Source organism: Ensifer sp. 38_S197 (genome assembly GCF_056924495.1).
This window is the reverse complement of record NZ_JBXOVZ010000001.1, coordinates 229,748-285,325: the sequence shown is the minus strand read 5'-3', so window position 1 is coordinate 285,325 and position 55,578 is coordinate 229,748. Positions and strand designations below refer to the sequence as shown.

The following is a 55,578-nucleotide window of genomic DNA, read 5'->3' as shown; positions in this document are numbered from 1 at the left end:
GCGTCGTCCGGAAACACATGGGTGCCACTCATATCGAGTAGGTTGAATCTTAACTCATTTCCCGCTTTAGATGAAGCCAATTCTTCTCCGACATCGTTGTTCGACTTCTTGGACGCCTTGTGGGGCCAACACGGAAGGAATCCTGGCGGAGCTACTTTGACCGCTCGCCTGACGAACTATTCGTAACTCACGATTGCCGTGGCACGATGTGGCGGCGGTTGATGGTCGCGGGGCGGCCCTTGATGGACAGGGCTGTATCGCGCTTTTCGCGTTCGGCCACGACCTTGCCCTTCGCGACGACACAAACCCGCTCGGCGCGCAGGCGCACCGCCTCGATGGGGGTGCCCGCATCGAGCACGACGAGGCTTGCGGATTTGCCCACGGCTAGACCGAGATGATCGAGGCCCATGATCTCGGCATTGATCTTGGTGACCATGTCGAAGCAGGTGCGCATGTCTGCGGGCGAGGACATCTGGGCGACGTGCAATCCCATGAAGGCGACGTCGAGCATATCGGCTGTACCGAGGGAATACCAGGGATCGAGCACGCAATCCTGACCCCAGCCGGTGCGGATGCCGGCCTTTAGCATCTCCGGCACTCGCGTGAGGCCACGGCGCTTAGGGTAGGTGTCGTGGCGTCCCTGCAGCATGATGTTTATGAGTGGATTGGGGATCACTGAGATGTCGGCTTCCGCAATCAGCGGCAGCAGCTTCGAGACATAGTAGTTATCCATCGAATGCATCGAGGTAAGGTGCGAGGCAGCCACCCGGCCTTGCAGGCCGAGCCTCTGGGTCTCATAGGCAAGCTGCTCGATATGGCGCGACAACGGGTCGTCGGTCTCGTCACAGTGCAAGTCGACCATCAAGCCGCGCTTGACCGCGATCTCGCAAAGTTCGGTAACGGAACGCGTGCCGTCGGACATGGTCCGCTCGAAATGCGGAATACCACCAACGATATCGACGCCCATGTCGAGGGCGCGGATGGTGTTTTCGCGCGCATTCGGCGAGCGATAGAACCCGTCCTGCGGGAAGGCGACAAGCTGGAGGTCGATGTAGGGCGCGATCTCCTTCTTGACCTCTAGCAGCGCTTCCACCGCAAGAAGGCGGTCGTCGCAGGTATCGACATGCGTGCGGATGGCGAGGAGGCCCATCGAGACCGCCCAGTCGCAATAAGCCAACGCCCGCTCCTTGACGGCTTCGTGGGTCAGGAGCGGCTTGAGTTCGCCCCACAGCGCGATGCCTTCGAGCAGCGTACCCGAGGCATTGATACGTGGCAGGCCGTAGGACAGCGTTGCATCCATATGGAAATGCGGATCGACAAAGGGCTGACTGACGAGGTCGCCCGAGGCATCGACGACACGACCAGCCTGCGCGTCGATGCGTGGCTCGATCGCCGCGATTCTATCGCCCTTGATGCCGATGTCGGCGACGTTTCCATCGGGCAGCGTGCCCCCTTTTATGATCAGGTCGAAGCTCATCTTTCGCCTTTCTGGTACGGGATCATCAAAGCTCTGGGATATGCAGCACGACGTGCGACCAGGATCAGCGCCAGGATCGACAGCGCATAGGGCATCATCAGGAAAACCTGATAGGGCACGATGCCGCCCGATATCTGCTGCAGACGAACCTGATAGGCATCGAAGGCTGCGAAGAGGATGGCGCCGATCAGCGCCTTACCTGGCCGCCAGGAGCCGAAGACGACCAGTGCGATACAAATCCAACCGCGTCCATTGATCATCTGGAAGAAGAACGAGTTGAAAGCCGAGGTGGTGAGAAAGGCGCCGCCGACCGCCATCAGCGCGCTACCAATGACGACGGCGCCCATGCGAATGCCAGTGACCGAAATGCCCTGCGCTTCGACCGCTGACGGATTTTCGCCTGCGGCACGAACGGCGAGACCGATGGGCGTGCGATAGAGGATCCAAGCAACGGCGGCGACCGACATGAATGCGAGATAGGTCAGTGGTGTCTGAGTAAACAGTGCCTCGCCAACGACCGGAATGCTGGACAAGCCCGGGATCGGCAGGGGCTGGAACGGCTCGATTTTGGGCGGCGACGTCACCTCGGGCAGCGCAAGACGATAGATGAAGTAAGTAAGACTCGTGGCAAGCAGCGTAACACCGATGCCGACGACGTGTTGCGACAGGCCGAGTGGTACCGTGAGCGTGGCATGCAGCAGGCCGAACATGGCGCCGAAAAGGGCAGCGACCAGCAAGCCGACCCAAAGATCGCCGCCAGAATATACGGTAAACCAGCCGGCGAAAGCGCCTGCCGTCATGATCCCCTCGATGCCGAGGTTAAGGACGCCGGCGCGCTCGCAGATCAACTCGCCCATGGTCGCGAAGATCAGCGGGGATGCTATGCGGATTGCGGCAACCCAAAAAGAGGCGGTGAAGAGGATTTCGAGCGCGTCCATGTCACCTCCACCTGATCCGGAATCGCGTCAGAAGGATCGCGACAACCATGGTCAGTAGCGAGGTGGCGACCATGACGTCGGCTATGTAACTCGGCACCTTGGCCGCTCGGCTCATGGCATCGGCGCCGACGAAGATGCCGGCGACGAAGATGGCCGAGGCGATGACACCGAGCGGATTCAGCATGGCCAGCATGGCGACGACGATGCCGGTGTAGCCGTAGCCCGGCGACAGGTCGAGCGTCAGGTTGCCCTTGAGCCCAGAGACTTCGGAAAAACCCGCAAGAGCGGCCAATCCCCCCGAAAGCAACGCCGTCTTCATCAGAGTGCGGTCGACCAGAATGCCAACAAAACGAGCGCCCTCGGGATTGAGGCCGACGGCGCGCATCTCGTAGCCGAGAACCGTCTTTTTCATAACGACCCAAATGAGGATGGCCGAAACAAGGGCGATGACGAAGCCATAGTGCAGGCGCTTGCCCTGGATAAGGCGCGGCAGTTGTGCTTCGGCAATGACCTTCTGCGATTGCGGCCAGCCGAGCCCCATCGGATCCTTGAGTATACCTTCGAGTAGCATGGATACGAACAGCAGGACGATGAAGTTGAGCAGCAACGTAGTGACCACCTCGTCGACGCCGAAACGCGTCTTCAGCACGGCTGGGCCGAGCAGAAGCAACGCGCCTGCGGCCATGACGGCGACCATGATTACCGGGATGAGAACGACCGAAGGCAGGGGTAGTGCGCCGGTTCCCAGCGCTACGGTGACGACGCCACCGATGTAGAGTTGGGCTTCTGCGCCGATGTTCCAGAGCTTTGCCCGAAAGGCGACGGCGATCGCCAAACCCGTGAAGATGAGTGGCGTCGCCCGGGTCAAGGTCTCCAAGAAGGCGAACTGTGAGCCGGCCGCCCCCTTCGCCACAAGATAGAAGACGGACAGTGGGGAAGCGCCGGCGGCGAGAACCAGTATCGACGTCAGCACCAGCGTGGTGCCTATGGCCGCCAGCGGAAACAGCAAGGTGATCGCCAAGGACGGCGCGGGTTTCGGTTCAAGCCGCATGATCACCGCGCTCCCCGCTGTGGCCTGCCATCAGTTCCCCCAGTTCCCGAATGCTGCGTTCGCCCCTTGCAGAGGGCGTGGAAAGGCGCCCCTTGAACATAACGAAGATGCGGTCGGACAATGCCAGGACTTCCTCGAGGTCTTCCGAAATGAGCAGTATCGCGGCACCCCGATCTCGCGCTGAGAGCAGCATGCGGTGAACATAGGCGACGGCGCCGACATCGAGGCCGCGTGTTGGCTGGCTTGCCAGGATGACCGCCGGGTCGCCATCAAGGGCCCGGCCGAGGATGAGCTTCTGCATGTTGCCGCCTGAGAGTAGGCGTATGCGTGCTTCGGGCGAAGGGCATTTGACGTCGTAGTCGGCAATGAGTTTCTCGGCAAAGCGCCCGGCGGCCTTCCAGTTCAGGAAGCCCATGTGGCTGAACCGAGGGCTTCGGTAGCGTTCGGCGATGACGTTCTCCGTCACGCTCATGTCGCCGATGCTGCCGACAGCGTGGCGATCTTCCGGAATGCGGGCCACGCCATGGGCGAGCGCCGCGCGTGGCGACCAGTCGAAGACTTCCTGCCCCGCGATGGAAGTGCTGCCGCTGGTTGGACGCCGTATGCCGGCGATGAGGGCAGCAAGGACAGCCTGACCATTACCGGCAACACCGGCAACGCCGGTGATTTCTCCAGCTGTAAGCGTTAGCGATACTTGGTCGAGGCCCGCCCCATTGTAAGGCGTTGCGGAGACCTGTTCGAGTGCCAGCAGCGGCCCTCCCAGTCTTAGCGGGCTGACCGTCGTTGGCTTGACCTCCCGGCCAACCATGAGTGCTGCCAATTCTTTGCGATCGGTCGACCTTGTTTCGCGCTCGCCGACGAGCTGGCCGGAACGCAGAACCAGCACACGATCGCTAACAGCCATCACTTCGTGTAATTTATGAGAGATAAAGATGATCGACAGGCCTTTCGCGACGAGCAGCTTCAGCGTCCGGAACAGCGCCTCGGTCTCGGCGGGGGTTAAAACGGCCGTCGGTTCGTCCAGGATCAGGATGCGGGCCTCGCGATAAAGGGCTTTTAGGATCTCGACGCGCTGACGCTCGCCGACCGAGAGGCTGGAGATGGTAGCCGCGGGATCGACGGAGAGGCCGAAATCAGCGGACAATTGCTCAATGCGCCGTCGCGCTGCGGCCCGGTCAAGCCGCAGGCGCCAAAGGCTCTGCGTGCCAAGCGTGATGTTTTCCTGCACCGTCATGTTGTCTGCTAGGGTGAAGTGCTGGTGGACCATGCCGATGCCGGCATCAATGGCAGCGCGCGGATCTCCCGGCGGAAGCGACTTGCCAAAGGCCTCGACGGTTCCCTCATCGGCGACATAGTGGCCAAAGAGAATGTTCATCAGAGTCGTCTTCCCAGCACCGTTCTCCCCGAGAAGTGCGATGACTTCGCTCTGCTTGAGGTCGAAGGAAATCGCGTCGTTCGCCCTGAGCGGGCCGAAACGCTTGCTAATGCGGGAAAGACGAAGGGCGGGTTTGCTAGACACGTCGGCGACCGGAAGACGAATTGTTGGGGGCTTCCTTTCCCGTCCAGGGAGAGAATAGTCGCTGTCGGCGAGTGGTAATTCCTCGTCCGGCACTGCCGACCATCATCTCCGATGAACGCGAGGAAGTGGTTAGGTCGACTTCGGCTCGGCGTCGTTGATTTCGACGGCGAACGAACCGTCCTTGATCATTTTTTGCTTCTCCGCGACCTTGGCCTTGATGGCATCCGGAACCTTGCTGTCGAAGGTGCCGAGAGGCGCCAGCGAACAGCCGCCGTTCTTCATGAAGGAATAGATGCCGTAGTCGTCAGCCTTGAACGCGCCTGCCTTCACTTCACTGATCGCTTTGTCGAGCGTCGGTTCGAAATGCCACAGTGCGGAGGCGACAACGGTGTCCGGGTAGTCCGTTTGGGTATCGATAACATTGCCGATGGCCAAGACCTTCTTCTCCTTGGCGGCGTCGGACACACCGAAACGTTCGGCATAGAGCAAGTCCGCACCCCCATCGATCTGGGCGAATGCGGTCTCCTTGGCCTTCGGCGGATCGAACCATGAGCCGATGAAGGCGACCTGGAATTTGGTGTCCGGGGCTACCTCCTTCACGCCGGCCATGAATGCGTTCATCAGCCGGTTGACCTCTGGGATCGGATAGCCTCCCACCATGCCGATGTTCTTGGACTTCGTCATTGCGCCGGCGACGAGGCCGGACAGATAGGATGCGTCCTGGATATAGTTGTCGAAAACCGAGAAGTTCGGAACGGCGGCATCGGGCTTGAAGCTCGAGCCCATCAGGAAGGCGACATCCGGATAGTCTTTGGCAACCGCGCGGGCAGCATCCTCGACGCCGAAGACCTCGCCCAGGATCAACTTGTGACCCGCCTCGCAATACTCACGCATGACGCGCTCGTAATCGTTATTCGCGGTGTTTTCCGAATAGACATATTCGATGTCACCGCGCTCCTTCGCTGCATTCGCCGCCTTGTGGATACGGCTGACCCACTGCTGCTCGACCGGAACGGTGTAGATGGCCGCGACCTTTATCGGGTCCGCAGCAAGCAGACGGTTCGGCAGACCTGCCGCTGCCACCACGGCAGAGGCGCCGGCAGCTTTGATCAGGGTTCTTCTGGAAATGGCAAAATTGAAGGAATCGCTTTGCATTAAGTTCCCCTCTGATTTGATTGCGCGTTTTGCGTGCGTCTTTTTTACCACTTGGTCAATGTAGGGGAAGTTGGAGGTTGCAGCAATTGGGTGTGGTACGCCATTCAACCGTATATGACGCGGCTTCCGCGACAAGTTCTATGCAGTTTGGCGGGAGATATATCGCGTTCGAAACTGCCTAACAGGTCGTTCAACGCCACAACAAGTTATAGGCTTCACTTGAAGACCGACTTTGAGCGCGGTTTCGAGCACCAAGTTTTCTGACTGCAACTGCGGCGAACAAGTTCCAGTCGGCAGAGCAAGTGCGAGATGGTGCTGAAGTCGATCCGCTGTCGCTGTGTCCAAGGAAGTCTTTCGCTCTTCTCTTTCAATAGCGGAGATGGTCTAAGGTCGTGTCTGGGAGACTTTTGAAGGGGCAAGGTCATGCGTTGTCCAGACGCGTGAGCAGTGGACCCGGAAACTGGAGCTTCTATCCGGATAAAGAACCTGAGGGGCATAAATGTTTCTGATCGACCGTGAACTTGAGGCACTCACCGCCTTTCGGCGCGAGCTGCACCGGCGGCCGGAAGTCTCGGGCGAGGAGCGGGAGACGGCGGATACGATCGTCAAGGCATTGGCCGAGACGAAGCCGGATGCGGTGATGACAGGTCTTGGCGGGCACGGGGTGGCGGCGATCTATGAGGGCCGAGAGCCAGGGCCGACGGTGATGGTGCGGGCCGAGCTCGACGGGTTGCCGATCGAGGAGATCTCGGAGATCGGCCATCGCTCGCAGATCAGGGGCAAGGGGCATCTTTGCGGCCATGACGGGCACATGACGATCCTGATGGCGCTGGCCAAAGGGCTTGGACGCGAGCGCCCGGCGAGAGGCCGCGCGATCCTGATGTTCCAGCCGGCGGAGGAGAACGGCGCGGGTGCTGCGGCCGTGCTTGCCGACCCGAAATTTGCTGACATCAAGCCGGATCTGGTCTTCTCGCTGCACAATTTTCCGGGATTACGCTTCGGCCACGCGGCCCTTCGCACGGGGCCGGTCAATTGCGCCTCGCGCGGCATGCGGATTTCGCTGTCCGGCAAGACGGCGCATGCCTCGACGCCGGAGGATGGCATTGCGCCGACCTTTGCTGTTGCCGCGCTGCTGTCCGGTCTGACGGCGCTCGGCACCAGCGGGCCGCTCGACGAGACCTATACGCTGGTCACGGTGACGCATGCGCGGCTCGGCGAGGCGGCCTTCGGCATCAGCCCCGGCTATGCCGAGATCTGGGCGACACTCCGGACACTGACCGACGAGCGCATGGCCGATCTCGTGGCCCGCGCCGAGGCGCTGGTCGCCAGGGAGGCGGAGGCTGCCGGGCTGAAGGTGACGATCGGCTACGAGGACGTGTTCCACCAGTGCAGCAACGCGGAAGCGGCTGTGACCGCGCTCGAACGCGCGTTGGACGAGGAGGGCGTCAGCCATGACAAGGGCGAGGGCGTGCTGCCGATGAAGGGGTCGGAGGATTTCGGGCTTTTCGGGCGCGTGGCGCCAGCGGCGATGTTCTTCCTTGGCGCCGGCGAGAACCATGCGCGGCTGCACAATCCGGACTATGACTTTCCAGACGATCTGATCGGCATCGGCGCCAAGGTGTTCATGCGGGCGATTCGCAACGAACTGGGGTGAGGGCGGGTCGCCGCTTGCGCTGCGGCCGCTGTGACGGCACTCTTCGAAATTGTGCAGTTCTGGACGGAGAACCGTTGAGGCCTTCTCCGAAAACTGCCTCTTGAGGGAGCAGGGAATGAGGCCTTTCAGCTTTCGTGTCGCGCTTTGCCTGGCGATGGTCATGACGGGGCTGCCGACTGGCCATGCGGCGGATGCACCCGTTCCCGATGCCGTTCCCGAGCCGCGACAGACCGATAATTCCAGTTTGCAGGACTTCATCAGGGCCAATCCGGATTGCCTGGAATTCAGCGATCAATGCTCGCATTGCGTGGTCGTCAACGGCGTTGCCGAATGCTCGACGGCCGAGATCGCCTGCTTCAAGCGGGAGAACCAGTGCACCAGGCGGACCGCTAAATGATGCATCCTGCAAGCAAGCCGTCTATCAGGAGCTCATCGCTGTCGGAACCCTGAAGCGTGACAATATGGACGCTGCACAACGGGGGACGCTCAACGGTATCGCCGATGTCAATGACGTCTCAGCATGGTCGAGACTGGCTTCAAGCGGTGGCTCGCGGCAACTCAGGGCTGTTCCGAGACGTAGGCATGTGGAAGCTAGGCTGAGCCCGATTCCAATTCCGCCAGCCGCTTCGCGCAGATCGCTTCGACGAGCCCGTGGAGATGTTCGGTTCGCTCGAGAAGCCAGGCGAGCGCTTCTTCGGTGACCTCGAAGTGCTTCGAATAGCGTGCCTTCACATAGGCTTCGTTGAGAACGTTGTACCAGGCGGTAAAGCGATGCTGATCGCGCGGCCAGGCCTCGACCAGCCGCTGATCCCGATCCTCGGCAAGGCCGCGGAGAAATTTGAGGTTGTGCGACGGCGGGCTGTAGTTGGTAAGGGTGAGGAGTACGCAGGAATAAGCCGATTCAACAGCTTGATGAAGTTCAAATACTGCGCGGCGTTTGTTTTCTTTCGCCAGATAGAATCTTGAACCTGCGATCAGGTCTCCAATCTCCGGTAGATGAAGATTAGCGTGCTCCTTCGCCACCCTGAGCGCGTCGGCAGGCGAGAGCCGTTTCGGCTCGGCCAACGGTCGGTCGTCGAGTTCGTAGAGCACGATGCCCTCGCGCAGAATATCGACGAAGAAATACTGTCCGTCCGCAAGGAAGTTGTTCACCTCCCGGGCGCCATGGACGATCAGCCCAACCGGCGTCGACACTCCCTTGTCCCACATCAACCGGTCGGTCGCCTTGTCCCAATATTCCGGTTCTGCGAGCTTCTTGGAATTGACGATGACGAGGATATCGTAATCCGAGCGATAGCCCTTCATCGTATGCGGCTCGTCAACAAAGGTTCCACGGGCATAGGAGCCGAACAGGATGATCTTCAGGATCCGCCCGCGCTTCTTGAAGTCGGCCGAGCCGCCCTCGAGCGCATCGGCAAACTCCTCGTGGATGATCTCCACGACGCGGGCAAGCTCGCGCTGCTTCTTCTCGGGAAGATGTTCGAGGCTCGTTTTCATACTCAACCGATAGGATAAAGACGATTCGCCGTCTACTGCAGGAATTCATGGGTTTCATATTATTAAAAAATAACAGATTGATCTGATCTAACGATTAATGGATGATCTATGTCCTTGTAGATTGGCTTGCGCGGATGCAGAGGACAGGCGAATGGAATTCCGTCAGATGAGATGTTTTGCAACCCTGGCTGAGGAGTTGCATTTCGGTCGCGCCGCGGCGACGCTCTCCATGGCGCAGCCCGCCCTTAGCGTGCAGATACAAACGTTGGAGAAGGAGCTCGGGGTGCAGCTTCTCATCCGCTCTACGCGTCGTGTTCAACTGACCAAAGCCGGAGAAGTTTTTTACGAGCGGTGCATTAGTGTTCTGCGGGAGATCGAAAACAGTTCCGCTATCGTCCGGGCCGTTGCGGGCAAGAATGTCGATCGGATCACCATCGGAACCATATATCCCGCCACCTTCGGTGTCTTGCCGCTTTTTCTGAACAAGCTCGGCAAGCGGTTTCCCGATATTCAGATTCACGTGAGCAGTGGTTCCACGGATGCAATCATCCGCGACCTGGAGAAGGGCCGCATCAACCTTGGCTTCATCCGGCCGGTCGAAAACATCGGATCGCTCCGTTGGCAGAGCATCGCCAACGAACGATATCTTCTGGCGGTGCCACTTGGCAGCCGGCTTGAGACTGCGGAAACCGTCACAATGAGCGATTTGAAGCGGGAGCGGATCATCTCCTTTTCCCGCTCAAATCTGTCTTACACGGAAAAGTACTTCTTCGAGCAGTTCAGAAAATTTGGCCTTCTCGATCAGGTTGCCTGTAGTTGCGATGACACGCTCTCCTTGGTTTCGCTGGTCGCGGCCGGGATGGGGGTGGGTTTCGTGCCAGAATGGACCAGGGATTTGCCCCACCAGTCGTTTCGCCTTCGAGAAGTGAAGGGGGTGGATTTCACGATCGGCATGGGGCTTGCCTGGAACAAGGAGGATCCTACCGCAAACCGTGAAGAGATCGTAGATATTGCCCGCACGCTGGCAGCGGCATCAAGATCGATCAAAGCTGTGGGCAACCATTCCGGGAGAAACAACACCAAGCGCGGTCTTCCGGCGCATGGCGAGTAGCTAAGCAGAGATTCTCTTGATGGCCAACGGATGGAAGCGGGCTTCGTGGTTGAGGGCGGTTACGGCTCTGATGATGGCTTGTTCGAGGGCGTGTTCGGTGGCGAAGGTCTGATGAGCGAGATGATGGGCTTTGAGGTTTTTCCAGACGATCTCGATGTCATTGAGTTCGGGGGCGTATTTGGGCAACCACTCGATGGTGAGCCAATGGGCACGGGTCTCAAGCGCGGCGCGCGACGCTTTGCTGGTGTGGATTGGCCCGTTGTCGAGCACCAGGACGACCGGCCTGCCGGCCACGCCGGGCTTGGGGCCATAGCCTGCGTCGAGCGTCTCCAGGAGGGCGATGAAATCGGCGCTGCGCTTGGTTTTCGAGGTTTCGACGACGAGCCTGCGCGCGGCCCAGTCGAAAGCACCCATCATGGCGATCTTGCGCGCCTGGCCGGGCGCGGGAACCCGCAGATCGGCGCCGCGTCTGGCCCAGCAACGCGCCAGATAGGGATGGGTGAGCGCCTCGCTCTCGTCGCCGAAGAGGAGGACGATATCGCCCGCCTCGGCCTGTCGCTTGCGCAGTTGCAGCCGCAGGCCGGCGCACTCGACGGCCTGCGGGTCCTGGCGGTTCTTCAGCGAGTGCCGGGGCCGCCGGAAGCGAAAGCCCCTTTTTTGCGCAGCGTTTTCGAAAGCTGCGATCGGGAGATGCTGAGCCCTTCGCGCGCCTCGATCTCGGCGGCAAGGCGCGCCAGCGTCCAATTGTTGCGGTCGGCGACCGGCGCCGACAAGAGCGGCCCGGCAACCCGAAGCGCGGCCTCCGACTTCACCGGCGCCGGGCCGGCCGCGACGCGCTTCCTGAGGGCCGTCACCGACCCGGCCATGAAATCGCTGCGCCACAGCCGCACCGTATCCTCACGAACGCCGAAGGCTTGGGCGATCCGCGCGCTCGTCCAGCCGTCAAGTGTCAGCAGGATCGCCCGCGCCCGGTCCGCCTCGCCGCGATCCCGGCTCGCCGCCAGATGCTCCAACGCTGCACATTCCTCCTCCGTCGCCTTCACCAGAGATTTCCCCGCCATGCCACCGCTCCCGAATCAATCCCGGAAACGGAATCACAACGCCAATCTGTTGGCCAGATCACGCAAAGCTGCTTAGGTAAGTGGCACGTAGGACGTCGGAGGTTGGCGAAGATGGTCCTGGGGCCTTCATATTGAAGGGAAGTCGAGGCAGGAGCATAACTCGCCGGTGGCTCTCCAAAAGGTCCAGAATGTTGCCGGGCCGAGCATTGCTTCAGTAAGACGAGAGCAAAAGGAGGAGAAGGTGAAGAGCTGGTTTCAGAAGCTAACGGATGTTTCCACCGTGGCGCGCACGAAGGAGATGTTCAACGAAGCGCTCACCGAGCTCGGTGAAGAACTCGGCTTTGAGTATTATGCTTACCTTAATCTTCAACCGATCGGAACATTCGCCGTTTCGAATTATCATCCGGAATGGCAGGATTGGTATTTCTCAAAGGGCTTCAACGAGATCGATCCCATAATCCAGATTGCCAGGGCCACGATGAAAGCGTTCACCTGGTCGTCTTCCGAAAATTCAAGGACTGTCAGATCGAGGCGCGTTCGGCAATTTTATCTGGATGCCGCCGGTTTCGGCATTCGGTCGGGCATCACCATCCCGGTCGCGACTGCGTTCAGACGCATGGCGATGCTGACAATGGCCTCGCACAAGCCTTCCCTCTCGCTGAAAAGGGATATCGATCCGGTAGCGGCCGCCATGGCCGTCGCCCAGCTTCATGTGCGGATCGAGCAAACGAATATTGAACCGACAGCAAAACCGGTCATCGGCCTGACCGCTAGACAGGCGCTTATGCTCAAGTGGGCGTCCGAGGGCAAATCCATGAGAGAAATCGCCGACATCGAGAACATGAGCTACTGGAATGTCAACTTCCACATGAATAATGCGCGCAGGAAGCTCAATGCCTACTCGCTTCCGCAGGCGACGGCTCTGGCGACGAAGCTAAAGCTGATTTGAAGCCAAGCGCATCGCCGCCAAGCATCTGAAGTCGAAGTTTTGAGGAGAACAGATGAAACAGGCGGAGAAGCGCGCGGAGCATTTACGGGCGATTTCGCGTGACCGGCTTGAGGCGCTTGTGCTCGAACGTGCCGAGAGAGACGAGGGCTTTGCCCTTTGGCTCGATGCCAGATTCGCGGCTTCGGTGGCTGACGAGGCAAGCGTGCTGCTCGATCCGGTGCCGTTTCGTCGTCGCGCCGAAGCGCTTTTCACTTCGATCGGTTCGGGGCGGCATCGACACAGTTGGGGCGAACAGTCTGCGGGTATCGATGAAGCGGCGCTCGAACAACTGATTGACGAGGCTGAATCCTTTCTTGTCTCAGGGCGCGGCGCCCATGCATTGACGATCTTGAAACCCGTCGCCTCGGGGCTGGCCGCATATTGGCCGGAAAACGCCGATTGGGATGAAACCCTGCACGAGTTCTTTCCCCGGCTTGATCAACTGATCGCTCAAGCTGCCCTCATGGATGGTGTTTCACAGGAGGTGCGCGATGACCTCGCCGGCGAACTGGCCGACCGGCAGGGCGAACTCGCAAAATTTGGCGCTGACGATGCCTTTACTACTGCCATTGCAGCTTGCATGCAGGGCTGGGACGAGCCAGGCCTTCAGGCGACGCTCGCAGGGCTTGGGCAGAGCTGGCCGCCTGGGGGAGGTAGCGATTTGCTCGATGACGATCTGACACGGGTCCGACTTGCCGCGCTCGAAGCCATGGGGCGTAGCGAGCATTTCCTCAACCTTTCCCGTGCGGCGGGGTTCCATTGCGACCATGCTGTGAAGCTGGCGCAGACGGGCCGTGTCAATGAGGCGGTCGCGCTCGCCCATGCGCGCCTGACCACACATGGTGATCTCTTACGGCTGGCCGAGGCCGTCGCTGCTGTCGGCCAACTGGAGACTGCGATCGACATTGCCGCCTGGGGGGTGTCGCGAGACGGGCGAGGCGAAGGTGAAGAAAATTGGCGTGACAGAACAGGCAGAGCAATGCTGGCCCGCTGGCTGCGCGAAAAGGCGCATGAGGCGGGCAACCGGGATATAATGTTCAAGGCAACGCAAGTAGCCTTCGAAGAAAGCCTCGCACGTGAAGATTTCCGCGTGGCCAAGAAACTCGTCGCTCCGTCGGATTGGCGGAAATTGCGCGAATTGCTGCTTGCGGCGCTGATGGCGGCACCTTACGCGCATGAGCGGATCGAAATCCTGCTCGATGAGGACTTGGTCGCCGAAGCCGTTGCTTGCATCAACCTGCAGGAAACGCGCTTCTTCAGTCCACGTGACTCTGCGCTGGCTCGGCTTGCTGAACGGGCATTGGCGGATCATCCCGATTGGGTGATTGTCCTTGCATGCCGCATGGCCGAACCAATTATGTCTGAAGGAAGATCAAGCCGCTATGAGATGGCCGCCCTGTGGCTCGGGATCGCCGGACGCGCGCATAAGGTTTGCGGAACCTCCGGCCAGTGGCTTGCGCACCTTGATGGGCTCATCGAGCAGCACCGGCGCAAGCACAAGCTGCGACTGCTACTGGAAGGGCTGCGGCGCACGGCCAAGTGAAAGCGTACCTCAGATGGAAACTGTCCATACCGCGATGCAGGCATTCGCCCGACGGCCGTCGAAAAGCAGATCTGGATGGCCGATTTGAAGTTTTAGGCCCCTAACGCCTTCTTGGAAGGTCACGAAGCTGCTCGAAGTTGCCACGCCTTTCGAGTGGTCAGAAGCCAAGTCCCGCGCAGGCTGGCTCAACGCCGCCGTCGTGTGCCGTTGTTAGTGTCGTAAAAAAGTCACTAAGTTCCAGGTTTTTGCTGCTCCGGGCTTAACCTCAGGCGCTCGAAAACGTCCGGGCAGAACTCAAACTGCCTCGCAGTTCCTCGTCCCATCGAGTTCTTCACAATTGTTTCGATCAATATGCCCCGCTTAATGAGAGGATCGATCGATTCCGCCACAGCGTTGCGCGTCAGACCGGTAATTTGGCTTATATTCGAAAGTGTTAGCTTCTCGTGGTTTTGATGCATCATATAGAGCACCGTCATCATCCCGACCTGCTTCAAACGCGATTGCGGTGTCTCTCCCTCAACCGGTTTATCGAAAACTTCTTGCAGAGCGTAAGCCGAAAACAGCTGGCTCTGCCAATGGGCATTGAGTGCGCTTGTCATTTTTTATACTGTCAGATATATGATTGTAAAACGCGTCGCGAAATTGCGCCGCTTGTTAGGATTGCACACACAATCGCGTCAGTGAAGGTGGTGGTCATGAACAAGTCTCTTGCACGGGTATTTGTCGCTGCAGCCAGTCTAGCGCCATTCTATCTTGTTTTCGACAGTAAAGCGCGAGCGGCTGAATGGGGTTGCCAGGTTATCTTGTGCCTTTCCAATCCGAACGGTCCGACACAATATGCAGAGTGCCGGCCGCCAATCCACAAGCTCTGGCGCGCGCTTGCAAAAGGACACTCCTTTCCCACGTGCAGCGGCGTTGGGTTCAAGACCTCACGCCCTCGATACGACCCCTATTACTGCAATAACGGTTATCGCCTGATAACGCGGTATGGAGACCGCGGGCTCGAAGCGAGTTGTATCTCGACCACGCCACAGACTGTCTCAAACGCTGGATGCCACTCCAACGATGATCGGATGACCTCGTCTGCAGCGTGGCGGCGGAGAGACGGCCGTACGCAGTGCCAGCGCTACGTGACGACGCGACCGAACATCCGCCCGCAACCCCACTACATGGACGTGACCATCGACGGTGTTGGCAAGCAACGCGTGTGGTACTGAGCATGCCTGTTGCTTTCCTCGATTTGGCGCAAACGTGCGCACCCAAAATTGCAGCCGAGACGCTCGCCGCGATCATCAGCCTTGAAAGCCAATTCGAACCCTTCGCCATCCGGGTCAACAGCGGCGCATCACTCTCTGAGCAGCCCACGACCAAGGTGGAGGCGATCGTAATCGCCACGTCAATGGCAGCCGATGGGCAGGACATCCAGCTCGGTCTCGGCGGCATCGGCATGGAAGAACTCCGCAAGCTCAACCTTTCCATTTCAGATGCCTTCGACCCATGCCTCAACCTTCGTGCCACGGCGACCATCCTCGACGGGTACTACCGGCTGGCGGTAAAAGCCGGCGCGGACCCGAGCCGGGCGGAACAGGTGATGCTGCACTCCTACTACGGACGGAACAATCCCTCTGTCGGCGCGATGGTCAGGTACGATGAGCAGGTCCGCCAGGAAAAAAGCCGGCTCGCCAGAACCATCACGACTCTCATGATCGAAGATGGTGGCCGAGAGAGGGAGCTCAACGAAGCGCCTCTTGTCGAGGCGATCGGAGATGCCGGCAAGGACGAGGCCCAGACTGATCGAACGGTGTCGGTGCCGTCCTGGGATGTTTTCAGTTCGAGACGGAGGTCCTCCGTCCTCGTGTTCCAGAACAGTCAAATGGAGGAGAGTGAATGACTTTCAGTGCCCGTATCCGCCCGATCGCCGCATCCGCCGCCATGGCAGCGGCTATCGTGGCATCCATGGTCGAACCTGCCTTCGCGCAGGCGGCCGGCATCGAGACCGTGCTGCAGAACATCGTCGATATGCTGACCGGCAACATCGCCAAGCTTCTGGCCGTTATCGCGGTCATCGTGATCTGCATAGCCTGGATGTTTGGCTACATGGATCTGAGGCGCGCAGGGTTCTGGATCATTGGCATTGGCGGCATCTTCGGCGCTACCGAACTCGTGAACACCATCGTCGGAAGCTGACACCATGGCGAGTTCGCGGCCAATCCTTGAGGAAGACACGCTGTTCATCGCTTGCACCCGGCCGGCGATGATCGCCGGTGTGACGATGGAAGCCATGGGCATGAATATCATGCTGACGACCATCCTCTACATTGTTGCAGGCTCGGTCGCCTACGTGCTCGTCGGCGTCGTCTTCCATCTGCTGTTCCGAGCACTCGTCAAGCACGACCACAACATGTTTCGCATCTTGCTGGCTTGGGTGGAGACACGCGGCCGGTCCCGCAACAGCGGCTATTGGGGCGGAGCGACGCTTAGCCCCCTAAAGCTCGCGCGCAATTACGACGAAAGGGATCTCGGATTTGCCTAAACTCGCCGCACTCAGATCTCGCGAACTCGGTCCTGAGACCTTCATCCCCTACGTCCGCCACGTCGACGAGTCGACAATCGCACTCGATTCCCGGGCACTGATGGTGATGATCGCATTAGAGGGCGTCTCTTTCGAGACCGCGGACGCCCTCGACCTGAACGCACTCCATCGCGACCTCAATACCCTCTATCGGAACATCGCCGACGAGCGGCTCGCCTTGTGGACCCATCTCATCCGCCGCCGGGACGGCGACTTTCCTGTGGGTACTTTCGCGACCGCATTTTCGGCCGCGCTCAACGACAAATACCGCAAGCGCATGGTAGGCGAAGATCTGTTCCGCAATGATCTTTATCTGACGATCCATTGGTCTCCGGCACGCCACCCGGCCGACAAGGCAGCGACGTTCTTGTCGCGTCTGTTGCAGTCCCGTCGGACGGGCGTCGAATTGGATGAGGAGGATCTCAAGCATCTTCGAGACAAGGTCGTCGACGTTACGGCGGCGTTGAAACGTTTCGATCCCCGCGTGCTGTCGCTTTACGAGCACAGGGGCCTGATCTTCTCGGAGCCGAGCGAGGTACTGCATCAGCTTGTCGGCGGCCGGCGGGAACCGGTTCCGCTGACAGAGGGTCGCATCGCCTCCGTGATCTACTCCGACCGGGTCATCTTCGGCCGCGAGACGATCGAGATTCGCCACGAGGCCGAAAGTCGGTATGCCGCTATGCTGAGTTTCAAGGAATATCCGGCCAGAACTCGGACCGGGATGCTCGACAGTGTGCTCACCAGTCCTTTCGAAGTTATCCTGGCGCAATCCTTCTCCTTCGTATCGAAGGCGGATGCCCGCGTCATCATGGGCCGCAAGCAGAACCAGATGGTCAGCAGCGGCGACAAGGCGTTCTCGCAGATCGAGGAGATCGATGAAGCGCTGGACGATCTGGAGTCCAATCGGTTCGTACTTGGCGAACACCATCTGACGCTGGCCGTCTTTGCGCGGTCGGTGAAGGAACTGATCGACAATCTCGGCAAGGCACGCGCAGGTCTGACCGGTGGTGGTGCGGTTGTTGCGCGTGAGGATCTCGGCCTTGAGGCTGCCTGGTGGGCCCAGTTGCCGGGCAATTTCCGCTATCGCGCTCGGTCCGGGGCGATCACGTCCCGCAACTTCGCGGCGCTCTCGCCATTCCATTCCTACCCGATCGGTCGGAAGGACGGCAACGAATGGGGACCTGCCGTCGCCCTTTTCAAGACGGCGTCGGGGTCACCGTACTACTTCAATTTTCATTACGGTGATCTCGGTAACACCTTCGTCTGCGGACCGTCCGGTGCCGGCAAGACCGTGCTGTTGAACTTCTTGCTGTCACAGCTCGAGAAACATGACCCGCATGTGGTGTTCTTCGACAAGGACAGGGGAGCTGATCTCTACGTGCGCGCTGCCGGTGGCACCTATCTGCCGCTCAAGAATGGGGTCTCGACTGGGTGCGCTCCCTTGAAGGCACTTGAACTGACGCCGGATAACAAGGTGTTTCTCACGCGCTGGGTCGGCAGGCTTGTCGGCTCGGCAACACGAGAGCTGACTGTGACCGAACTTCGAGACATCGCCTCCGCCATCGACGGCCTTGCCGACTTGCCGGTGGAGCGCCGGACGATTGGCGCGCTCAGGACGTTCCTCAACAACACCGATCCCGAAGGCATTGCCGCGCGGCTGCGGCAGTGGGAGAGCGGAGGCCCGCTCGGTTGGGTCTTCGATAACGTCATTGAGGACATTGGCATCGGCGGCAAATTCGTCGGCTATGACATGACCGATTTCCTCGGCAACGAGGAAATCCGCACGCCCCTGATGGCCTACCTCTTCCACCGGGTCGAGCAACTGATCGATGGCAGGCGCATCATCATCGTTATCGATGAGTTCTGGAAGGCGCTCCAGGACGAAGGGTTTCGCGATCTCGCACAGAACAAGCTCAAGACGATCCGCAAGCAGAACGGCCTTATGCTCTTTGCTACGCAGAGCCCGCGCGATGCGATCGTATCGCCGATCGCTCATACGATCATCGAGCAATGCCCGACGCAGATCTTCCTACCGAATGCCCGCGGTAACCACGCCGACTATGTCGACGGCTTCAAGCTCACCGAGCGGGAGTATGAACTCATTGCACGCGAGCTCTCCGTCGAGAGCCGCCGATTTATACTGAAGCAAGGGCACAATAGCGTCGTCGCCGAACTGAACCTCGGCGGTTTCGACGACGAACTTGCCATCCTCTCTGGCCGCACCGCGAATGTCGAACTCGCCGATGCCATCCGCACAGAAGTCGGCGACCGGCTCGCGGATTGGCTTCCGATTTTTCAGCAAAGAAGGAGTTTGAGCTAATGGCTTCCTATCGAAATCATAGCGCGGCAATTGCCGCCGCGCTCATTCTCTTAGCCAGCACGGCCGCAGGGCAGGGAATCCCGGTGATCGACCGGACCGCGATCGCCAAGCACCTCGAGAGTATCGCGCAACTGAAAGCCCAGCTCGATGCGCTCAACCAGCAGATCGAGCAGGCGCAGCAGCTCTACGGCTCGCTCAACAAGATCACCGACATGGCGGATGTTGCCGGCGTCCTGAACGATCCTGCCGTCCGCAAGGCGCTCCCCGGGGATTTCAACGCCATCGAGGGGCTGTTCAAGGGAAGCGGCACGGGCGTGTTCGGGGATAGGGCCTCAAAGTTCCTTGAGGGTAATTCGACCTATCGGACCAGCGCAGATGACTTTTACGCGCAGGAGCTTTCGCGCATTCAGAACAAGAATGCCGGGCAGATGAGCCTAGCGCAGCATATCTACGACGCCGCGGCCAAGCGCGTCGATGGCATTGACCAACTGCGCGAGAAGATTTCGACGGCGGGTGACGCCAAGGACATTGCCGACCTTCAGGCGCGACTTCAGGCGGAGACGGCGTTTCTCCAGACCGATATATTGCGCATGGAGGCCCTTCGGATGGTGCAGCAAGCCCAGGCACAGGTCGACGAGCAGCGCAAGGTGGAGGACTGGCGCCGACGCATGGATGCAATGAAGGCTGCACTGCAATGAAGGGCCATATCGTTCTTCTCGCTGCCCTATTGGTCAGCTGCTCCGAGCAAGCCGAACGGACCTACACTGTCGACGAACTCATCGCCGACGAGGCCCTGCTAGCCGAAATCATGGCGACGTGTGGCAACAACCCCGGTGAACTAGGCAATACCCCGAATTGCCAGAACGCGGCGGCCGCAGACTTCAAGGCTCGCTTTCGACGCATGCGAAAAGCGCTTGGAGGCTGAGGCATGTATCAGGTCTTCGCCTTCGTCGACGAGCAGTTCAAGGCACCGCTGGAGACCTTTATCTCCGACGGGACCTCCAACGTCTCCGAGTGGATCTCGGGCCCTCTGACGGCAGCGGTCACCCTCTATGTGGTGCTCTATGGCTACCTTGTGCTTCGCGGCTCGGTCCACGAGCCGATCCTTGACTTCGCCTATCGGGCGATCAAGCTCGCGATCATCGTCATGCTGGTGAGGGACGCCGACGAATACCAGACCTATGTCACCGATATCTTCTTCGAGGTGTTGCCGCGTGAGATATCGCAGGCACTGAACACCGGCGCGGCGCCGAGCGCTACAACGTTCGACAGTCTGCTCGACAAGGGACAGGATTCGGCCATCGATATCTGGTCCCGTGCCACTTGGTCGTCGAGTATTGTGTTGGGTATCGGTGGCGCAATGGTGATCGGCGCGAGCTTCACGGTAGCGGCGATCGGCTATATCGTCTCGCTCTATGCCCGACTGGCGCTCGCCATCGTGCTCGCAATCGGCCCGATCTTCGTGGCATTCGCGATGTTTCAGGCGACGCGACGCTTCACCGAGGCCTGGATCGGACAGCTTGCGAACTTCGTGATCCTCCAGGTCCTCGTCGTCGCCGTCGGCTCCCTGCTGATCACGTGCATTGATACGACCTTCACGGCGATCGAAGGATACAGCGACGTGCTGATGCGTCCAACCGCGCTCTGCGCCATCTGCCTCGCTGCTCTCTATGTCTTCTATCAGCTTCCGAACATCGCTTCAGCGCTTGCCGCCGGCGGCGCGTCGTTGACCTACGGCTACGGCGCTGCACGCGACGCCCACGAAAGCACGCTCGCCTGGGCGGCGTCCCATTCCGCCCGTGCGACCGGACGCGGTGTCCGCGCCATTGGTCGAACCTTCAGCTCGAGAGGCTCGGGATCGTGACGCTTTTCGCACGAACAAGAAAAAGGCTCTTCAGGAATGATCAGAACATTTCCGCTGCTCTGCATGGTCGCCGCCTTAAGCGGCTGCACATCGCTGACGTATTCGCTCCCGAAATGCGACGGCTATTCGCGCCGCCCGCTTAATCGCGCCATGTGGCAGTGGGAAGACAATAGCAACCTCCAACAAAAACAGGCGGATGCGCGACCGGCGGCCTCTCAGTCCGTCGCCACCACTTATGTCAAAGAGGGCAGGGAGCCTCCCGCCTTCGCCCATCTCGACATCGACGCCTCCTATCGTCCATCCGAGGGCTGACGCCATGGTCTCCGGGGACGAACTCAAGACATATTTCGCAAAGGCGCGACGCTTCGATCAAGACCGGATGATCCAGGTCGAACGCTCGGCACGCATCGCCTGGTTCATCGCCATCGTGGCCGCCATTCTCGCCGGCGCTTCGATCTTCGCCGTCGCCGGCCTCACGCCGTTGAAAACGGTCGAGCCATTTGTCGTGCGGGTCGACAATTCGACGGGAATCGTCGATGTCGTCTCGGCATTGACGTCTACGGCCGGTACGTATGATGAGGCCGTAACCAAGTACTTTGCCGCGAAGTATGTGCGTGCTCGCGAAGGCTATGTCTGGAGCGAGGCGGAGGTGAACTTCCGCACCGTCGCGCTTCTCTCGACGCAGCCTGAGCAGGCTCGGTTTTCAGCGCTCTATCGCGGCAGCAATCCGGAGTCGCCACAGAATACCTATGGGCGCGGCGCCACCGCGCGCATCAGCATCGCCTCGATCTCGCTGATCAATCCGCATGTCGTATCCGTCCGCTACATGCGCACCATCACCCGCGGGGAAGAAGTCCGGACAACCCATTGGGTTGCGACGCTCACCTTCTCCTATGCAAACGCGCCGATGTCCTCGACGGATCGGCTGGTGAATCCTCTCGGTTTTGCAGTCAGCGAATACCGAGCCGATCCGGAGGTCATCAACTGATGCGGACTACCCTCATCGCCACCCTCCTTCTTACGACCTCCGCCTCCACCGCGTTCGCCCTCGAAATCCCCCGCGGGGCGTCGCAGGACGGCCGTGTTCGTTTTGTCGATTACCAGCCCTACAACATCACTCGCATCATCGGCTCATTGCGTTCGTCGGTGCAGGTGGAGTTCGCGGCGGACGAAGAGATAGCGCATATTGCGCTCGGCAATAGTGTGGCCTGGGAGGTCGCGCCGGCGGGCAACATCCTATTCCTCAAGCCGCGGGAAAATCAGCCAGTCACCAATCTCTCTGCCGTCACCACGCGGCGCGACGGCTCGAGACGAAGCTACCAAATGGAACTGACGGTGCGGGATGGGAAGGTGGAGGTCGGCCAGAACACCTACTTCTACGTCAAATACCGCTATCCGGCCGACGAAGTTGAACGGCGGCGCCAGGCCGCGGCGGCGCGAGCGATCGCCGCCCAGGCGGAGGAGGCCGACAACGTGTTGGCCATTCATGAGACCCATGGGCCGCGGAACTGGCGTTACTCCGCCCAAGGCGCGCAGGCTCTGGAACCGCAATCGGTCTACGACAACGGCAAGGTCACGACGTTCGCCTTCGTTGGCAATCAGGAAATGCCGGCCATCTACATCGAGAACTCAGACGGCAGTGAAAGTCTGGTGCCGAAATCCGTAGATGGCAATCTTGTCCTGGTCCACGCGATCAGCCGGAAGTTCATCCTGCGGAGGGGACGGGACGTGCTCTGCGTCTTCAATGAGGCCTACGATCGGGTCGGCATCAACCCTGACACCAGTACGACCTCGCCGTCGGTCGAGCGGGTCATTCGGACGGACATCGGCACGGGGCAGTAGGAGGCTGTCATGGTTCAGGAAGATGAAAGCCGGATACCGGGCGAACGCGCCGAAACGGTTCCCGGCGGGAGGATCGACAACCATCCCGTCTTGAGGCGCAGCGCGGTTGCGCTGGCCGTTGTTACCTTTATCGCCTTCGCCTTGTGGTCGATGAGCGGCGAGAACACTCCGACGGACACAACCAGACCCGAGCGGGTTGTCATCCGGCAAACGGCGAACTTCGAGCCGGTGAAGGAGAAGATGGAGCCGGTCCAAGCCGTGCCGGAAGTGAAGCTGCCGACCCCGCTCGCGGCTGAGGAGGTGGAGGACGACGATCCGCTGCTCGACTCGGCGCGCCGGGCTCCGGTCATGGCCTTCAGCGGCGGACAGAAGAACACGACGTCGCACCGTGAGACCGCAGATCCACTTATGTCCGGGGGCAGCAATTTCGTGCCACTCGATGGAAACACCATGGGCCAGAACGCCGCCGATGCCGATGAACAGCGGTTCAACGGGCTGCTACGGCCGACGAAGCTTGAAGGCTCACGCGCCGGCACACTCGGCAATCGGAACTTCATAGTTGCAATGGGATCGTCAATCCCGTGCGTGCTGGAAACTGCCATGGCATCCGATCAGCCCGGCTTCACCAGCTGCGTGATCAACCGGGATGTTCTCTCGGACAATGGCCGGGTTGTGCTGATGGAGAAAGGCACGCAAGTTGTCGGCGAATATCGGGGCGCCCTTCAACGAGGACAGAAGCGCCTATTCGTGCTCTGGAATCGTGCGAAAACCCCGAACGGCGTCATCGTCACCTTGGCCTCGCCGGCGACGGATGCGCTCGGCCGGGCCGGCATCGACGGCTATGTCGACACCCACTGGTGGGAGCGGTTTGGGAGTGCGCTTCTCCTGTCCATCGTCGGCGATGCTACGAGCTATGCCAACAGTCGCCTGGGGAACAGCGACGTCGACGCTGAGAACACCACAAACGCAGGCCAGCAGGCGGCAGCCATCGCCGTCGAGCAATCGATCAACATTCCGCCAACGCTCAACAAGCACCAAGGCGAGCTCGTCTCGATCTTCGTCGCACGTGATCTCGACTTTTCCGGTGTTTACGGATTGCGGGTGACCGAGCCGAAGAACAAGGTCCTTGACCGCGCGGTGCTGGGGGATTTCAGCCCGCGGCCGACGTTCGTGACGAAGTAGGGTAGGGGCGGTGACCGAGGATCCTGACGCGACGGTCGTTCGTGAACTGCTCGCTCCGTTCACGCCGTTCCTTGATGACAAGTCGCTCTACGAAGTGATCGTCAATCGGCCCGGGCAGGTGCTGACAGAAGGCTCCGGTGGATGGCGGACCCATCATCTGCCGGAGCTATCCTTTGAAAAGCTGATGCGCCTTGCCCGGGCCGTGGCCAGTTTTTCCCATCAATCCATCGATGAAACGCGGCCGATCCTGTCGGCAACACTGCCGGGGGATGAGCGAATCCAGATCGTCATCCCGCCTGCGACCACGCGGAACACAATCAGCATCACCATCCGAAAGCCATCATTGGTCACATTCACGCTCGATGACCTGGAAGAGCGAGAGTTTTTCTCCGGGACGCGAGCGGTTAGCGGAGACGCCCCGGCACTGCACCAGGATTTGCTGGAGCTATACCATGCCGGCCGTTTCAAGGAATTTCTGCGGGAGGCCGTGATTGCGCGGAAAAACATCATCATCTCAGGCGCAACCGGATCGGCCAAGACGACGCTCTCAAAAGCGTTGATCAAGCACATCCCATCTCACGAGCGGATCATTTCGATCGAGGACACTCCAGAATTGGTTATTCCGCAGCCCAACCATGTACGCCTTTTCTATTCGAAAGGCGCGCAAGGACTTTCCACTGCCGGTCCAAAAGACCTGTTGGAATCGAGCCTTAGAATGCGGCCCGATCGAATCCTGTTGCAAGAGCTGCGCGACGGCACTGCATTTTACTACGTCCGCAACGTCAACTCCGGTCATCCCGGATCGATCACGACCGTGCATGCCGATTCCGCCGAACTCGCTTTGCAACAATTGACGCTGCTCGTGAAGGAATCCGAAGGCGGACGCAATCTGGATCGCGAAGACATTGATAGACTATTGAGGGTCTCGATCGACGTCATTGTCCAATGCAAGCGAATGGATGGCCGGTTTCGCGCAACAGAAATCTACATTACGCCTAACGGATAACCGATGCGATGGAAGCGCGAACCGGTCAGTCGGTCGATGTCATCTTCACGATGCTCGGCCTGTGCGCTTCTAGCGACTTCACATTTGGCGGCTTCGCTATGACTGCGAAGGGACCTTCGGTTGCCGAAATATCCTCAATTGCTCGATGCAGGGCTTCGCCGGCGGCAATGGCTTCAGCATTGCCGCTATCTCGGCGAGATTGCTATCACTTCATCGCTTCGACCTTGGATGCGACCATCTTATTGCCCTGTTTTACATAGGTGATCTTCACGGTCTCACCGACCTTGAGCTTCTTGAAGTTGAATTTGGTCGGAAGGGTGAAGGTCTCACCAGATTGCAGGACAATGTCGTCCTTGGCTTGATCAATGGACTTAACGACGCCGGTCGTGGAGAGTGGCGCGGCGAGAGCCGAGGCCGCAAACAAAGTGGAAACGAGAAGTCCAGGAAGGATGCGTCTGACAGTCATAGGCTTTCTCCTTCGATCCAAAGGTGGGGGGCGATTGCCCTCATGATGGCCTGCATCATTGCACACATGACATTGCCAGGTATTTGCCGTTTGTTTACGGATGGGTAAGGTACTGGCGCCTGACCGGCACCTTCGGACTTGTGAACGCAAGCAGTGTACGCGCGCTGTCTTAGCGCGGGTCAGCCGCCTTGCCGCTCGCCATTCGCGGAAAGTCGATGCAAACGACGAGGCCTGGACGGTTGTCAGAGAGTGTGATTTTGCCTCCATGCAGCTCGGCGATTGCCGCAACTAAACTCAATCCAAGTCCGCTGCCTGGCGTTGAACGCGATTTTTCTAGCCGGTAGAGACGATGAAATACCTTCGCTCGCTCATGTGCAGGGACCCCAGGGCCATCGTCTGAGACGATTACACTCGGTCCGACTTGGCCAGCCTCCAATGTAACGCGGATTGTCGTTCCTGCCGGACAATGGCGTATAGCATTTTCGAGTAAGTTCACGAAAAGCTGCGTTAAGAGTTCACTGTCGCCGTTGATAACAGCTCGCTGCCTCGAGAGCTCCACAATGAGTGTATCCCCGGCATCCTCTGCGACCGGGCGATAGATTTCTACGATTTCGGTTAGTAGGTCTTTCAACTCTACTGATTGGAAACGTTGCCGTCGCGCGCCTGCCTCAATCTGTGCAATGCGCAGCAGCGCCTCGAAGGTCTCCACAATGGTGTCTAGCTCCAAAAGACAGGCGCTCACTTCTTTGCGAAAGTCAGAGACGTCTGTCGCGGTTCGAAGCGCCACGTCGAGTCTCTGCCTCAGTCTGCCCACGGGCCGCTTCAGGTCGTGCGCGATATCGGTCGAAGACTGATCAACACGCTCTATCAGCCTCTGCAGATGATCGAGCGTAGCGTTGATCTGTTCGGCGACGCGATCCAGGTCATCTCCTGAGTAGCGCCGGGCGACGCGTTCCTGCAGTTCACCTTTCGCGACAGCTGCGAGAGCTCTGGAGATGGCGCGGATTTGCGACTGGGCGCGCCGAGCGATCAGAGCACCGGATGCCGTCGCGAGCAGTACCAACGCCGCCAGTTCCCAAAAAAGGCCACCAAGGAGTGTTGATTGAACCACCCGGAGGTCTCCAATACTGGCGCCGACCAGGAGCTTACCCTGCGACAGGGGAGTCCAAAGGGCGTAATAGGAGTCGTCCGGACTTCGTTGTCCGCTTACGCGCTCGAGGTCGCTTTCCCGCAGGATGAGCCAGCCGTGAAAATCTGGAATGCCTGCGACATTGCCTGCCACGAAGCTGCCCGTGTCATCGACGAGCAGCAGGATCGTGCCGATCGGGCGACGCGACGTCGCCTCGCGCCTAACAACCTCCGCAACATCTTTAAAACCGTCGCTGCTATCGATGGCCACCAACGCGTCACGGCTGTCGAGGATATGCAGCTTGATACGCTCCTCGAGTTCGGCGCTCAGTTGCCAGTAGATGACAGTCACCCCGGCAAGCACCGTGGACCCGATGAGGATAGCGAGCAAAATCGATCCCCGCACTGCAGTGCGGCGCAACAGGTCAGACATGGTCGTCAATGATGTAGCCCGCACCGCGGACGGTATGTATCAACTCGGTGTCGAACGGCTTGTCGATCTTGGTCCGCAGCCGTGAAATATGAGTCTCTACAACGCTGGTCTTCGGCTCAAAATGGAAGTCCCACACACGCTCCAGCAGCATTGTTCGGGTTACCACTCTGCCCTTGTTGCGCAGCAACACCTCTAGGAGCCGGAACTCGCGCGGCTGGAGGTCTATGATTACGCCCGCGCGTTGCACGATCCGGCGGGAGAGATTCATTTCGAGGTCACGAATGCTAAGCGTGGTCTCCTCGTTCTTTAGCGGCGGGCGGCGGCCTAATGCGTTCACACGCGCCAGCAGTTCCGCAAAGTAGAATGGTTTTGAAACATAGTCGTCGCCCCCTGCCTCAAGCCCCTTTACCCGATCGTCGACGCCCCCTAAGGACGTCAGATAGAGAACGGGGGTCGCATTGCCGACACTTCGGAGCGCCTTCACAAGCGACAGACCATCGAGTACCGGCAGCATGCGATCGACGATCAGAACATCATAGTCGCCCGTCGTTGCCTGCAGCAGGCCGTCGCGACCATCGGCAGCAACGTCGACTTGATGACCTTCCTCAGAGAGGCCGTTGTTTATATAGGACGCCGTCTCCGCATCGTCCTCGATGATCAAGACTCTCATTTTTTCGCACTCTTGCTGCAGCCGGCTAGTCGGCTGTGCCGCAAGGTTTGGCATACTAAGATAGCAGACGAGACCGTTCGGGGACACGCCCAATGCAGTCGGAAACCGATGGTGAGATATCTTCACCTGGGCCAATGCGAAGTTCAAAGTTCAAGTGTCGACTAAAATTCCGCCAGCGACGGCGGCCGGACAAATGTTTAGGAACGATCCGGGAAACCACGACCTGTCCCGGTAAGTCGTCGTGCCGCGCATTGCCAAACCGTGCGCCGCGAACGATAAACATTCAATGCTGGCCAGTGATTTAAGGAATGTGCTTGAGGAGCTCTACAACGCTGGTGCCTATCGGGTGCCGGCAGACGAACTCTACTGGCCACCCAAACTGCATCCTGCGGTCTTTCGCGCCCTGAACATGCAGTACATTACGCGAAGAGAAGTGGACGACGGCCGTGTCGAATTCTCGCTGACGCAAGCGGGCTATCAGGCGATCAATGCCGAGGTGCCTTGGTCCGACATCCTGCGCCGGCGACTACGGGATTTCTTCCGTTTCGGCAAATCTCGCTAAAGTACCCCGTCAAAGGCAAACCTTGGCAATCTTTCGAGCGCAAGCCGCTTTTATCCTGGCGATGGCGACGCAGATCTCAGACCGTAATCGGCGATCGGGATCAAGGAATAAGTCGCTTCGATGAAACCGGTATTGATCCATCGCGCGAAGAAATAAGGCGACGGAGCTGTACGCGTCGTGGTCCGCCGCCTGCGCGTTGAAGGCGTTCGTAGAAGATAGGGATGCGCTTGTCTAACATAGCAACGGCCCGGCGATCTTCCGATCCCGAGCCGCTTGATCCTTGGGAGGATAAGACGCCCCTTGAGGCGCCGGAATTGGTTAGCCGCGGCGCGTGTCCGGGAAGTTTGCCGGGTCGATGCCGAGGGTGCGCAGGTCGCTTGCCTTCGGGCGGCGGTGACCTTCGACAGCGGCGGCGGCAGCGCTGGCAGCGCCGAGAACTGCGAACGCACGGCCGATGAAACCCTTGTGGTAAGTTGTGGTAGCCATCTTCTTGCTCGCTTTCGTTTTCTCTCTGATGAGCAAAAGATGGGGTCTGGCCGGTCTTTTTGCAATGCACAATCGGACACGCCAGCCATGCAAAGGAAGCAGGCCCGGTCGGTAGTCAAACCAAACGGGCCTGCGGATAGGCCTTGGGAGGAGGCGCTATTTCGGAGCAATTCCGAGAGGAGACTCTACCCGGAATTGCTTTGAGATGGCTCAGTCCTCGTTGGCTGCCAGTTGCGAGAGCACCTCGCCACGACCACGGGCCCTGAGGATCAGCGGTACGATCAGCGCGGCAGCGGCGATGACGAGGAGCACAGCGGCGATCGGTGACGTGAACAGCACGCTGAAGTCCCCCTGGCTGATCGCAAGCGCGCGGCGGAGCTGCTGCTCGGCCAGCGGGCCAAGGATCAGGCCGACGACGACAGGGGCGATCGGATAGCCGAAGACGCGCATGGCGTAGCCGAGCAGGCCGAAGGCGAGCAGCATGCCGAGTTCATAGACCGACGGGTTGGCGCCGATGGTGCCGAGCGTCGCAAACAACAGGATACCGGCATAGAGCCACGGCTTCGGGATCGTCAGCAGCTTTACCCAGAGACCGATCAGCGGCAGGTTCAGGACCAGCAGCATGAAGTTGGCGATGAGCAAGCTGGCGATCAGGCCCCAGACGAGCTGCGGATTGGTCGCAAACAGTAGCGGACCAGGCTGCAGGCCGTACTGCTGGAAACCGGCGAGCATGATGGCCGCCGTTGCAGTCGTCGGCAGGCCGAGCGTCAGCAGCGGTACGAGCGTTCCAGCGGCGGACGCGTTATTGGCGGCTTCCGGACCTGCAACGCCCTCGATTGCGCCGTTGCCGAACTCTTCCGGATGCTTCGTCAGGCGCTTTTCTGCAGCGTAGGAGAGGAAGGTGCCGATCTCGGCGCCGCCAGCCGGCATCGCGCCGATCGGGAAGCCGATAAAGGTGCCACGCAGCCAGGGCTTCCAGGAGCGTGCCCAGTCGGTGGCATTCATCCAGACCGAGCCACGCACGGCCTCGACCTTATCGGGACCCTTGTCGCCTTGCGCAGCGATAAAGAGCGTTTCGCCGATGGCGAACATGGCAACGGCGAGCGTCGTAACTTCGATGCCGTCAAGCAGTTCGGGAACACCGAAGGAGAGGCGCGTCTGGCCCGTCAGCTGATCGATGCCGACGACAGAAAGTGCCAGGCCAACAAATAGCGAGGTCAGACCGCGAAGCGTAGAATCGCCGAAGGCCGATGAGACGGTGACGAAGGCGAGCACCATCAGCGCGAAATACTCGCGTGGACCAAAGACCAGGGCCAGCTTGACGACATAGGGCGCGATGAAAGCAAGGCCGAGCGTGGCAATGAGGCCGGCGACAAAGGACCCGATCGCGGCTGTCGCCAGCGCCGGGCCGCCGCGTCCAGCTCGAGCCATCTTGTTGCCCTCGAGCGCAGTGACGATCGAGGCGCTTTCGCCGGGCGTGTTCAAGAGGATCGATGTGGTCGAACCGCCATACATGCCGCCATAATAGATGCCGGCGAACATGATCAGTGAACCGCCGGGATCGAGGCGATAGGTAACAGGCAGCAGGAGAGCCACCGTCAGCGCCGGGCCGATGCCTGGCAGAACGCCGACGGCGGTACCGAGCGTCACGCCGATCAGCGCGTAGAGCAGGTTCATCGGCTGCGCAGCAACCAGCAATCCCTGCAGCAGGAAGTCAAAAGTAGCCATGGTCGTCGGCCCTCTTAGAAGAACAGGCGTTCAAGCGGCCCCGCGGGCAGCGACAGTTGCAGGAGCTTGGCGAAAATCACCCACACGACAAAACAGATCGCAATACCGACGGGAATTGAGAACCAGAGCTTCCGCTTGCCAAAGCCACGTGCGGTCAGCGCGAACAGAATGCCGGTAGCGATCGAGAAGCCCGCGACATTCAGCAAGAGCATCTGGGCAGCAAGGCCGCCAACGATCCAGATGACGGGAGCAACCTCCTGGTGTTCACGCTCCGGGAAGTCGCCGCGAAACGCTTCGAAGCCCGTCCAGATCGCGAGAGCGAGAAGACAGCAGGCGATCGCATAGGGGACCGTTGTCGGTCCAACCTGGGAATAACCGGCAGCGCCTGCGAGGCGCGACACATCCCAGAAAATGAGTCCAGCGATAGCGGCGAGGACCACCGCGATGAAGAGCGCCGCCCGATCCGGGCGACGCGTTGGGGTAGAAGGGTGATGCCCCTTGGTCATTTCACCAGTCCAATGTCCTTGAGAACACCTTCGGTGGCAGCAACATCCTTGTCGAGCTGGGCGTTGAAGGCGTCACCGGCGAGGTAGCTGTCCTGCCAACCCTTGGACTTCAGGACTTCCTGCCAGCTGGCAGACTTTGCAAGCTTCTCGATATCGGCCGTTACGGCAGCCTTCTGCTCGTCAGACAGGCCAGGAGCGGCGGCGACCATGCGCCAGTTCTCGACGACGACGTCGAGGCCGGATTCTTTCAGCGTGGGTGCGTCAACGCCCGACAGGCGCTCGGCGCTCGTTACGGCGAGCAGGCGAAGCGTGCCGGCCTTGACCTGCGATTCAAACTCGCCATAGCCGGAAACACCGGCCGTTACCTGGCTGCCGAGGATGGCTGCGAGGGCCTCACCGCCGCCAGAGTAGGCGATGTAGTTGATCTTGGTCGGATCGACGCCGGCTGCCTTAGCGATCAGGCCAACGGCAATGTGGTCGGTACCGCCGGCCGAGCCGCCGGCCCAGGACACCGCACCCGGGTCCTTCTTCAAGGCTGCGACGAGGTCGGCCATCGTCTTGATGTCGGAAGCAGCCGGAACGACGACCGCTTCGTATTCGCCGGTCAAGCGCGCGATCGGCGTGACGTCCTTGAGGGTAACCGGGGACTTGTTGGTCAGGATGGCGCCAACCATGACGTAGCCGCCGACGATCAGAGCGTTCGGATTGCCCTTCTGCTGGCTTGCGAACTGGGCGAGACCGATAGTGCCGCCGGCGCCCGGCACGTTCTGAACCTGAACGTTGCTGGAGATGCCTTCCTGCTGCATGACGGTCTGAAGCGAGCGTGCCGTCTGGTCCCAGCCGCCGCCCGGGTTTGCCGGTGCGATGATCGTGTAGTCGGCGGCGAATGCCGGCAGCGACATGGCGCCGGCGAGAATCGTTGCGAGGAAAAAGTGTTTCAAGGTCAGTCCTCCGTGAGGCGCGTTTTCACCGCGCACGTTGTTGCTGTGTGCGAGCGGGGAGACGGCGACGGGTTCTTTCGACCCTTGTCGCTTGACCGGATTGGTGGCTTCCTCCCAGTGCGCAACCGGCAAACCCGCCTCCACGGGTGCCAGTGACCCTAAGCCACCATAGAAAGCTGACATTTAGCTGACATCAAGCCCCGAATACGCTTTTCGAGGCGTGACGTTTACGAAATCTTAGGCGCTTGGCCCCGCCGGCGAGGGAAATGGCATCATTGTCGGCCTGGGTGGCTCTGTTCGCAGAGGTGGATCCACCGGGGAAAGAGGCGAATCGAAACCTCGGAGCCGAGGCGCCGGCTCCACGGATGATGAGTCGCGATATCGCGAGGACGACAAGCTGTGGTAGTGTCGCGCCTGCCACCCCGAAGACCTGTTCGAAAGGATGGAGCCATGACCAAGACAGCCAACACCAAAATCGCCAAGGCTACATCGAAGCGACCCGCAAAAGAAAACACTACACGAGCGAGTGTGTCAGCCAAAAACGAAGGCGAAAAAGAGGAGAGGGGACAGGCGGCCGCAGACCAGCCGAAATTGCTTTCAGGCGGCAATCCTCAGATCGCCAAGGGCTACGGTGATGCACCAGTCCAAGCCTATATTGCCGCGATGCCGGGCTGGAAAAGTGCGGTCGGGCGCCGTCTCGACCAACTCATCATGCGTGCCGTCCCGGAAGCGCAAAAGGCCGTGAAGTGGAATTCGCCGCTTTATGGGATGGAGGGCAACGGTTGGTTCCTCGGCGTCCACTGCTTTGCCAAATATATCAAGGTCGCGTTCTTTAATGGCGCGGCACTGAGCCCGCCGCCGCCAGTCGAATCCAAGACAGCGAATGCGCGCTATTTTCATATTCACGAAACGGACGAGATTGACGAAGCTCAATTCAGCGATTGGGTAAAACAAGCGAGCCGATTGCCCGGCGAACGCATGTGAGCGGAAAGCCATTGGTGTCGCGCGAACGAACCTTGCGTTCAACGTGTGGCACCGGAGAGGAGATGATGCGATGAAGAAAACGTCGAAGACAGTAAAGACCGAGGCCGCGGACGGAGAAGCGTCTGCCGCCGAACGGATCGATGCCAGGATAGCCGAACTCGACGACTGGCGGGGCGAAGTGCTTGCGCGCGTCAGGAGGCTGATCAAGGAAGCCGATCCTGAGGTCGCCGAGGAATGGAAATGGAGAGGTGTTCCGGTTTGGGAACATGCAGGGATCATCTGTACCGGCGAGACCTACAAGTCCGTGGTCAAGATGACCTTCGCCAAGGGCGCGTCGCTCGAAGATCCCGCGGGGCTCTTCAATTCGAGCCTTGACGGCAATGTCCGGCGGGCGATCGATATCCATGAGGGCCAACAGATCGACGAAGACGCTTTGAAAGCTCTCATTCAACAGGCCGTGGACCTGAACCTGTCGGTGCAGGCCGAGCGTAGCGGCCGGTCCCGGAAGAAGGCCTGAAAACCCGATTAAGGCGCGGCCGACCTAGCGCTCGCCCAGTTTTCAATGGAGCCGCAGGACCTCGTTCCATTTGGCGATCAGCCGCGAGCGTTTCACCTGATCAAGATAGACCATCAGCCCGGGGCTGACGGGAACGGGGCGCAATTGAGCGCCGAGCATCTCTTGCATGGTATTCGCGGTGTTCTCGCCGGCGACCTCGGGGCTGACGGCGGCAATCTGCAGTTCCCGCGCCATGATCGTCTGTCCTTCCTTGGACATGAAAAACTCGAGATAGCGTCGTCCAAGATCTGGAGAGGCCGAGGCCTGTGGAACGAGGCCAATTCGCGACATCACCACCGTGTAGTCCTTAGGCAAAACGATCCCGACATCCGGATGCCGCGCTGCCCAGTCCGCCGCGTAGGAGCCAAGGATATTGTAGCCGAGCACAAAGCGCCCGTCGGCGACACGCTCGAGGATGGCCTCACTGGTGGAGTAGAGCTTGACGCCGGCGGCACCCATGGCCTGGATCACATCCCAGATATCGCCGAACTGCTCCTGGTCACGCGACATGAAGAGGAAGCCGACGCCCGAGCGCTCGATGTCGTAGGTTCCGATACGCCCAAAAACGTTGGCACCCTGGCGCTTCAGATAACTGACGAATTCGGCCCGTGTCGACGGTGGCTTTTCCGTCGTGAAACTTGGCTTGTGATAGACGAAGACGGCGGGCTCGAAGGTGAGCGCATAGGCCGTGTTGCGCCAGTTTGCCCAGGCGGGCCAGCGGTCGCTCATCGGCAGGTCGCTGCGCTGGGCGTAGCCGTCGTTGCTGAGCTTGACTTGGAGGTCCATGGCGGAAGAAAAGGCGAAGTCCGCCGTCTTCATTCCGGCGTCCGTCTCCTTGACGATGCGGTCGTAGATCTCGCCGGTCAGCATGTCTTCGTAGCGTACGGCCACATCCGGATTGGCCCTTTGGAAGCCGATGATCATCGGCCTGGCGAGAGGTTCATCGAGCGAGGAATAGACCACCAGCGTGCGCGCATCGGCGTTGCCGGAAAGAGCTGGAAATATGATCGGTGCCGCAAGCAGCAGCTGGGGGCAGAGGGCAAAAAAAAGAAGAGAAATCAAGAACCGCATAAATCCACAATGCCTCAGCGCGTCACCGTTCACAAGCAAGGCGTCGCCGGATAAGGTGGTGCAGGGAGTGACGATATTTGCGCATCTTGCTTGTTGAGGACAACCAGGACCTGGCCGAGGGCCTGTCTGCCATTTTGCGTGGCAGCGGCTACGCTGTCGACGTCGTCAGTGATGGCGCTTCGGCGCATGCGGTTGCGGCGGCTGAAACCTTCGATCTCGTCATTCTCGACCTCAACCTGCCAGAAATGGATGGGCTCGACGTACTGAGGGCAATGCGCGCCCGGCAGAACCGTGCGGCGGTGCTGATCCTTACTGCGCGGGGAGCACCTGAGGAACGGATCAAGGGTCTTGATCTCGGCGCCGATGACTACATGATCAAGCCGTTCGACGTCGGGGAACTCGAGGCGCGCGTGCGCGTGTTGCTGCGCCGGCAGGCAGGCCTCAGGGCATCCACTGTGAGCTATGGCAATGTTTCGCTTGATCTCAATACCCGCAGCTTCTCCTCAGGCGGCGCGCCGATCGAGATCCCTGCGCGCGAATTAGGACTTCTCGAACTCCTGTTCATGCGGGCCGGCAAGGTGGTCGCAAAGGACGCGATCATGCAGTCGCTGACCGGCTTCGACGACGATCTTAGCCCCAATGCGATCGAGCAGTATGTCAGTCGGCTGCGCAAGCGGTTGGCCCCGCATGGTCTCACCGTGCGCACAGCCCGCGGCATCGGCTACTACCTCGACAAGATGGCCGGGCCGGAATGAGAACGACAGTCTATAGCCTCCGCCGGCGCCTACTTGGCTGGCTGCTGATTTCGACGGTCGTCATCGGCGTGATTGCGCTCATGGATACCTATCGTGAGGCGGTCACGACCGCCAACGTTGTCTCCGACCGCGTGCTCGCTGGCTCCGCATTGGCAATCGCGGAGCGCGTGGTCGTGGCAGAGGACGGCTCGCTCGAGGTCGATATCCCCTATGTTGCCCTGGAGATGCTGACCTCTGCCGCGCAGGATCGTGTTTTCTACAGGGTCGACGGCCCGCCCGGCCAGTTCATCACCGGCTACCAGACGCTGCCGTCGCTTGCTGAAGAGCCTGGGACATCCACGACCTTCGCGGATGCGACGTTTCGTGGTGAACCGATCCGCATCGCTGCTCTTCGCCGTTCCGCCTCGACCGGCGTCAATTCGGTGCCCTTCGTCGTTACCGTTGCCGAAACTACGATCGCGCGTCGGCAACTGGCGCAGACCATCCTGGTCCGATCGGCTCTTCGTCTCGGCATGATGATCGCCGGGGCCGCGGTGATCGTCTGGATCGCAGTCACATTTTCGCTGCGCCCGCTTTATCGGCTCGGAGACGCGATCGCCGAGCGTAATCCTGATGATCTGCACCCGATTGGTGAACGCGTACCCAACGAAGTCCAGGGGCTTGTCGACACGGTCAACTCGTTCATGGGGCGTCTGCAATCGGCGCTCGATGCGCTGCGCAATTTCACCGGTAACGCCAGCCATCAATTGCGAACGCCGCTTGCGATCATTCGGACTCAGCTCGCCTTGGCTCAGCGTGCCGGGTCCTTCGAGGAGACGAAGAATGCTGTGAAGAAAGCCGACGAAGCCGTCGCCAACGCCGAACGCATCCTGGGGCAATTGCTGCTGATGGCGAAAATCGACGCGGCGGGCAAGAACGAGGCGCGGATGTTGGAGCGTGTCGATCTTGTCGAACTCGCGCGCGAGATCACAGCCGAACACGTGCCGGCGGCGGGAGAGGCCGATATCGATCTCGGCTTCGATGGCGATGGCGAAGCCTTCATTCGCGCCGAGCCGCTGCTGGTGGCCGAGATGCTCAAGAACCTGATCGGCAACGCCTTGCTCTATGCCGGCTCAGGTGCCGAAGTGACGACACGCGTTATTGCAGACAGCGGATCCGTGTCGCTGGAGGTCGAGGACAATGGCCCGGGCATTCGGGCGGAGTTGCGTGAGAAAGTGTTGCGTCGCTTCGAGCGCGGAGGCAGCGAAGCGCCGGGTTCGGGACTTGGTCTGCCGATCGTCGAGGAGATCGCAGATCTTTACGGGGCGACGACCCGTCTCAGCGAAGGGGCCGATGGTCGAGGCCTCAAGGTGACCATCCGCTTTCCGGCGGGGTAATTTTACAGGCCGGCTCCCTCCGGCGCCGCAATCGCGGGCGGGATGAGCCAAGACCATCTGCACGCGGTCAAGGCGGCACGCGCAAATGGCTGGGGCACTTTGGATTAACTTGCTTAGCGGCCGCGCTGGCCGAAGAGGGAAGCTGTCTCGCGGGTCTGTACCCGCAGCATCGCATTCCAGAGCTGAAGAACGAAACGCGGCTGAAACTGGCTCGCAAGCTTGCGCTGCGACAACATGATAAGTCTCCGATAGTCTTGGACGGCATGCATGTAGTGCATCGCGAAGGATCGTGCCAGAGCGCCCGCGCCGGGGCAGACCTGCGCGCCAAGCATATGTGGAACGTGGTAAAAGAGGGGCGAAATACCTGAAGTGAAAAACAAAATGCCGGGATGATTTTCATCATCCCGGCCAGTTGGCTTCACTGGGAGGAGCGTTTTTCTTTGGAGGTTCAGGCCTTCTTGCGGTTTTTCTGTCGATAGACGTCGATGACGACGGCGGCGACGATGATCAGGCCCTTGACGATTTCCTGATAGTAGGCGTCGACGCGCAGGAAGGTGAAACCAGAGGTCATCACGCCGAGGATAATTGTACCGATAACCGTGCCAGTGATCCGGCCCACGCCGCCGGTCAGCGACGTTCCACCGATGACGGTCGCGGCGATCGCGTCCAGTTCGTACATGACACCCATGCCGGCCTGGGCCGTTTGAGCGCGGGCAGCGGTAACGACACCGGCGAGCCCCGCCAGCATGCCGGCAATAGCATAGACCTTGATCAGGTGCGCTTCGACATTGATGCCCGAGACGCGCGCCGCCTGAACGTTGGCGCCGATTGCGTAGGTGAATTTGCCGTAACGGGTGTAGCGCAGTGCGATGTGGAAGATGATCGCGACGACCAGGAAGACGATGACGGGCCAGATGCCAGTGCCGATGAAGTTGAACTGCTCGGTGAGGCCCGAGACCGGTTGTCCCTTGGTGTACCACTTGGAGATGCCGCGTGCGGACACCATCATGCCGAGTGTCGCGATAAAGGGCGGGATCTTCGTGCGGGCGATGAGCTGGCCGTTGATGACGCCGGCGAGCAACCCGATGCCGATCCCAAGGCCGATCGGAACGATCGCAGGCATGTCGGTGAGCGACGGATAGAGGGCCCGTGGCCAGGTCGATGCCTGGGCGACGCTTGCCGAAATCATCGCTGTCATCCCGACGACGGAGCCGGAGGAGAGATCGATGCCGCCGGTGATGATGACCTGGGTCACGCCGACGGCGATGATGCCGATCACCGAGACCTGCAGGATCATGATCGTCAGGCGCTGCGGGTTCATGAGGAAGCTCTGGCCAACGAAGATCCAGCCAAGAACTTCATAGACGAGGGCGATGCCGATCAGCACCAGGAAGATGTTGAATTCGGGCGGCAGGCGGCGCTTTGCGCCTACGAGCGTTGTGCTCGCGCCCTGTGCGGCGACATTGGTATCCATTTTTAATTCCTCCCTTTCGTCGGGTCGCTTCCCGCTCAGCTCGCGGCGAGCTCCATGACCTTGATCTGGGTTGCTTCCGCCCTGTCGAGGAAGCCGGTGACGCGGCCCTCGTGCATGACCATGATACGGTCGCTCATGCCGAGCACCTCTGGCATTTCCGAAGAAATCATGATGACGGCGACGCCGTTTCGCGCCAGCTCCGTCACGAGGCGGTGGATTTCCGCCTTGGCGCCGACGTCGATGCCGCGTGTCGGCTCGTCGAGGATCAGGATGCGGGGATTGGTGAGCAGCCAGCGGCCGATCAGCACCTTCTGCTGGTTGCCGCCGGAGAGATTCTCGATGCGCTCCTGCAGGTTCGGCGTCTTGACACGCAGCTTGCGGCTCATCTCTTCGCAAGCCGCGGTGATCTGCTTTTCGGTGACGAAACCGCCCTTGACGAAACGATCCTGGAGCACGGCGATCTGCATGTTCTCGAGGATGTCTAGGATCAGAAGACAGCCTGTGTCCTTGCGATCCTCGGTCAGGAACGCCATGCGGTTCTTGATCGCCGTGTTCGGGCTGTCGATCGAAAGCGCCTTGCCGTCGATCGCAATCGTACCGGAGCTCGCCGGCGTCACGCCAAAGAGTGTCTCCGCGACGTTGGAGCGGCCGGAGCCGACAAGGCCTGCGATCCCGAGGATTTCCCCGGCGCGGACATCGAAGGAGACATCGCGGAAGACACCGTCGAGCGTCAAATTCTTCACTGACAGTACGACGTCGCCGATCGGCACTTCCTCCTTCGGGAACATCTGGGTGATCTCGCGGCCAACCATCATGCGGATGATGTCGTCGCGGGTGACGTCGCTCGAGGCATGGGTGCCGATGAACTTGCCGTCGCGGAACACCGAGAACTCGTCGGCGATCTCGAAGAGCTCGTTCATCTTGTGGGTGATGTAGACAATACCGATACCCTGTTCGCGCAGGTCGCGGATAATCTCGAACAGGTGGGCGACCTCGCGCTCGGTCAGCGCTGAGGTCGGCTCGTCCATGATCAGTACGTCGGATTCATACGAAACCGCCTTGGCGATTTCGACCATCTGCCGGTTGGCAACGGAGAGATGGCGAACTTCGATCTCCGGATCGATCTTGATCTTCAGGCGATCGAAAAGTCGGGCCGTGATGCGGTTCATCTCGCCGTGGTCGACGAAGCCCAAGCGGTTCTTCGGTTCGCGGCGGATCCAGATGTTTTCGGCCACCGTCATGAACGGCATCAGGTTCAGTTCCTGATGGATCATGGCAATGCCGTTTTCGAGCGCATCGAGCGGCGACTTCAGCCGGATGTCGACGCCTTTCAGGCGAACTTCGCCTTTATCGGGCGTATAGATGCCGGCGAGGATTTTCATCAGCGTGGATTTGCCGGCGCCGTTTTCGCCCATCAGCGCATGGACCGTGCCGCGCTTGAGCTTGAACTCGACGTCGTCGAGGGCGACGACGCCCGGGAATTCCTTGCGGATGCCTTCCGCTGAAAGAAGATATTCGGCCTTGGGCACGGCGCCGCTGGCGCGCACGGCTGCCATCGTTGTCGGACTGAGCGTCATTTCCTTGCCTCCCCCGTCATTTCCGGCCGTTGCCGAAAGTCCTCGTCGCTGGCGGGTCACCAGCCCAATTGTTGCAGGTCACATCCAACGGGACGCAGACATCCGCAGCGGGACTTGCATTTGAACGAGAGCGCGGACGCTTCCGCGCTCTCGATGAAGCCGATCAGTTCTTGGCCTGATACGTGTCGAGGTTTTCCTTGGTCACCAGCTCGAAGGGGATATAGACCTTCTTTTCGACCGCTTCGCCCTTGGCGAGCTTGAGTGCAGCATCGACCGAACCCTTGCCCTGGCCAGCAGCGTTCTGGAACACAGTCACGTCGAGGTCGCCCGCAGCCATTGCCGCGAGTGCGTCCTGCGTCGCGTCGATACCGCCGATGACGACCGAGTCCATCGAGCGGCCGGCGGCCTTCAGCGCCTGGATCGCGCCGATCGCCATTTCGTCGTTGTTCGAAATGACGGCATCGAATTCAACGCCGGCCGAGAGCCAGTTCGTCAGGAGGTCGGAGCCCTGGGTGCGCGACCAGTTGGCGGTCTGCTCCTCGACGATCTCGATACCCTTGCACTGGTCGGTTGCGAGAACGTCGTGGATATCCTTCGTGCGCATGCGAGCGGCCTGGTTGGAGAGCTCACCCATCATGACGACGGCCTTGCCCTTACCGTTGAGCATCTTGCAGATTTCCTGGGTCTGCAGCGTGCCGGATTCCTGTTCGTTTGAAGCGACGAAAGCCTGCTTCTCCGGCAGGGTGTCGACGTTGACCGGCTCGCGGTTGACATAGACGAGCGGAATGCCGGCGTCTGCGGCAATCTTCGACATGGCTGCCGTGGCGTCGGTGTCAACCGGGTTGACGATGATGGCGCTTACACCGGCAGCGATGAAGTTCTGAATCTGGCTCTGCTGCTTCGAGACGTCGTTCTGCGCGTCCTCGATCTGCAGCTCGACGCCGTCGAGGGTCTTTGCGTAGTCGGACATACCGTTGCGCAAGACCGTCAGGAAGTTGTCGTCGAAAAGGGCCATCGATACGCCGATGGTCTCGGCATGCGCAGCCGTCGACATCATTACTGCCAGCGCTGTGCCCAGCACGAATTTCTTCATTGTCTTTCTCCTCCACAATGGTGCCCGGCGACACCTTCTCCTGCCGGGAGCGCAATCCCTTGCCGGATTGCGTTCATTCACCTCGAAAGCGCCACTCCCGTTACGCCTTCAGATAAAACGGAATAAACGAACCAGTAAATTGCGATTACGGAATATGTATTCCATTTTATGGGGTCGCCGTCAAGACCTGTTGCGGCGCCCTCATCGTTTTCCCGTCGCCAGCGACGACAGGTCAGATCCGCGCCCGGATGTGATCCATGCTCTGCTTGATCGCAGCCGCCGGATCAGCAACCTCGTGAACCTCGGCGGCAAACGGCTCGAAGGAAAGCGGACCTGCATAACCTTCAGCACGGAGGCTCCGGATCTGTCCGACATTGTCGAGAAGGTCGTTCTGGTCGACCAGAACTCGATGCGAGTCGCGCAGATCGGAAACAGCAATCCGGCCGTCCGTGACGCCGGAAATATGCACGAGCCCGGTCATCTCAGGATAAGTCGCGGGCTCGCCGGCAAGATGGTGATGGAACGTATCGTGCACCAGCCGGAAGGTCTTCTCGCCTCCGGTCGCCTTGATCGCCTCGACAGCCTCGGTCTTCGAGCGCAACGAGCAGATTTCGAAGCCCAGCGGCTCGACAAGACCGATAATTCCGGCCGATTCGAGTATCGGTTTCAGAGCGGCAAGTGCTTCGCGAAGATTTGCCTGACGCTCGCCGTCCGCTTGGCCGGAGCCGTCGTTGACGGGAACGAGAACGAGGGCCTTGGCGCCGCAGTCGCGCCCAAAAGCGATCAGCTCTTCGGCTTCTTTCTGACGCGCCGAATTCCATTCGTTGAAGCGCTGCAGCGCGTTGATGGAGATGATCGTTATGCCGTTGCTGGCGGCGAGCGCCGCTACATCCTTGGCCGGTGTGCCGTCGAGGATGGCATTACCGGCAAGGTCGTTGCGGATTTCAACGGAGGTGATCCCGAGGGACTTTGCAAGTTCGAAGAAGGCGCCGAGCGGGAGACCGGGCGTCGTCATATGATTGAGGGCGAAGGGCTGGGCTGTCACGGGAATGTCTCCTCCAATGGGGATAGGTCAGGCGCCGTAAATGGAACGTACATTCCATTTACATCGTCGTGGACATTTCACCAACTGCTGGAGAGCAGTCAAAGAGCATCGCGCTCAAACAGCTTGCATTGCTGCAATATTGTCTTTTGTCAATGATATAAATCTATCACGGTTCGCTAGATATTCTCGGGCGTGAAGAGGTCAAAGGGAAGGAATGTTTGCCCTGGGGCGCCCGTCGGACCTTTGTCGACCGCCTGGATCATCAGATTGATCGTTTCGCGTGCCAGGGCCGCGGTTGGGGTCGAAATCGCCAACGTGACGACGTCGTCTCCAAGGGCTGCTCGGGACTCCGGCGTCAGTTCGTTGACCACGGCGATGAGTTTGCCTTCCAGTTTCTCCTCTCGGATAGCCGAGATGGCGCCTTCCATGCCTCCGCCGCAGACGTAGAAGCCGATCAGATCCGGATGGCGTTGCAAAAGGTTCAGCGTTGCTTCGTGCGTGATCTCGGCCGTATCGAGGTTGACCATGGTATCAAGCACTTCGAAATCCGGCGCATGCTCGCGGAAGTAGGAGCGAAACCCGATTTCTCGAAGTTCGTGACCGAGGAAGCGATGGCTGCCGACGAAGGCCGCCACCTTACCGGGACGTTTGGCCGCCTTGGCGATCATCCATGCGGCGGTTCGACCGACCTTGTGGTTGTTGAGCCCGACATAACCTTCACGCACGCCGGCGGCGAAGTCCGAAAGCAGCGAGAAGACGGGAATCCCGCGCTCCTTCAACTCCTCGATCGCGGCCGTGACAGCCGGATAGTCGGGGGCGACGAGCGCAACCGCCTGGTTTCGCGCCGCGGCAGCGCGAAGCTTGTCCGTAATCGCGGTCGGCGTGGAATTTGCGACGAAGTCGATCTGCGCGAAAACACGTGCATTCGACAAGGACAGTGCGGCGTTCTCGATCTCTTTTGCAACCGCCTTGTAGAACGACTGCTCCGGCTTCTGCAGCACGAAGGCAAGCTTGTACTGTGGCAGATCCTCAAAGACACGCTGCCGGATGAGGCCGACTGCGTGATACCCGATGGACTTGGCAGCCTCGTAGACACGGCGCGCCGTTTCCTCCCGCACGGGATGGCGTCCATTCAGGACACGATCGACGGTCGCGACGCTGACACCGGCGGCTCGTGCGAGGTCCGCAATGGTCGGACGGTTGCTCATCGTTTGCTCCTGATAGGTTTGTATCACGAATGAAATGCTGTGAATGACATCATTTGAGAGAATATATCATTGCTGCATTGAGGCTCAGCAAAAGTCAACCTATCGTCATTGCACGACATCGGACGCCCCTGGCCAAGCTGGCCGGATCGCAGGGAGGAGAGCAAATGGCGATGGTTCCAACGAAGCGAGATTACAGTCTCCTCGGGCGTGATGCCCAGGCGGCCGTCGCCAACGGCCTTTCGGCCGCGGAGTGGTATCACACGGAGATCCCGCGCAAGCAGATGAAGGAACTGATGAAGCGTGAGGATGGACCGGCCATTCGCGACACCGCGATCTGGCTCGGTTGCCTCGTTCTCTTCGGCGGGCTCGGCATCGTCTTCTGGGGCACCTGGTGGGCCATTCCGTTCTTCCTCGCCTATGGCGTTCTCTACGGTTCGGCCTCCGACAGTCGCTGGCACGAATGCGGGCATGGCACGGCGTTCAAGACGATGTGGATGAACAACGCCGTCTACCAGATCGCTTGCTTCATGATCATGCGCAATCCCGTCACCTGGCGCTGGAGCCACACGCGCCACCACACGGACACCGTCATCGTCGGGCGCGATCCTGAGATCGCCGTCATGCGGCCGCCGGATCTCCTGCGCCTCGTCTTGAACTTCTTCGGCATTCTCGATGTCTGGCATGCGATTGTGGACATGGTCCGCAACACGCTTGGCATCATCAGTGCCGAGGAAGCGACATTCATTCCGGAAATGGAGCAGCCGAAAACGATCCTTGTTGCCCGCATCTGGGTTGCCATCTACGCGGCAACGATCGCGCTCTCGCTCTACCTCGGCTCGATCCTGCCGCTGATGGTGATCGGTCTGCCGCGGCTCTACGGCGCCTGGCACCATGTGCTGACCGGGCTGCTGCAGCATGGCGGTCTCGCCGATAACGTAACGGACCATCGGCTGAACAGCCGCACGGTCTACATGAACCCGGTGAGCCGCTTCGTCTATTGGAACATGAACTACCATGTGGAGCACCACATGTTCCCGATGGTGCCCTATCACGCGCTGCCGAAGCTTCACGCCATGATCAAGCACGATCTGCCCGCGCCGAACCCGTCGATCCTGCACGGCTATAGCGAGATGATCCCGGCCTTCCTGCGGCAGTTGCGCAACGAGGATTATTTCCTGAAGCGCGAACTGCCGGCGACGGCGAAGCCCTATCGGGAAGAATTTCACAGCGACGCGATCGCGAATGCAGCCGAATAACCAATGAAATCAGGAATTGGAGGAAATCATGAGCGGAAACTGGGTTGAAGTCTGCGCGGCGGACGAAATCGATGAAGAAGACGTCATCCGGTTCGACCACGAAGGTCGCACCTTTGCGGTCTACCGGAGCCCGGACGACGAATATTTCGCGACCGACGGGCTTTGCACGCACGAGCATATCCATCTGGCCGACGGCCTCGTGATGGACGACATCATTGAATGTCCGAAGCACAACGGACGCTTCAACTACAAGACGGGCCAGGCCAAGGGCGCCCCGGTCTGTGTCAACCTGAAGACCTATGCGGTGAAGGTCGAGGCCGGAAGTGTATTCATCGCGATCGCTTGATCGCGGCTTCAACGCGAAAAAGTTCAGCAAGAGCGGGCAGGGAGGTTGAGATGGGTGGAATCGTCATTGTCGGCGCCGGCGAATGCGGCGCGAGGGCCGCCTTTGCCCTGAGGGAGAAGGGCTACGATGGGTCAATCACGCTAATCGGCGCCGAGCCGCATCTTCCCTATGAACGGCCGCCGCTTTCGAAGCATGGCCTCAAGGAACAGGTTCAGCCGAAATATATCGCCGATGCCGAACGCTATGCGACCGCAGGGATCGACGTGCTGACGGACGCCCCGGTCAAAGCCGTTGACCGGGTCGCCAAGCGCGTCGAACTCGTCGACGGCCGCAGCATCCCCTATGATCGGCTCTTGCTGGCGACCGGCGCCCGAGCACGAACGATATCCGGATTCGATGTTGCGTCTCGCCGCGTTCGCACGCTCAGGACCCAGACCGACGCCGAGGAGATCCGGCGCGAACTTCAGCCCGGGCGGAAGCTCGCCATCATCGGAGGTGGATTTATCGGGCTGGAACTGGCGGCAACGGCGCGCCGGCTCGGGGTGGAAGTCGTCCTGATCGAAGGACTACCACGCATCCTTTCGCGGGGCGTACCGGCCGAGATCGCGACCCTCGTCGCAGAGCGGCACCGCGCGGAAGGCGTCGACATACGTTGCGATGCGAAAATCGATCGCATCGATGCGGATGAACGTGGCGTGCGCATCCTGCTTGCGAACGGGCAACCGGTCGACGCTGATTTTCTCGTCGTCGGCATTGGCGCGTTGCCGAATACGGAATTGGCAGAAGCCGCTGGCCTTGTGATTGACAATGGCATTGCGGTGGACGCGACGCTCAGGACTTCGGATCCGGATGTATTCGCAGCCGGCGATTGCTGCTCCTATCCGCTCTGTCACTATGGCGACCGCCGGCTGCGCCTTGAGGCCTGGCGCAATGCGCAGGACCAAGGAACGCTCGTTGCCGGCAATCTGCTGGGAGCGAACGAGGCCATCACCAGCATACCGTGGTTCTGGTCCGACCAATATGACCTGACATTGCAGATTGCCGGACTGGCCGACGGAGCAGTCACAACCGTGCGCCGCAACCTCGCAGAGGGCGCCTTCATCCTTTTCCATCTCGATAACATCGGTCGGCTGCTTGCCGCCTCCGGTATCGGTCCAGGCAACGCTGTCGCGCGCGATATTCGGCTGGCGGAAATGCTGATTGCTGCCGGAAAACGGCCCGATCCTCAGGCACTCGTTTCGCCTGAAACCAAACTCAAGGCCCTGCTTGCCGCTTAGTGCGAGAGCCTTTCGCCACACTCCTATTTGCTCGTTGATACCGGAGACTTCTCATGAAAAGCCGCCGCCCGACCGTTGCCGACCTCCTTTCGATGAAAGGCAAACGCCAACTCACCATGTTGCGGGTGGAGACGCTCGACGAAGCCGAAGCGGCGGAAGCCGCCGGTATCGACCTCGTCTCCGTGCCCCCGGCACTGCTGGGGCCGCAGTTTCGGGAAGTGGCGCCAAGCTGTTTTGCCTTTCCTGGTCTCGAATATGGCGACTATGTTTCGGCGGAAGAATATATCCGAGCGGCATTCAAGGCGCTGAAGGACGGCGGTGATGCCGTCTATTGCGCTGCCGGTCTTTCGACCGTCCGGCGCATGCGGGAGGAGGGCATTCCGGTCTGCGGCCATGTCGGGCTCATCCCCTCCAAGGCCACATGGACCGGCGGGTTCCGGGCGGTTGGCAAGACCGCGGCGAGCGCGCTCGAGATCTGGCGGCAAGTCAAAGCACTCGAGGAAGCTGGAGCGTTCGCCGCCGAGATCGAGGTCGTGCCCGGCGACGTCGCATCGGCGATCAGCGCGCGAACCTCCATGCTGATGCTGTCGATGGGGGCGGGTTCGGGCTGCGACGCCCAATACCTGTTCGCCGATGACGTGCTCGGCAGCAACCGTAGCCACGTGCCGCGTCACGCCAAGACCTATCGCAACTTCGCCGCCGAATATGATCGACTTCAGCGGGAACGGATCGGCGCATTCATCGAATTTGCCGAAGACGTTCGATCCGGCGCTTATCCGGAACAGCGGCATCTCGTTGGCATTGATCAAGCGGAGCTCAAAACGTTCCTGGCCGAACTGGAACGCAATTAGCGCCTGATGGCTTGCGTCGGGGAGGGCGGTTGGTATAGTCCGTCAGCCATCTGAAGCTCCCTCCCACAGCGGATTTTGATTTGAGCGCCCTTCTCCAGGACAGCCTCACCTTTGTTGCCTTGCTGGGCGTCATCTACGCGGCAACGGTGCTGGTCTATTTCATTCTGGGCTATGGCATCACATGGCTCAATGACCGCAACCCCGAACGCCGCATCCAGAAGGGGCGACGCGGCGAGAAGCGCAAAGCTGTCGAAATCCGCCAGAGCATGGCGTCGATCCTTGTCACCTGCACGTCGGTCGCGATCGGTCTCTTCGTCCAGCACCAGGGCTGGACGTTCTTTTCGCCCTGGAATTTCAACTGGTGGACGGCCGTGCCGCTGTTCCTGCTCTGCATGGTGCTTTTCGACGCCTGGTTCTATTTCGCCCACCGGCTGCTGCACACCAAGGCCTTCTACAAGTATCACCTGCTGCATCACCGCAGCGTCGCGCCGACCGTCTGGAGCAACGATTCGATCGGCCTCGTGGATACGGCGCTGTCGCAGGGCTATTACGCCGTCATCACCTTCCTCGTGCCGTTCCCGCCGATCATACTTCTGGCGCATAGGCTCTTCGACCAGGTCAACGGCACCTTCGGCCACGCGGGCTTTGAATATTTCGCCTCACGCACAGCACGCCACCCTTGGCCGATGCTTTGCACGACCTATCACGACCAGCACCACGCCGAGTTCAAATACAACTACGCGAACTATTTCTCGTTCTGGGATCGTGTGATGGGGACGATCGCGCCGAATTATGATCGGCGGGTGGAGGCGCTGGAAGAGGAGGCGCCGGCGCTGAAGCTGCGAAAATCGTCAGCCATCGTGGAACGGCCTGCTGTCGACTAGTTCCGGCCTAATGCCCGATCGTTTTGTGGATGACCGAACAACCGTGCTGCCATGCAACCCTTGCTATAACGCCTAGTCGGCGGCGTGTCATGGTCCAAGCAAGGAAACCGGCGACTTGATGGAAGGCCACGAACGTTATGCCATAAGCCCACTAACAACCGTATCGAGAGCCTCTTTCACATTGATCCGAAATTCTTTTGCATCCGTGCTTCGGCATGTGGTCAAGATCGACGTGTATTTGGCAAAGGGTGTCACGGACACGACGTGATCGGGATTCACGTACACGGGAGCGTTGTTGTCTCCGACCAAGGTGAATTTTACCAATCTCATCTCTTGTCCTCGTCTGCCGCATAAGTTCCCGGTGCTCACGAAATTCAGCATAATTCCTCGCTGATGTCGTAACCACCGCTTCGAAGTAACAACCAAGCGACAAATTGCAAGCGATCTTGCCTAGCTCATCGTTCGGGACCGCTGGATAAAGCTGTCCGGCCGGAGATTGTATCGCCCATAGCGCACCGAAGGACGTTATAAAAAATCCTTGCTTGCACGCATCTGGTTGCTTCTTGTCGACTTTCTTGCAATGGGTTCGCCCGAAAAACGCTCACTACCGTTTGATTGGAGCATGATGAAAGAGGTCGACCGATGCGAGATTAATGTCGAGCTCGCGGGAGCTGCGAACCGTTACGCTGATCGGCCAATCACCGTTTCGATCAACGATCCCGATCATCGACTTGGACGCCGCCCACAACTTCTTTTCAAGAGACGCGATCGGACGCCAGCCGCAGTCCTTCGCTCATTCCTGATTGATCGGACGGGTCGCGGACGCTTCTACGGTTGGACCCCGGTGCAATTGCACGCAATCGCTTTGGCGGCCGATCCAGAAACCGCGAACGACGCGGCTAAAATCGAGCCGCAGGTCAGGCTTCGGCGCTTGTCTCTTATCGAGGTCGCCGCCCTGATCGCCTGCCGACGGACCCTGGCCTTCCTCCAAATCATTCGCCTATTCCTCGCAGGTAATAAGAAGGGCGCAGCGTTTCGGTTCGTTCGCCAATGTGATGCGCTTTCCGCGCCGGACTACAGCGAGTGGATAGAAGCGCAAGCGCATGCGGAGAAGGGGGAGGCTCGGAACGATGTGCAAGTCTCCCGAAGTAGACTGCGGGTGCTTATTTCAATTCAGGGCAGTGACCCGGCAGCTGTCGCAGAAACCAGAGATTCGTTGAACGCTCAGTCTTGGCGATGTTATCAGGAGGCCACTTCGGGTGGTGTCGCGAAACTGCTTGAACTTAATAAGGCGGCCAATGACGCCCTTTGGATTCGGCTCCCGGCTGGTATGCGCCTAGCTGAGCGTGCACTGGAAAGGCTCGTGGAGCCGTTCGCTTTTTCAGAAGATGTCGCACTCTGTTATTGTGACGAAGACCGTATCAACGTTCGAGGCGAACGCTTTGCCCCTTTCTTCAAGCCCGCTTGGAACGCGCCACTCGTTCGCTCGGGTTGGCTTCCATTGGAAGGAGCGGTTTTTCGCCTAGGCCGCATTCCCAGAAGCGTTGCTGTGGAAAGTGCCTCGACCGCGGACATTGCGCTGGCGGTGGCGCAGGCGCGAGCAGGTAAGCTTCTGCATTTGCCACGAGTCCTTTTGCACCGTGGGCCATCGTGCGGTTCACCCACGATCCAGGCTGAAGTTGCTCAGCCGAAACGCGAATGCCCGGCAGTCAGCGTCATCATTCCAACGCGCGACAGGTCCGACTTACTTGAGGCCTGTCTCAAAGGTCTCTTTGAAAATACCGCCCGAGCGGATCTTGACGTTGTCGTTATCGACAATGAAAGCTCCGAACCAGCGACGCTGGCCTTGTTTTCACGATACGAGAAATCCGGACTTATCCGTCGAATACCTCTTCCGGGAACTTTCAACTTCTCCCGTGCCTGCAACATCGGCGTCGATGTCGCTCGACACGATCTTATCCTGTTGTTGAACAATGATGTTGAACCTATTGATTATCATTGGTTAGAGTACTTAGCAGGTGAGCTCGATGATCCGGCGGTCGGCGCCGTCGGCAATTTGCTTTTGTTTCCTGATGGCTTCGTTCAGCATGGCGGTGTAACGCTGGGCGCTGGTACGGTCGCTCGACATAGCTTTCACTTTATCGACCCGAAGAGTGACGGCGACAGGGGCCTGCTCAGGCAACGTCGTGATATGTCGGCCGTAACTGCGGCCTGTCTGCTGACGCGCAAGGACTTGTGGCGCCGCTTGGGCGGCATGGATGAGAAAAAGCTGACCGTCGCTTTTAATGATGTGGATTATTGTCTGAAGCTACGGGAAGCGGGTTTTCGCATTGTCTGGACGCCGGCGGCAGCGATGTTGCATAGAGAGAGCGTCTCGCGTGGCGCTGACGACACATCACAAAAGCTTGAGCGCTTTGCGCGAGAGGAGCGAACAATGTATGAGCGCTGGAGCGATACTTTGAAAGCCGATCCGTACTATAATCCGAATCTTTCGCTCATTGCCGAAGAATTCGTCCTTGAAGCGCGTCCGCGAGATCTTGCGCCGAGGTCAAGCGGTTGAGCCCTACGCGCGAGCGGCTGGCCCGCTGGATTGAGCGACGATTGCCTCGGCCGCGGTTGCGGGAGGGAGCCACCGGCGGTCCGAGACGGCCGGTGAAGCGGATCATTGTTTTTGGCCGAATACCGAACCCAACCTTCGACTACTATCTAGCAGCGCGCCTTACGGCACCCGACATGCCACCGTATGAGGTGGCGGATATCCGCGGCCATGAAACACCGGCTCTGGACGCCGAAGGAGCCTTCGTCATCCTATGCCGCTATGCGTCTCCACTCGTCCTTCGCTGGATCGAGAGCAATGCGGAGCGTCTCTCCGGCGTCGGCCTGTTCATCGACGACGACATTCCTGCCGTCGTGACGGGGAAGGACGCAGATTTTCTTTATCGTCTATTTCTCTGGTACCGCGCTCTTTCTCCATTGCGTCGCCTGAACCGGCATCTGGATATCGTGTGGGCCTCTACCTCGCACCTAGCGTCCAGATTGCCTGAGGCGAAAGCGGTGGTATTGCCACCGGCGCCGCCGAAGGCCCTTTGGTCGCGCACGAGAGACGATGGCAATGCACGTCGCCCAGCCGACCTTGAGGTCTTGATCGGATATCACGCGACAGGCGTCCATCTGGAGGAGCATCGGTTCCTTCGGCCGATTATCGCGGAGGTTCTGCGTGAGCGTCCGCTAGTTCGGTTTGAGGTATTTGCAGATCGGCGTGCCAGAGCGATCTGGCAAGGCCTCGATCGTGTGCAAATCCGTGAGCCGATGCCGTGGATGGAATATCTCGCCGACGCGGACGACCGGCGAATTGACATCATGCTCGTTCCGTTGGCTCCGTCGCGTGTAAATGATAGTCGCGCACCGACGAAGCGCATTGACGTGGCGCGATACCACGCGGCGGGGGTTTTCTCTCAGGGTGCGGCGTATGGCCACGATTCGAGTGGCGCCGAAATGCGGCACCCCTATGATCCAACCAGTTGGCGCGAAGCCATCTTTCTGCTCGTCGATGATGTTGAAGAGCGCGACAATGCTGCGAGTGCGACTCGTATGGCCGTCTTGCAAATGACCTTGGCAGCAGATACGGGATTTGAGGCCCTTAAGGCTTGATGAGAAACTTGGTCAATCATTCGAGTTGATTGCGTCTTTGAACGTTAGAACTGCGGGTACTTTCCGGATGACTTCTAAGATAGTGTTGCTTCGTGCCAAACGCTTCAGTGACGAACGGGGATGGTTCTCTGAAGTCTACAACGAGAAGGTTTTTTCGGGGTTTGGTATTGAGGATCGCTTCGTTCAGGACAACCATTCGCTCTCGGTTCCTGTGGGGACTTTGAGAGGGCTGCATTTCCAAACCCCACCTTTCGAACAAGCCAAACTCGTACGGTGCATCCGCGGTCGGATTTTCGATGTCGCTGTCGACATACGTCGCGCGTCGCCGACGTTTGGGTGTTGGGTCGGTGCCGAGCTTTCAGCGGAGAACGGGAACCAACTCTACGTCCCAGTTGGTTTTGCGCATGGTTTCGTGACGCTCGAACCCTCGACAGAAGTGACCTACAAGGTGTCCAATCTTTACTCTCCAGAGAACGATAGCGGCATCCTCTGGAATGATCCACAGATCGGGATCGAATGGCCTCTGCCTGTCGGGATTGAGCCCATTTTGAGCCCCAAGGATGGGCATCAGCGGAGGTTGCGTGATTTTGACAGCCCCTTCGTCTACGACGGGTTGCCGCTCGAACTGGTGGAACGGTAGATTTCAGAAGGAATAGCCATGCGAATTCTCGTTACGGGCGGTGCAGGTTTCATCGGATCTGCGCTGATTCGGCACCTCATTGAGAATACCGAGCACGAAGTCTTGAACTTCGACAAACTGACCTATGCTGGTACGCTCACATCTTTGGCCTCCGTTGCGTCGTCGCCACGATATCACTTTAGGCGGGGAGATATCTGTGACGAAGGCGCAGTCGTTGCAACTGTCGCTGATTTTCAGCCAGATGTGATTACCCACCTAGCCGCAGAATCGCATGTCGACCGGTCGATTGACGGTCCGAGCGCCTTCATACAGACGAATGTGGTCGGTACCTATACCATGCTATCGGCGGCGCTGGACCACTGGCGCAAGCTTCCGATAGGCCTCGCGCAGAGCTTCCGGTTCCATCATATCTCGACCGACGAAGTATTTGGTTCGCTCGGTGAAACGGGCTACTTCACCGAAAGAACTCCTTACGACCCTCGTTCACCCTATTCGGCGTCCAAGGCCGGCTCGGATCATCTCGTCTCCGCCTGGGGACACACATTTGGTCTGCCCGTTCTGGTTACTAATTGCTCGAACAACTATGGACCCTACCATTTTCCTGAGAAACTCATCCCTTTGATGATTGTGAAGGCGCTCGCTGGCGAGCCACTCCCCGTCTATGGTAATGGCACGAACGTCCGTGACTGGCTGTATGTGGAAGACCATGTTCGCGCGCTGCAATGCGTGTTTGAAAATGGCGTTCCTGGCCAGAATTACAACATTGGCGGCAACTCGGAACGTCGGAACATCGATGTCGTGAAAACTGTTTGCGAAATTCTGGATCGCTTGCACCCGCGCGACAATGGGCAATCCTATGCCGACCAAATTACCTATGTTACCGATCGCCCCGGACACGACCAAAGATATGCGATCGATGCAGCGAAAATTGGCAGAGAGCTCGGTTGGCGACCGGTTGAAAGCTTCGAGAGCGGGATCGAGAAGACCGTCGCCTGGTACTTGAGCAACCGGAACTGGTGGGCCGAAATTCTTGACCGCGATCAAGCTGCCCGACGACGAGGCTTGGGTGCGTGAAGATGCGGCGGATTTTGCTTACAGGCGGCACGGGGCAGGTGGGGACCGAGCTCCTCCGCTGCCAATGGCCCAGCGATATAGAGCTGATTGCGCCCAGCCGTCACGAATTAAACCTCATGGATTGCAGCGCTTTGTTGCGTTATGTCACCGATGGCGGGTTTATCGCGGTTGTCAATGCGGGAGCCTATACCGCGGTCGATAGGGCAGAAAGCGATGTTGTAACTGCATGGAAGACCAATGCGTTGGCACCTGCAGCACTCGCGTCGGCCACGCGGTCCGTAGGAATCCCGATCATTCACCTTTCTACGGACTATGTATTCGACGGCTCGAAAGGCAAGCCCTACACTGAGGATGATCCAGTTGCGCCCATTGGGGTTTACGGCGCTTCTAAGGAAGCAGGAGAGCAGGCCGTGCGTACCGGTAACCCTACGCATATCATTCTGAGGACTGCGTGGGTCTTCAGTCCCTGGGGCACAAACTTCGCAAAGACAATGTTGCGCCTGGGCAGCGAGAGGGAGCTTGTCAGGGTTGTTGACGACCAGTTCGGTTGTCCTACTGCGGCATCGGATATCGCTTCTACTGTCCGCTTGATTGCACTCCGACTGATCGAGGACCCGCAGGCACCTTTGGGAACGTATCATTTCGTAAACGAAGGTGAGGCCTCCTGGTACGAGTTCGCACGCGAGATTTTCTCCAGACAGCAACTCAGTGGTGTGAAGGTTCCAAGAGTCGAAGCAATCGCCACGGCGGATTATCCGACGCTAGCGAGACGCCCGAAGAACTCCAGGCTCTCGACAGCCAAACTGGCTCGGGACTACTCGGTACGGCCACGCGACTGGCGAGCAGCCTTAGAGGGCGTTCAGGAAATCCTCTCGTCCGGCCAACATTCGTAAGGAAATCCACGCTATGAAAGGCATTATTCTGGCCGGAGGATCCGGCACTAGACTGCATCCGGCGACCTTGGCTGTTAATAAACAGCTTTTACCAGTCTATGATAAGCCGATGATCTACTATCCGTTGTCCGTGCTGATGATGGCGAAGATTTATGATGTTCTTATTATCTCCTCGCCCGATTTCATTGACGGCTATCGCAGGCTCTTCGGTGACGGTTCAGCTTTGGGGTTGAGGATTTCCTACGCGATTCAGACGCGGCCAGACGGCTTGGCGCAAGCGTTCACGATCGGTGATGCGTTTATTGGCAAGGATAGAGTTGCGCTGGTTCTTGGAGACAACATCTTCTTCGGTGCAGGACTTTCCGACTTACTTGCAACGGCGGCCGCGCGAACTGTGGGGGCGACCGTCTTCGCCTACGAGGTGGACGATCCGGAAAGATACGGCGTAGTGGAATTAGATGAGCGCGGGCGCGCCGTTAGTCTTGAAGAAAAGCCGACCGCGCCTCGCTCCCGCTTCGCGGTGACAGGTCTTTACTTCTATGACAATGACGTCGTGGAGTACGCAAAACGTCTCAATCCGTCTGCTAGGGGTGAGTATGAGATCACGGATCTCAACCGCCTCTATATGGACCGAGGGATGCTTCATGTAGAGAAAATGTCGCGCGGATATGCGTGGCTCGACACTGGTACGCACGACAGCTTGCTTGAGGCCGGTGAGTTCGTTCGTACAATACAGCATCGCCAGGGAACCAACATAGCCTGTATTGAAGAAATAGCCTATCAGAACGGCCTGATCACGCGCGATCGTCTAAAAGAGCTTGGCAGTCTTTACGCGAAGACGGCATACGGGAGATACCTATTGAAGATCGCAGATTTCGAAGCAAGCAGCGGCGGTGTATAGCAACTCGCCCCGAGGCGGCTCATTTGAAATGGCGCTCTCCATGTTGCACTTGTTCGCTTTCGGACATATTCCCCTAGGTTACGGCGGCAGGGCGCAAGCAGTGAAACTCGATCTCGTCGCCCTTAGTGGCGCAAGTTGTCAAAGGCATATTGCATGTTGAATTGGTTGGGAAAGTTCAAACAAGCCAACAAACCCGTCCGCGAATCACGCGAATCAATTTTTGATCAATATGAACTGCGGCGGCCAGACCATCAGAATGCGATAGACGCGCTGCCCGGTTGGAGTTCGGCGTTTCCCGGCCATCTTCAACTCCAGGCCGGGAACCACCCACTCTTTGCTGATGGTAGGATCGCGTGGGCGCTTGAACAATTTGGGGCCATAGAGGGCAAAACGATCTTGGAGGTCGGGCCGTTGGAGGGCATGCACACATTTATGCTTAACGCGCAGCGGCCTTTGCGCATTGACGCTATTGAGGCAAATCGACTCTGCTATCTGCGCTGTCTTGTTTCGCGCCAGATCCTTGATATTGACCGCGCGCGATTCCTGCTGGGGGATATCCAAGCTTGGCTGAGTGCGGGAGAAGTCGATTTCTACGACCTAGCCATTGCGTCCGGGGTTCTGTATCATATGGCTGATCCGGCTGGCTTCCTTCAGCAGATTTCTGCGAAAGCGGGTGCGCTATATCTTTGGACCCACTACTTCGACGAGACGGCCATGCCGGCCGATGACGTGCGGCGTTTGCCCTTTAGCGGAAAAATTGAGATTAAGAGTGTCGGAGATACCACTGTTCGTTACTACGAGCGGAGTTATAACCACGCGAATTCACACCCTTCGTTCTGCGGGGGAATGAAGGATCGCCATTTCTGGCTGCACCGCGATGATATCCTGTTGCTACTGAGCAAATTCGGATATGACGAGATACTCATTCAGGTAGATGAGCCTGATCATTCCGGTGGGCCCTGCTTT

The 55,578-nt window shown here is 59.4% G+C and carries 59 protein-coding genes (2 of these 59 only partly in view); 36 read left to right on the top strand and 23 right to left on the bottom strand.

Annotation, left to right across the window (positions count from 1 at the left end; genetic code table 11):
- Window positions 1-187: 187 nt before the first annotated feature.
- From AC1Z3V_RS01145 to AC1Z3V_RS01125, 5 genes are all read right to left on the bottom strand, one after another.
- Window positions 188-1,477, bottom strand: a complete 1,290-nt coding sequence (locus AC1Z3V_RS01145) for an amidohydrolase family protein (protein ID WP_483496734.1) — start codon at window positions 1,475-1,477, stop codon at window positions 188-190.
- On the bottom strand, window positions 1,474-2,415 hold the full coding sequence (locus AC1Z3V_RS01140; RefSeq protein WP_483496733.1) for an ABC transporter permease: 942 nt from the start codon (window positions 2,413-2,415) through the stop codon (window positions 1,474-1,476). The genes AC1Z3V_RS01145 and AC1Z3V_RS01140 overlap by 4 nt, the downstream gene beginning before the upstream one ends.
- Window position 2,416: 1 nt before the next feature.
- Entirely contained in the window at window positions 2,417-3,466 is a 1,050-nt protein-coding gene (locus tag AC1Z3V_RS01135) for an ABC transporter permease (RefSeq protein ID WP_483496732.1), read from the bottom strand.
- Window positions 3,456-4,985, bottom strand: a complete 1,530-nt coding sequence (locus tag AC1Z3V_RS01130) for an ABC transporter ATP-binding protein (protein ID WP_483496731.1) — start codon at window positions 4,983-4,985, stop codon at window positions 3,456-3,458. The genes AC1Z3V_RS01135 and AC1Z3V_RS01130 overlap by 11 nt, the downstream gene beginning before the upstream one ends.
- Before the next feature lie 129 nt (window positions 4,986-5,114).
- Window positions 5,115-6,140 (bottom strand): BMP family protein, encoded by a 1,026-nt coding sequence (locus AC1Z3V_RS01125; protein ID WP_483496730.1) that lies wholly within the window; start codon window positions 6,138-6,140, stop codon window positions 5,115-5,117.
- Between the two features lie 499 nt (window positions 6,141-6,639).
- Here AC1Z3V_RS01125 and AC1Z3V_RS01120 point away from each other — a divergent pair, with 499 nt between their 5' ends.
- Window positions 6,640-7,794, top strand: a complete 1,155-nt coding sequence (locus tag AC1Z3V_RS01120) for an amidohydrolase (RefSeq protein ID WP_483496728.1) — start codon at window positions 6,640-6,642, stop codon at window positions 7,792-7,794.
- A gap of 115 nt (window positions 7,795-7,909) precedes the next feature.
- Window positions 7,910-8,191: a hypothetical protein gene (locus AC1Z3V_RS01115; protein ID WP_483496727.1), complete on the top strand. Its 282-nt coding sequence runs from the start codon at window positions 7,910-7,912 to the stop codon at window positions 8,189-8,191.
- A 194-nt stretch (window positions 8,192-8,385) separates the two neighbouring features.
- Here AC1Z3V_RS01115 and AC1Z3V_RS01110 read toward each other — a convergent pair whose 3' ends face one another.
- Window positions 8,386-9,291 (bottom strand): nucleotidyltransferase and HEPN domain-containing protein, encoded by a 906-nt coding sequence (locus AC1Z3V_RS01110; RefSeq protein WP_483496726.1) that lies wholly within the window; start codon window positions 9,289-9,291, stop codon window positions 8,386-8,388.
- Between the two features lie 151 nt (window positions 9,292-9,442).
- Between AC1Z3V_RS01110 and AC1Z3V_RS01105 the strand changes: the two genes are divergently transcribed.
- Complete coding sequence (locus AC1Z3V_RS01105; protein WP_483496725.1) at window positions 9,443-10,402, top strand: LysR family transcriptional regulator; 960 nt, start codon at window positions 9,443-9,445, stop codon at window positions 10,400-10,402.
- On the opposite strand, the gene AC1Z3V_RS01100 is transcribed toward AC1Z3V_RS01105, so the two are convergent.
- Window positions 10,403-11,023 carry an IS630 family transposase gene (locus tag AC1Z3V_RS01100; RefSeq protein ID WP_483499500.1) on the bottom strand — a complete coding sequence of 207 codons (621 nt, stop codon included), beginning with the start codon at window positions 11,021-11,023 and terminating at the stop codon, window positions 10,403-10,405.
- Window positions 11,020-11,463, bottom strand: a complete 444-nt coding sequence (locus AC1Z3V_RS01095) for a helix-turn-helix domain-containing protein (protein ID WP_483496724.1) — start codon at window positions 11,461-11,463, stop codon at window positions 11,020-11,022. Before AC1Z3V_RS01095 ends, AC1Z3V_RS01100 begins: the two co-directional genes overlap by 4 nt.
- A 241-nt stretch (window positions 11,464-11,704) precedes the next feature.
- On the opposite strand from AC1Z3V_RS01095, the gene traR reads away from it, so the two are divergent.
- Both traR and AC1Z3V_RS01085 read left to right on the top strand, forming a co-directional pair.
- Window positions 11,705-12,412 (top strand): autoinducer-binding transcriptional regulator TraR, encoded by a 708-nt coding sequence (gene traR / locus AC1Z3V_RS01090; protein ID WP_483496723.1) that lies wholly within the window; start codon window positions 11,705-11,707, stop codon window positions 12,410-12,412.
- Window positions 12,413-12,614: 202 nt separating this feature from the next.
- Entirely contained in the window at window positions 12,615-13,994 is a 1,380-nt protein-coding gene (locus AC1Z3V_RS01085; RefSeq protein WP_483496721.1) for a hypothetical protein, read from the top strand.
- Between the two features lie 230 nt (window positions 13,995-14,224).
- Here AC1Z3V_RS01085 and AC1Z3V_RS01080 read toward each other — a convergent pair whose 3' ends face one another.
- Window positions 14,225-14,593: a MarR family transcriptional regulator gene (locus tag AC1Z3V_RS01080; RefSeq protein WP_483496719.1), complete on the bottom strand. Its 369-nt coding sequence runs from the start codon at window positions 14,591-14,593 to the stop codon at window positions 14,225-14,227.
- 96 nt (window positions 14,594-14,689) lie between these two features.
- Between AC1Z3V_RS01080 and AC1Z3V_RS01075 the strand changes: the two genes are divergently transcribed.
- From AC1Z3V_RS01075 to virB11, 13 genes are read left to right on the top strand one after another with little or no spacing between them, the layout of a single operon-like run.
- The gene (locus AC1Z3V_RS01075; protein WP_483496718.1) at window positions 14,690-15,211 is read left to right on the top strand and encodes a hypothetical protein; all 522 of its coding nucleotides are present in this window, start codon (window positions 14,690-14,692) and stop codon (window positions 15,209-15,211) included.
- 2 nt (window positions 15,212-15,213) lie between these two features.
- The gene (locus AC1Z3V_RS01070; RefSeq protein WP_483496717.1) at window positions 15,214-15,885 is read left to right on the top strand and encodes a lytic transglycosylase domain-containing protein; all 672 of its coding nucleotides are present in this window, start codon (window positions 15,214-15,216) and stop codon (window positions 15,883-15,885) included.
- Window positions 15,882-16,181: a TrbC/VirB2 family protein gene (locus AC1Z3V_RS01065; protein WP_429809940.1), complete on the top strand. Its 300-nt coding sequence runs from the start codon at window positions 15,882-15,884 to the stop codon at window positions 16,179-16,181. Before AC1Z3V_RS01070 ends, AC1Z3V_RS01065 begins: the two co-directional genes overlap by 4 nt.
- 4 nt (window positions 16,182-16,185) lie before the next feature.
- Window positions 16,186-16,527: a VirB3 family type IV secretion system protein gene (locus AC1Z3V_RS01060; RefSeq protein WP_483496716.1), complete on the top strand. Its 342-nt coding sequence runs from the start codon at window positions 16,186-16,188 to the stop codon at window positions 16,525-16,527.
- Window positions 16,520-18,886, top strand: a complete 2,367-nt coding sequence (locus AC1Z3V_RS01055; protein ID WP_483496715.1) for a VirB4 family type IV secretion/conjugal transfer ATPase — start codon at window positions 16,520-16,522, stop codon at window positions 18,884-18,886. The genes AC1Z3V_RS01060 and AC1Z3V_RS01055 overlap by 8 nt, the downstream gene beginning before the upstream one ends.
- Window positions 18,886-19,584 (top strand): P-type DNA transfer protein VirB5, encoded by a 699-nt coding sequence (gene virB5, locus AC1Z3V_RS01050; RefSeq protein WP_483499499.1) that lies wholly within the window; start codon window positions 18,886-18,888, stop codon window positions 19,582-19,584. The genes AC1Z3V_RS01055 and virB5 overlap by 1 nt, the downstream gene beginning before the upstream one ends.
- Window positions 19,581-19,811, top strand: coding sequence for an EexN family lipoprotein (locus AC1Z3V_RS01045; protein WP_483496714.1), 231 nt, complete (start codon window positions 19,581-19,583; stop codon window positions 19,809-19,811). The genes virB5 and AC1Z3V_RS01045 overlap by 4 nt, the downstream gene beginning before the upstream one ends.
- A gap of 3 nt (window positions 19,812-19,814) precedes the next feature.
- On the top strand, window positions 19,815-20,750 hold the full coding sequence (locus AC1Z3V_RS01040; protein ID WP_483496713.1) for a TrbL/VirB6 family protein: 936 nt from the start codon (window positions 19,815-19,817) through the stop codon (window positions 20,748-20,750).
- A 36-nt stretch (window positions 20,751-20,786) separates the two neighbouring features.
- Window positions 20,787-21,062, top strand: a complete 276-nt coding sequence (locus tag AC1Z3V_RS01035) for a hypothetical protein (RefSeq protein WP_483496712.1) — start codon at window positions 20,787-20,789, stop codon at window positions 21,060-21,062.
- A gap of 4 nt (window positions 21,063-21,066) precedes the next feature.
- Entirely contained in the window at window positions 21,067-21,738 is a 672-nt protein-coding gene (locus AC1Z3V_RS01030) for a VirB8 family type IV secretion system protein (protein WP_483496711.1), read from the top strand.
- Window positions 21,738-22,592, top strand: coding sequence for a P-type conjugative transfer protein VirB9 (gene virB9 / locus AC1Z3V_RS01025; RefSeq protein WP_483496710.1), 855 nt, complete (start codon window positions 21,738-21,740; stop codon window positions 22,590-22,592). Before AC1Z3V_RS01030 ends, virB9 begins: the two co-directional genes overlap by 1 nt.
- A 9-nt stretch (window positions 22,593-22,601) precedes the next feature.
- Window positions 22,602-23,774: a type IV secretion system protein VirB10 gene (virB10, locus tag AC1Z3V_RS01020; protein ID WP_483496709.1), complete on the top strand. Its 1,173-nt coding sequence runs from the start codon at window positions 22,602-22,604 to the stop codon at window positions 23,772-23,774.
- Between the two features lie 10 nt (window positions 23,775-23,784).
- A complete protein-coding gene (gene virB11 / locus AC1Z3V_RS01015) occupies window positions 23,785-24,780 on the top strand; it encodes a P-type DNA transfer ATPase VirB11 (RefSeq protein ID WP_483496708.1) in 996 nt (331 codons plus the stop codon).
- Between the two features lie 205 nt (window positions 24,781-24,985).
- Here the strand turns inward: virB11 and AC1Z3V_RS01010 are convergent, their stop codons facing one another.
- From AC1Z3V_RS01010 to AC1Z3V_RS01000, 3 genes are all read right to left on the bottom strand, one after another.
- Window positions 24,986-25,246 (bottom strand): DUF1344 domain-containing protein, encoded by a 261-nt coding sequence (locus tag AC1Z3V_RS01010; RefSeq protein WP_429809919.1) that lies wholly within the window; start codon window positions 25,244-25,246, stop codon window positions 24,986-24,988.
- Window positions 25,247-25,415: 169 nt separating this feature from the next.
- Window positions 25,416-26,807: a sensor histidine kinase gene (locus tag AC1Z3V_RS01005; protein WP_483499498.1), complete on the bottom strand. Its 1,392-nt coding sequence runs from the start codon at window positions 26,805-26,807 to the stop codon at window positions 25,416-25,418.
- Window positions 26,800-27,477 (bottom strand): winged helix-turn-helix domain-containing protein, encoded by a 678-nt coding sequence (locus AC1Z3V_RS01000; RefSeq protein WP_483496707.1) that lies wholly within the window; start codon window positions 27,475-27,477, stop codon window positions 26,800-26,802. Before AC1Z3V_RS01000 ends, AC1Z3V_RS01005 begins: the two co-directional genes overlap by 8 nt.
- Before the next feature lie 286 nt (window positions 27,478-27,763).
- Between AC1Z3V_RS01000 and AC1Z3V_RS00995 the strand changes: the two genes are divergently transcribed.
- The gene (locus tag AC1Z3V_RS00995; RefSeq protein WP_483496706.1) at window positions 27,764-28,039 is read left to right on the top strand and encodes a hypothetical protein; all 276 of its coding nucleotides are present in this window, start codon (window positions 27,764-27,766) and stop codon (window positions 28,037-28,039) included.
- Window positions 28,040-28,357: 318 nt separating this feature from the next.
- Here the strand turns inward: AC1Z3V_RS00995 and AC1Z3V_RS00990 are convergent, their stop codons facing one another.
- The 4 genes from AC1Z3V_RS00990 to AC1Z3V_RS00975 form a co-directional block, all read right to left on the bottom strand.
- Window positions 28,358-28,525, bottom strand: coding sequence for a hypothetical protein (locus tag AC1Z3V_RS00990; RefSeq protein ID WP_089045897.1), 168 nt, complete (start codon window positions 28,523-28,525; stop codon window positions 28,358-28,360).
- 210 nt (window positions 28,526-28,735) lie between these two features.
- Window positions 28,736-30,253: a tripartite tricarboxylate transporter permease gene (locus AC1Z3V_RS00985; RefSeq protein WP_483496704.1), complete on the bottom strand. Its 1,518-nt coding sequence runs from the start codon at window positions 30,251-30,253 to the stop codon at window positions 28,736-28,738.
- A 14-nt stretch (window positions 30,254-30,267) separates the two neighbouring features.
- Entirely contained in the window at window positions 30,268-30,759 is a 492-nt protein-coding gene (locus tag AC1Z3V_RS00980; protein WP_483496703.1) for a tripartite tricarboxylate transporter TctB family protein, read from the bottom strand.
- The gene (locus AC1Z3V_RS00975; RefSeq protein ID WP_483496702.1) at window positions 30,756-31,700 is read right to left on the bottom strand and encodes a Bug family tripartite tricarboxylate transporter substrate binding protein; all 945 of its coding nucleotides are present in this window, start codon (window positions 31,698-31,700) and stop codon (window positions 30,756-30,758) included. The genes AC1Z3V_RS00980 and AC1Z3V_RS00975 overlap by 4 nt, the downstream gene beginning before the upstream one ends.
- Before the next feature lie 450 nt (window positions 31,701-32,150).
- On the opposite strand from AC1Z3V_RS00975, the gene AC1Z3V_RS00970 reads away from it, so the two are divergent.
- Together AC1Z3V_RS00970 and AC1Z3V_RS00965 are read left to right on the top strand one after the other, a co-directional pair.
- Window positions 32,151-32,684, top strand: a complete 534-nt coding sequence (locus AC1Z3V_RS00970) for a DUF1801 domain-containing protein (RefSeq protein WP_429809908.1) — start codon at window positions 32,151-32,153, stop codon at window positions 32,682-32,684.
- Window positions 32,685-32,754: 70 nt separating this feature from the next.
- Complete coding sequence (locus tag AC1Z3V_RS00965) at window positions 32,755-33,201, top strand: DUF1801 domain-containing protein (RefSeq protein ID WP_429809906.1); 447 nt, start codon at window positions 32,755-32,757, stop codon at window positions 33,199-33,201.
- Window positions 33,202-33,243: 42 nt separating this feature from the next.
- On the opposite strand, the gene AC1Z3V_RS00960 is transcribed toward AC1Z3V_RS00965, so the two are convergent.
- Window positions 33,244-34,311 (bottom strand): ABC transporter substrate-binding protein, encoded by a 1,068-nt coding sequence (locus AC1Z3V_RS00960; RefSeq protein WP_483496700.1) that lies wholly within the window; start codon window positions 34,309-34,311, stop codon window positions 33,244-33,246.
- Window positions 34,312-34,388: 77 nt separating this feature from the next.
- On the opposite strand from AC1Z3V_RS00960, the gene AC1Z3V_RS00955 reads away from it, so the two are divergent.
- Entirely contained in the window at window positions 34,389-35,066 is a 678-nt protein-coding gene (locus AC1Z3V_RS00955) for a response regulator transcription factor (RefSeq protein ID WP_173519900.1), read from the top strand.
- Window positions 35,063-36,442, top strand: coding sequence for a sensor histidine kinase (locus AC1Z3V_RS00950; protein ID WP_483496698.1), 1,380 nt, complete (start codon window positions 35,063-35,065; stop codon window positions 36,440-36,442). The genes AC1Z3V_RS00955 and AC1Z3V_RS00950 overlap by 4 nt, the downstream gene beginning before the upstream one ends.
- 113 nt (window positions 36,443-36,555) lie before the next feature.
- Here AC1Z3V_RS00950 and AC1Z3V_RS00945 read toward each other — a convergent pair whose 3' ends face one another.
- The 6 genes from AC1Z3V_RS00945 to AC1Z3V_RS00920 form a co-directional block, all read right to left on the bottom strand.
- Window positions 36,556-36,678: a hypothetical protein gene (locus AC1Z3V_RS00945; RefSeq protein WP_268802306.1), complete on the bottom strand. Its 123-nt coding sequence runs from the start codon at window positions 36,676-36,678 to the stop codon at window positions 36,556-36,558.
- A gap of 212 nt (window positions 36,679-36,890) precedes the next feature.
- Window positions 36,891-37,916 carry an ABC transporter permease gene (locus AC1Z3V_RS00940; protein WP_483496697.1) on the bottom strand — a complete coding sequence of 342 codons (1,026 nt, stop codon included), beginning with the start codon at window positions 37,914-37,916 and terminating at the stop codon, window positions 36,891-36,893.
- A 35-nt stretch (window positions 37,917-37,951) separates the two neighbouring features.
- Entirely contained in the window at window positions 37,952-39,493 is a 1,542-nt protein-coding gene (locus AC1Z3V_RS00935) for a sugar ABC transporter ATP-binding protein (RefSeq protein WP_483496696.1), read from the bottom strand.
- A 163-nt stretch (window positions 39,494-39,656) separates the two neighbouring features.
- Window positions 39,657-40,586: a sugar ABC transporter substrate-binding protein gene (locus AC1Z3V_RS00930; RefSeq protein WP_483496694.1), complete on the bottom strand. Its 930-nt coding sequence runs from the start codon at window positions 40,584-40,586 to the stop codon at window positions 39,657-39,659.
- A gap of 232 nt (window positions 40,587-40,818) precedes the next feature.
- Window positions 40,819-41,631, bottom strand: coding sequence for a TIM barrel protein (locus AC1Z3V_RS00925; protein WP_483496692.1), 813 nt, complete (start codon window positions 41,629-41,631; stop codon window positions 40,819-40,821).
- Window positions 41,632-41,807: 176 nt separating this feature from the next.
- Window positions 41,808-42,839, bottom strand: coding sequence for a LacI family DNA-binding transcriptional regulator (locus AC1Z3V_RS00920; RefSeq protein ID WP_483496690.1), 1,032 nt, complete (start codon window positions 42,837-42,839; stop codon window positions 41,808-41,810).
- Between the two features lie 164 nt (window positions 42,840-43,003).
- On the opposite strand from AC1Z3V_RS00920, the gene AC1Z3V_RS00915 reads away from it, so the two are divergent.
- The gene (locus AC1Z3V_RS00915) at window positions 43,004-44,095 is read left to right on the top strand and encodes a fatty acid desaturase family protein (RefSeq protein WP_483496689.1); all 1,092 of its coding nucleotides are present in this window, start codon (window positions 43,004-43,006) and stop codon (window positions 44,093-44,095) included.
- 28 nt (window positions 44,096-44,123) lie between these two features.
- A complete protein-coding gene (locus tag AC1Z3V_RS00910; RefSeq protein ID WP_483496688.1) occupies window positions 44,124-44,441 on the top strand; it encodes a MocE family 2Fe-2S type ferredoxin in 318 nt (105 codons plus the stop codon).
- Between the two features lie 50 nt (window positions 44,442-44,491).
- A complete protein-coding gene (locus AC1Z3V_RS00905) occupies window positions 44,492-45,718 on the top strand; it encodes an NAD(P)/FAD-dependent oxidoreductase (RefSeq protein ID WP_483496687.1) in 1,227 nt (408 codons plus the stop codon).
- A gap of 53 nt (window positions 45,719-45,771) precedes the next feature.
- Window positions 45,772-46,569, top strand: coding sequence for a 3-methyl-2-oxobutanoate hydroxymethyltransferase (locus AC1Z3V_RS00900; protein WP_483496686.1), 798 nt, complete (start codon window positions 45,772-45,774; stop codon window positions 46,567-46,569).
- A gap of 80 nt (window positions 46,570-46,649) precedes the next feature.
- Window positions 46,650-47,453: a sterol desaturase family protein gene (locus AC1Z3V_RS00895; RefSeq protein WP_483496684.1), complete on the top strand. Its 804-nt coding sequence runs from the start codon at window positions 46,650-46,652 to the stop codon at window positions 47,451-47,453.
- A gap of 538 nt (window positions 47,454-47,991) precedes the next feature.
- Window positions 47,992-50,013: a glycosyltransferase family 2 protein gene (locus AC1Z3V_RS00890; RefSeq protein WP_483496683.1), complete on the top strand. Its 2,022-nt coding sequence runs from the start codon at window positions 47,992-47,994 to the stop codon at window positions 50,011-50,013.
- A gap of 92 nt (window positions 50,014-50,105) precedes the next feature.
- Complete coding sequence (locus AC1Z3V_RS00885) at window positions 50,106-51,104, top strand: glycosyltransferase family protein (protein ID WP_483496681.1); 999 nt, start codon at window positions 50,106-50,108, stop codon at window positions 51,102-51,104.
- Between the two features lie 67 nt (window positions 51,105-51,171).
- On the top strand, window positions 51,172-51,744 hold the full coding sequence (gene rfbC / locus AC1Z3V_RS00880) for a dTDP-4-dehydrorhamnose 3,5-epimerase (protein ID WP_483496679.1): 573 nt from the start codon (window positions 51,172-51,174) through the stop codon (window positions 51,742-51,744).
- An 18-nt stretch (window positions 51,745-51,762) separates the two neighbouring features.
- Entirely contained in the window at window positions 51,763-52,818 is a 1,056-nt protein-coding gene (gene rfbB, locus AC1Z3V_RS00875; RefSeq protein WP_483496678.1) for a dTDP-glucose 4,6-dehydratase, read from the top strand.
- A 2-nt stretch (window positions 52,819-52,820) separates the two neighbouring features.
- Entirely contained in the window at window positions 52,821-53,711 is an 891-nt protein-coding gene (rfbD, locus tag AC1Z3V_RS00870; protein ID WP_483499497.1) for a dTDP-4-dehydrorhamnose reductase, read from the top strand.
- A gap of 13 nt (window positions 53,712-53,724) precedes the next feature.
- Window positions 53,725-54,612: a glucose-1-phosphate thymidylyltransferase RfbA gene (gene rfbA / locus AC1Z3V_RS00865; RefSeq protein ID WP_483496677.1), complete on the top strand. Its 888-nt coding sequence runs from the start codon at window positions 53,725-53,727 to the stop codon at window positions 54,610-54,612.
- A gap of 153 nt (window positions 54,613-54,765) precedes the next feature.
- On the top strand, window positions 54,766-55,578 hold the 5' portion of the coding sequence (locus AC1Z3V_RS00860) for a class I SAM-dependent methyltransferase (RefSeq protein WP_483496676.1). It continues 24 nt past the right edge of the window; 813 of the gene's 837 nt are visible here — the first part of the coding sequence; the start codon lies at window positions 54,766-54,768; its stop codon lies off the right edge, out of view.
- Window positions 55,547-55,578: the 5' end (the start) of a hypothetical protein gene (locus AC1Z3V_RS00855; protein WP_483496675.1), read on the top strand. The gene runs 1,111 nt beyond the window's last position; 32 of the gene's 1,143 nt are visible here — the first part of the coding sequence; it begins with the start codon at window positions 55,547-55,549; its stop codon lies beyond the right edge, outside the window. The genes AC1Z3V_RS00860 and AC1Z3V_RS00855 overlap by 56 nt, the downstream gene beginning before the upstream one ends.

What these genes read in the sequence shown, in the direction of transcription:
- AC1Z3V_RS00995 (WP_483496706.1), top strand. Translation starts at nt 27,764, where the DNA reads ATGCTGGCCAGTGATTTAAGGAATGTGCTTGAGGAGCTCTACAACGCT.
- AC1Z3V_RS01125 (WP_483496730.1), bottom strand. Translation starts at nt 6,140, where the DNA reads ATGCAAAGCGATTCCTTCAATTTTGCCATTTCCAGAAGAACCCTGATC.
- AC1Z3V_RS01030 (WP_483496711.1), top strand. Translation starts at nt 21,067, where the DNA reads ATGGTCTCCGGGGACGAACTCAAGACATATTTCGCAAAGGCGCGACGC.
- AC1Z3V_RS01005 (WP_483499498.1), bottom strand. Translation starts at nt 26,807, where the DNA reads ATGTCTGACCTGTTGCGCCGCACTGCAGTGCGGGGATCGATTTTGCTC.
- AC1Z3V_RS01145 (WP_483496734.1), bottom strand. Translation starts at nt 1,477, where the DNA reads ATGAGCTTCGACCTGATCATAAAAGGGGGCACGCTGCCCGATGGAAAC.
- AC1Z3V_RS00935 (WP_483496696.1), bottom strand. Translation starts at nt 39,493, where the DNA reads ATGACGCTCAGTCCGACAACGATGGCAGCCGTGCGCGCCAGCGGCGCC.
- AC1Z3V_RS01070 (WP_483496717.1), top strand. Translation starts at nt 15,214, where the DNA reads ATGCCTGTTGCTTTCCTCGATTTGGCGCAAACGTGCGCACCCAAAATT.
- AC1Z3V_RS01095 (WP_483496724.1), bottom strand. Translation starts at nt 11,463, where the DNA reads ATGGCGGGGAAATCTCTGGTGAAGGCGACGGAGGAGGAATGTGCAGCG.
- AC1Z3V_RS01060 (WP_483496716.1), top strand. Translation starts at nt 16,186, where the DNA reads ATGGCGAGTTCGCGGCCAATCCTTGAGGAAGACACGCTGTTCATCGCT.
- AC1Z3V_RS00985 (WP_483496704.1), bottom strand. Translation starts at nt 30,253, where the DNA reads ATGGCTACTTTTGACTTCCTGCTGCAGGGATTGCTGGTTGCTGCGCAG.
- AC1Z3V_RS00905 (WP_483496687.1), top strand. Translation starts at nt 44,492, where the DNA reads ATGGGTGGAATCGTCATTGTCGGCGCCGGCGAATGCGGCGCGAGGGCC.
- AC1Z3V_RS01135 (WP_483496732.1), bottom strand. Translation starts at nt 3,466, where the DNA reads ATGCGGCTTGAACCGAAACCCGCGCCGTCCTTGGCGATCACCTTGCTG.
- AC1Z3V_RS01105 (WP_483496725.1), top strand. Translation starts at nt 9,443, where the DNA reads ATGGAATTCCGTCAGATGAGATGTTTTGCAACCCTGGCTGAGGAGTTG.
- AC1Z3V_RS00930 (WP_483496694.1), bottom strand. Translation starts at nt 40,586, where the DNA reads ATGAAGAAATTCGTGCTGGGCACAGCGCTGGCAGTAATGATGTCGACG.
- AC1Z3V_RS01045 (WP_483496714.1), top strand. Translation starts at nt 19,581, where the DNA reads ATGAAGGGCCATATCGTTCTTCTCGCTGCCCTATTGGTCAGCTGCTCC.
- AC1Z3V_RS00915 (WP_483496689.1), top strand. Translation starts at nt 43,004, where the DNA reads ATGGCGATGGTTCCAACGAAGCGAGATTACAGTCTCCTCGGGCGTGAT.
- rfbC (WP_483496679.1), top strand. Translation starts at nt 51,172, where the DNA reads ATGACTTCTAAGATAGTGTTGCTTCGTGCCAAACGCTTCAGTGACGAA.
- AC1Z3V_RS01065 (WP_429809940.1), top strand. Translation starts at nt 15,882, where the DNA reads ATGACTTTCAGTGCCCGTATCCGCCCGATCGCCGCATCCGCCGCCATG.
- AC1Z3V_RS00980 (WP_483496703.1), bottom strand. Translation starts at nt 30,759, where the DNA reads ATGACCAAGGGGCATCACCCTTCTACCCCAACGCGTCGCCCGGATCGG.
- AC1Z3V_RS00900 (WP_483496686.1), top strand. Translation starts at nt 45,772, where the DNA reads ATGAAAAGCCGCCGCCCGACCGTTGCCGACCTCCTTTCGATGAAAGGC.
- AC1Z3V_RS00910 (WP_483496688.1), top strand. Translation starts at nt 44,124, where the DNA reads ATGAGCGGAAACTGGGTTGAAGTCTGCGCGGCGGACGAAATCGATGAA.
- AC1Z3V_RS01010 (WP_429809919.1), bottom strand. Translation starts at nt 25,246, where the DNA reads ATGACTGTCAGACGCATCCTTCCTGGACTTCTCGTTTCCACTTTGTTT.
- AC1Z3V_RS00965 (WP_429809906.1), top strand. Translation starts at nt 32,755, where the DNA reads ATGAAGAAAACGTCGAAGACAGTAAAGACCGAGGCCGCGGACGGAGAA.
- AC1Z3V_RS00950 (WP_483496698.1), top strand. Translation starts at nt 35,063, where the DNA reads ATGAGAACGACAGTCTATAGCCTCCGCCGGCGCCTACTTGGCTGGCTG.
- virB5 (WP_483499499.1), top strand. Translation starts at nt 18,886, where the DNA reads ATGGCTTCCTATCGAAATCATAGCGCGGCAATTGCCGCCGCGCTCATT.
- AC1Z3V_RS01075 (WP_483496718.1), top strand. Translation starts at nt 14,690, where the DNA reads ATGAACAAGTCTCTTGCACGGGTATTTGTCGCTGCAGCCAGTCTAGCG.
- AC1Z3V_RS01120 (WP_483496728.1), top strand. Translation starts at nt 6,640, where the DNA reads ATGTTTCTGATCGACCGTGAACTTGAGGCACTCACCGCCTTTCGGCGC.
- rfbB (WP_483496678.1), top strand. Translation starts at nt 51,763, where the DNA reads ATGCGAATTCTCGTTACGGGCGGTGCAGGTTTCATCGGATCTGCGCTG.
- AC1Z3V_RS01140 (WP_483496733.1), bottom strand. Translation starts at nt 2,415, where the DNA reads ATGGACGCGCTCGAAATCCTCTTCACCGCCTCTTTTTGGGTTGCCGCA.
- rfbD (WP_483499497.1), top strand. Translation starts at nt 52,821, where the DNA reads ATGCGGCGGATTTTGCTTACAGGCGGCACGGGGCAGGTGGGGACCGAG.
- AC1Z3V_RS00940 (WP_483496697.1), bottom strand. Translation starts at nt 37,916, where the DNA reads ATGGATACCAATGTCGCCGCACAGGGCGCGAGCACAACGCTCGTAGGC.
- virB10 (WP_483496709.1), top strand. Translation starts at nt 22,602, where the DNA reads ATGGTTCAGGAAGATGAAAGCCGGATACCGGGCGAACGCGCCGAAACG.
- AC1Z3V_RS00970 (WP_429809908.1), top strand. Translation starts at nt 32,151, where the DNA reads ATGACCAAGACAGCCAACACCAAAATCGCCAAGGCTACATCGAAGCGA.
- AC1Z3V_RS00990 (WP_089045897.1), bottom strand. Translation starts at nt 28,525, where the DNA reads ATGGCTACCACAACTTACCACAAGGGTTTCATCGGCCGTGCGTTCGCA.
- AC1Z3V_RS00945 (WP_268802306.1), bottom strand. Translation starts at nt 36,678, where the DNA reads ATGTTGTCGCAGCGCAAGCTTGCGAGCCAGTTTCAGCCGCGTTTCGTT.
- AC1Z3V_RS01110 (WP_483496726.1), bottom strand. Translation starts at nt 9,291, where the DNA reads ATGAAAACGAGCCTCGAACATCTTCCCGAGAAGAAGCAGCGCGAGCTT.
- AC1Z3V_RS01035 (WP_483496712.1), top strand. Translation starts at nt 20,787, where the DNA reads ATGATCAGAACATTTCCGCTGCTCTGCATGGTCGCCGCCTTAAGCGGC.
- AC1Z3V_RS00920 (WP_483496690.1), bottom strand. Translation starts at nt 42,839, where the DNA reads ATGAGCAACCGTCCGACCATTGCGGACCTCGCACGAGCCGCCGGTGTC.
- AC1Z3V_RS01000 (WP_483496707.1), bottom strand. Translation starts at nt 27,477, where the DNA reads ATGAGAGTCTTGATCATCGAGGACGATGCGGAGACGGCGTCCTATATA.
- AC1Z3V_RS00960 (WP_483496700.1), bottom strand. Translation starts at nt 34,311, where the DNA reads ATGCGGTTCTTGATTTCTCTTCTTTTTTTTGCCCTCTGCCCCCAGCTG.
- AC1Z3V_RS01080 (WP_483496719.1), bottom strand. Translation starts at nt 14,593, where the DNA reads ATGACAAGCGCACTCAATGCCCATTGGCAGAGCCAGCTGTTTTCGGCT.
- AC1Z3V_RS01040 (WP_483496713.1), top strand. Translation starts at nt 19,815, where the DNA reads ATGTATCAGGTCTTCGCCTTCGTCGACGAGCAGTTCAAGGCACCGCTG.
- AC1Z3V_RS01115 (WP_483496727.1), top strand. Translation starts at nt 7,910, where the DNA reads ATGAGGCCTTTCAGCTTTCGTGTCGCGCTTTGCCTGGCGATGGTCATG.
- rfbA (WP_483496677.1), top strand. Translation starts at nt 53,725, where the DNA reads ATGAAAGGCATTATTCTGGCCGGAGGATCCGGCACTAGACTGCATCCG.
- virB9 (WP_483496710.1), top strand. Translation starts at nt 21,738, where the DNA reads ATGCGGACTACCCTCATCGCCACCCTCCTTCTTACGACCTCCGCCTCC.